Raw genomic sequence first — 49,232 nt, forward strand, 5'->3', positions numbered from 1 at the left:
CATACTCATCGACGCTTGGCATGGGCACGCCCTCTCGGTGTTCGGCGTCCCGTGCCGCATTCCTCCGGCCCCGGCCCGCGCAACGGGCGGGGCAACCCCCACTGGAGGCTCTCCATGACGCAACGTCGCACGGTCCTCGCCCCCTGCGCTCTCACCGGCCTGAGCGTGCTGGCCCTCACCGCGAGCGCGCTGGTGCTCCCCGGCGCCGGAGCGGCCGCCGCCGCCCCCGCCGCTCCCTCCGCCGTCCGCGCCGAGGCCGCCGCCGCCCTCGCCGCCCGGCTCGGCGACCGGGCCGCCGGCTCCTACTACGACACCGCGGCCCACCACTTCGTCGTCAACCTCACCGACCCGTCCGCCGCGGCCCGGGTGCGCGGCACCGGAGCGGTCCCCAGAACGGTGCGCTACTCCACCGCCCAACTCCGCTCGGCCATGGCCGCCTTGACCCGCCGGGCCCGGATCGCGGGGACCGCGTGGGCGATCGACCCCCGCCAGGACAAGGTCGTCGTGACCGTCGACCCGACGGTCACCGGGACCGACCGAGCCCGGCTCGACACCGTGACGGGCGCGCTGGGCGACAAGGTCGTCGTACGCCGGGCGGCCTCCGCGTTCAGGCCGCTGCTCGCGGGCGGTGACGCCATCTGGGGCAGCGGCGTGCGCTGCTCGCTGGGCTTCAACGTGACCGTGAACGGCTCCCCGTACTTCCTCACCGCCGGGCACTGCGGCAACGCCTCCGCCGACTGGTCCGACACGCAGGGCGGCGGTGAGATCGGCCGGACCGTCGACTCGCAGTTCCCCGGCACCGACTACGCGCTGGTCCAGTACGACGACCCGGGCGGCGACGAGCCGAGCGCCGTCGACCTCTACGACGGCGGCACCCAGCAGATCACCCACGCCGCCGACGCCTACGTGGGCGAACAGGTCCAGCGCAGCGGCAGCACCACGGGCGTCCAGGGCGGCACGGTCACCGGCGTGGACGCGACCGTGAACTACGAGGAGGGCTCGGTCTCCGGGCTCATCGACACCGATGTGTGCGCCGAACCCGGCGACAGCGGCGGCGCCCTGTTCGACGGGGACGCGGCGATCGGACTGACCTCCGGCGGCAGCGGTGACTGCACCTCCGGCGGGGAGACGTTCTTCCAGCCGGTGCCGGCCGCGCTGAGCGCGGAGGGCGCCACCCTTCCGTGACCGGTACCAGGCCCGGCTGAAGCGGCTCCGGGCCACCGCCCGGAGCCGGCACCCTCACCTCCCGGTGTCAGCCCTTGCCGGAACCCAGGGTCAGGCCGCCGACGAACTGGCGCTGGAGCGCGAAGTAGACCACCAGGGTGGGGATCGCGGTCAGCAGGGAGCCCGCCGCGACCAGGTTGGGGTCGGTGAAGTACTGGCCGGAGAGGTTGTTCAGCGCCGAGGTGACCGGCATGTTCTGGCCGGTCGAGATCAGCACCAGCGCCCAGAAGAAGTCGTTGTAGATCCAGATCGACAGCAGGGTCGCCAGTGCCGCCATCGCCGGCTTGCACAGCGGCAGGGTGATCTGCCAGTACAGCCGCCACACCGAGGCGCCGTCGACCAGCGCGGCCTCCGTCAGCTCCTGCGGCAGCGAGCGCATGTAGTTGCTCAGCACGAACGCGCAGAACCCCGACTGGAACGCGACATGGATGAGGACCAGGCCGAGCGCGGCGTCGTACAGCTTGCCGCTCTGCGTGATCCCCGGCAGGTTCGTCAGCAGGTACAGCCGGTACAGCGGGGTGATGATGACCTGCTGCGGCAGCAGGTTGCCGGCCGTGAAGACCAGCAGGAGGGCCAGGTTGAGGCGGAAGTCGAACCGGGCGACGCAGAACGCCACGCAGGAGGACAGGAACAGCGTCAGCAGCACGGCCGGCACCGCGATGACCAGCGTGTTGCCGAAGTAGTGCAGCATGTCCGACTGTTTGAACGCGTTCGTGAAATTCTCGAACGTCAGCTTGTCCGGCCAGGAGACATAGCCCTTGGCGCTGGTCTCGCTGTACGGCCGCAGGGCCGAGAAGACCGCCCACAGCAGGGGCGCCAGCCACGCCAGCGCCGTGCCCGCGAGGAAGACGTGCAGCAGGACGCGGGCCGGGCGGATCGGGGCGCGCCGCTTCAGCGGCGCCGCGACGGTGGTGCTGCTCATGCGCGCCGCTCCTTCCGGAAGGTGGCGATCAGGTAGGGGATGATCACCGCGAGGGAGATCACCAGCAGGACGACGGCGATGGCGGAGCCGTACCCGATGCGGCTGGACTCGCCGATGATGTTGTTGGTGACCAGGATCGACAGCAACTCGGTCCCCTGGGCGCCCTTGTTGAAGACGAAGACCAGGTCGAAGGCGCGCAGCGCCTCGATGATCGTGACGACCAGGACGACCGTGTTGGTCGGGCGCAGGGTCGGGAAGATGACGCTCTTGAACGTCTGCCACTCGTTCGCGCCGTCCAGCGCGGAGGCCTCCCTGAGCGAGGGGTCCACGCTCTTCAGGCCGGCCAGGTAGAGGATCATCATGTAGCCGGTGTGCCGCCAGGACGCGGCGATGAGGACCGCCCACAGGTTGAGGTGCGGGTCGCCGATCCAGTCGATGTAGTGGCCGGGTTCGTTGGCCCCGATGATGCTGTTGATCAGTCCGGTGTCCGGGTTGTAGACCAGCTGCCAGACGAAGCCGATGCAGGCCAGCGAGATGACGACCGGCAGGAAGAACGCGGTCTGGTAGACCCGGCTGAAACGGATCCGCTTGTCCAGTTGCACGGCCAGGAACAGGCCGAAGGGCGTCGGGATCAGGATCAGTACGACGAACCAGATGATGTTGTGCTGGACGGCCGGCCAGAACTGCGGGTTGTCGTTGAGGAGCTGCTTGAAGTTGTCCAGGCCCACCCACTTGATCGAGCTGAACCCGATGCCGTCCCAGGTGGTGAAGGCGAGGAAGACGGAGGCGATGGCGGTGACCCACACCAGGAGCACGTGCAGGATCGTCGGCACGCCCGCCATCAGGGCGAGCGTGAACCGGTCTCGGCGGGTCAGCAGCCGGCGGTGGCCTTGCGTGGCCCGCGTGCGCGCAGGCGAGACGCCCGGGGGCGGCACGGCGGCCGCCTCCGGGGTCTTCGTCGTCGTATCGGTCGTCATCGGGGCACTCACGAGGACGCGAAGATCTGCTTCTTCTGGCGCTCGACGGACGACAGCAGGCTGTCCACGCCCTTGGGGTTCTGGAGGAACTTCTGCAGACCCGGCTGCATCACCGTGGAGGTGAAGTCGGGCCGGGAGTCGCGGTCCATGAACTGGGTCAGGCTCTTGGCGTTGCCGATCATCTCGAACGCCTTCTTCTGCAGCGCCGAGTAGGAGGAGGTGCTCGCCTTGCTGGAGGCGGCCACCACGCTCGGGTCGCCCTTGAGGTACAGCTCCTCGGCCGCCGGGGAGCCCAGGTACTCCAGCAGCTTCACGACGCCCGCGTGGTTCTTCGGGGACCTGCTGACCATGAAGCCGTCGGTCGGCGCCTCGACCGTGTCCTGGCCGTACGCGGAGTTGATCTCCGGGAAGGGGAAGAAGTCGAGGTCGTCCAGGTCGGCCTTGCTGGTGAACTGCTGGGCCACGAAGGAGCCGAGGAGGTACATGCCGGCCTTCTTCGCGACCAGTGCCTGCGCGGCGTCCTGCCAGGTGCGGCCCATGAAGCCGTCCTGGTGGTAGGGCAGGAGCTCGGCCCAGTGGTCGAAGACGGCCTTCACCTTGGCGTCGGTCCAGGACGCCTTGCCCGCCATCAGCCGGACGTGGAAGTCGTAGCCGTTGAGCCGGAAGTTGATCTGGTCGAAGGTGCCCATCGCCGGCCAGGCGTCCTTGTCGCCGAAGGCGAGCGGGACCAGGCCGTCCTTCTTCATCTGCTTGCACAGCGCGACGAGTTCGTCCCAGGTGGCCGGGACCTTGTAACCGTGCTGCGTAAAGACGCTCTTGCGGTAGAAGACCGCCCAGGGGTACGTCGTCAGCGGCACGAAGTAGTACTTGCCGTCCTCGCCCTTGCTGAGCTTCTTCATCGCGTCCGGGAAGTTGTCCCCGATCTTCGCCCACACGTCGTCGACCGGTGAGGCCAGGCCCTTCGCCGCGAAGAACTGCATGCGGTAGCCGGCGAACCAGTTGAACACGTCGTCCGGGGTGCCCTGCAGATACGAGTTGATCTGCTCCTGGAAGGTGTTGTGGTCCTTCGTGTTCACGTCGACCGTGATGCCGGACTGCTTCTTGAAGGCCGCGTAGACGCTCGCGAACGCTGCCTTCGGCACGGCGTCGGACGCGTTGGAGCCGAGCGTGACGGTCTTCGGGTCGGCGGCGGACCCGCTGCCACCGCAGGCCGACAGCAAGGGTGTTCCGGCCCCGGCGAGCAGCGCGGCACCGCCGGCGGTGCGCAGGACCGAACGGCGGCTGGGGCCCGGGAGGGAGAGACCGGACTGGGAGAGGCGCATGGCGGCTCCTGAGGAATGCAGGGCTCGGTCAAGGGATGAGTTGATCAACGAAAGGTCTTCGAAACCGATCAGAAACCAACTCGACCAAACATCGTGGGCGTAATGACAGCCCCGCGTCCGCTCGGGCGTCAATAGTCCGGATCGCGCTGGGGGGCGTCTTGCTCGAAACGTGACCGGCCCGGCAGGCGCCGCCGACTGGCTGGCCATTTGTACTTACATTCGGACCTGCTTGTGAAATGATGTCTTAACAAAGCATTGACAGCGGGCTCGCCAAGGACTTGGATCGCGTCCCAACGCAACACGTTCCTTCCCCCGTCACGCGCACAGTGAGGTGCAGGAAAGATGGACCGCTCTTCTCCCTCCCGCTCCCGGAGACTGGCCCCCGTCGCGGCGGTGGCCGCCGTGGCAGCCCTGACCCTCGCCGGGTGCGCAAGCGCCCACGGCGGCAAGAAGGCCGAGGAGGCGGCGCAGAACGCCTCGGCGGGCCGGGCCGACACCCCGCGCATGACCGTCGCGCTGGTCACGCACCAGGCACCCGGCGACACCTTCTGGGACACCGTCCGCAAGGGCGCCGAGGCGGCTGCCGCCAAGGACAACGTCAAGCTCGTCTACTCGGCCGACCCCAGCGCCGGCAACCAGGCGAACCTGGTGCAGAACGCCATCGACCAGCACGTCGACGGCATCGCGGTCACCCTGGCCAAGCCGGACGCGATGAAGAACGTCATCGGCAAGGCGGAGCACTCCGGCATCCCGGTGGTGGGCCTGAACTCCGGACTGAGCGACTGGAAGAAGCTGGGCCTGCTGGAGTTCTTCGGGCAGGACGAGAGCGTGGCGGGCGAGGCGTTCGGCGACAAGCTGAACAGCACCGGCGCCAAGAAGGTCGTCTGTGTCATCCAGGAGCAGGGCAACGTCGGCCTCACCCAGCGCTGCGACGGCGTGCGGAAGACGTTCAAGGGCACCACTGAGACGCTGTATGTGAACGGCACCGACATGCCGTCCGTGAAGTCGACCATCACGGCCAAGCTGAAGCAGGACAACTCCATCGACACGGTCGTCACCCTCGGCGCCCCCTACGCCCTCACCGCCACGCAGGCGGTGGGCGACGCGGGCAGCAAGGCCCGGGTGGCCACCTTCGACCTGAACAAGGACCTGGTGAAGGCCGTCCAGAACGGCTCCATCGAGTTCGCCGTCGACCAGCAGCCCTACCTCCAGGGCTACCTCGCGGTCGACGCGCTGTGGCTCTACAAGAACAACGGCAACTACAGCGGCGGCGGGGTCCAGCCGGTGCTCACCGGCCCGGCCTTCGTCGACAAGTCCAATGTCGGCAAGGTCGCCGAGTTCGCCGCGAAGGGGACCCGGTGATGAGCATGGCCCGGCAGGCTGAGCCGGCGGTGACCGCGCCGTCGGGACCCGGTCCGAATGAGACCGACGGCCGTACGGTCCGGCGCCCGCCGGCGCTGCGGCTGCTGGCCCGGCCCGAAGTGGGCGTCTTCCTCGGCGCCGCCGCCGTACTGGTCTTCTTCCTGATCGCCGCGCCCTCGGTCCGCCAGGGCAGCTCCATGGCCACGATCCTCTACCAGTCCTCGACGATCGGGATCATGGCCCTCCCGGTGGCCCTGCTGATGATCGGCGGCGAGTTCGACCTCTCCTCCGGCGTCGCGGTGATCTCCTCGGCGCTGACCGCGAGCATGCTCAGCTACCAGCTGACGCTGAACGTGTGGACCGGCGTGATCGCCGCCCTGGCCGTGTCCCTGGCCATCGGCGCGTTCAACGGCTGGATGGTGGTCAGGACCGGCCTGCCGAGCTTCCTCATCACGCTCGGCACCTTCCTGATCCTGCAGGGCGTGAACCTGGCCGTCACGAAATGGGTCACCGGCAATGTCGCCACCGACGACATCAGCGACATGGACGGCTTCGCCCAGGCGAAGAAGATCTTCGCCTCGTCCTTCGACGTGGGCGGGGTCCAGGTGAAGATCACGATCGTGTGGTGGCTGGTCTTCGCCGCGCTGGCCACCTGGGTGCTGCTGCGCACCAGGTACGGCAACTGGATCTTCGCGGTCGGCGGCAACAAGGAGTCCGCGAGGGCGGTCGGCGTGCCGGTGAACTTCACCAAGATCACACTGTTCATGCTGGTCGGCCTCGGGGCCTGGTTCGTCGGCATGCACCAGCTGTTCTCGTTCAACACCGTGCAGTCCGGCGAGGGCGTGAGCAACGAACTGATCTACATCGCCGCCGCGGTGATCGGCGGCTGTCTGCTCACCGGCGGCTACGGCTCCGCGATCGGCCCGGTCTTCGGGGCGTTCATGTTCGGCATGGTCAACCAGGGCATCGTCTACGCCGGCTGGAACCCCGACTGGTTCAAGGCCTTCCTCGGCGTGATGCTGCTCGGCGCCGTCCTGATCAATCTGTGGGTCCAGCGCACGGCGACCCGGAGGTAAAGCGATGACCGACAACACGACCCGCGGTGCCGTTCTCCAGGACACGCCGCCCGCCGGGGACGGCCCCCTCGTCGAACTGCGCGGGGCGGGCAAGACCTACGGCAACATCCGCGCCCTGCACGGCGTCGACCTCACCGTCCACGCCGGGAACGTGACCTGCGTCCTCGGCGACAACGGCGCCGGCAAGTCCACCCTCATCAAGATCATCTCCGGTCTGCACCAGCACACCGAGGGCGACTTCCTGGTCGACGGCCGGCCGGTCCGCTTCTCCAGCCCGCGCGAGGCCCTCGACAAGGGCATCGCCACCGTCTACCAGGACCTGGCCACCGTCCCGCTGATGCCGGTGTGGCGCAACTTCTTCCTCGGCTCGGAGATGACCCGCGGCCCCTGGCCCGTCCGCCGCCTGGACATCGCCCGCATGAAGGCCACCGCCGACCGGGAACTGCGCAACATGGGCATCGTCCTGGACGACCTGGAACAGCCCATCGGCACCCTCTCCGGCGGCCAGCGCCAGTGCGTGGCCATCGCCCGCGCCGTCTACTTCGGCGCGCGGGTCCTCATCCTGGACGAGCCCACCGCCGCCCTCGGCGTCAAACAGTCCGGCGTGGTCCTGAAGTACATCGCCGCCGCCCGCGACCGCGGCCTCGGCGTCATCTTCATCACCCACAACCCCCACCACGCCTACATGGTCGGCGACCACTTCAGCGTCCTGCGCCTGGGCACCCTGGAACTGTCCGCGGACCGCAGCGAGGTCGGCCTGGAGGAGCTGACCAACCACATGGCCGGCGGCGCCGAACTCGCCGCCCTCAAACACGAACTCGCCCAGGTACGCGGAGTCGACACCGAGGAACTCCCCGAAGAGAGCGACCTGACCGCACCCGTCGCACCCTCCCCGGAAGGAACCCCCTGACCATGGCCACCCCCACCCCGCTGGACCGTATCCGGGTCGGCTCGGCCCCCGACTCCTGGGGCGTCTGGTTCCCCGACGACCCACGGCAGGTGCCCTGGGAACGCTTCCTCGACGAGGTCTCCGAGGCCGGCTACGACTGGATCGAACTCGGCCCCTACGGCTACCTCCCCACCGATCCGGCGCGCCTGCGCGACGAGGTGGCCCGGCGGAACCTGAAGGTCTCGGCGGGCACGGTCTTCACCGGCATGCACCGCGGCCCGTCCGTCTGGGAGGACACCTGGGCGCACGTCAGCCAGGTCGCCGCGCTCACCCGGGCGATGGGCGCCCGGCACCTCGTCGTCATCCCCTCCTTCTGGCGGGACGACAAGACCGCCGAGATCCTGGAGCCGCCGGAGCTGACCGCCGAGCAGTGGGCGCACCTCACCAAGGGCATGGAACGGCTCGGCCACGAGGTCAAGGACACCTACGGCCTGGACATCGTCGTCCACCCGCACGCCGACACCCACATCGACACGGAGGAACACGTCGAACGCTTCCTGGACTCGACCGACTCCGAACTGGTCGGCCTCTGCCTGGACACCGGGCACTACGCCTACTGCGGCGGGGACAGCGTCAAACTCATCGAGACCTACGGCGAGCGCATCGGCTATCTGCACCTCAAGCAGGTCGACCCGGCCGTCCTCGCGGACGTGGTCGCGGGCGGGGTGCCCTTCGGGCCGGCGGTACAGCGCGGCGTGATGTGCGAACCCCCGTCCGGCGTGCCCGAGTTGGGGCCCGTCCTGGAAGCGGCGCAGAAACTCGGCGTGGACCTGTTCGCCATCGTCGAGCAGGACATGTACCCGTGCGAGCCGGACAAACCGCTGCCGATCGCGGTACGGACACGCAGGTTCCTGCGGTCGTGCGGGGCGTGAGGGTTCACCGCCCTCCGGTACGGGAACCAACGGGGGCATGCGGGCGTTCTGGCTGACAACGGGGGACGCCCGCGAAGACGGGAGGACGAGATGGCACACGGTACGGAACCCGGCCCGACGCCCCAGGAAGACGCGGCCGCACTGCGCCGGCTCCGCTTCGGCACCCTGCCCGGGCGGATACGCCCGCAGGACACGGTGGAAACGAAGCCGGCGACCCTGCCGGACCCGGCGCGGGACGCGTACCACGCGGACGAGTGGCTGGTCCGGTACTGCGGCTGAGAGGAGCGGCACGGCGCCCGCACCGGCGGCCGTGCCCGCTCAGAGCTTCATCCGTGTGATGTCCGAGAAGGCCGCCGTCCCCGAGTAGCCGATCAGGAAGCCGACCAGCAGGCCGCCCCAGAAGTCCTCCACCGTGACGAAGGACTGGGCGTCGGACTTCCGCGCCGAGAAGATGATGGCGGCCCCGCTCAGGATGACCGCCAGCATCAGTGCACCGATGACGGGGCCGAGACGGGCCGCCTCCACCAGCGCGCCCGGCGTCTGCGCCTGCTGCAGGGCCCTGCCGACGCTGCCGACGGCACCCCCGGTCACACCGCCCAGCATCACCTTCCACAGCGCGGCCTTGACCGGCACGGTGAAGGAGGTCGTGTTGGAGAAGACCCGCTGGTGAGCGGTGTCCGAAGCACCCCGCTCGGCGGTGCCCTCCGGCGGCTCCATGGTGTAGATGACGGTCAGCTGCAGGTGGTACTTCGCCGGGAGGAAGAAGGGCGTCCTGCGGGTTCCGAGGCGGATGGTCTGGACATCGGTGCAGCCCGGTTCCAGGGCGGCACCCGGTGGCAGGGAGCCGGTGAGGGGGACGCGCTCCGGCTCGGGCTCCTGCGGCTGCGCGGAACGGATGTCGTACACGTTGACCACGGAGTCCCCGGCAGCCTCGACATTGAGGTTCCTCGCCCGTGGGCTGTGCACGTTGACCACCGCACGCGCCTCCGCCTGCACACGCGCGCTCTCCTGTCCCGTCATCAGATCGAGATCGCGGCTGTTCTCGTCGAGGAGGGCCCGCATGACCCCCAGCAGGCGTTCCGTCTGCTCCTGCGCGTCGGCCGGAAGCCTGCTCAGTTCCTGGGTGATCTCAAGGACCCGCCGGTTGCGGCTCTCGATCACCTCTTCCAGCGTGCTGCGCTCGGCCTGGACGCGCCGGTCGCGGCCCGCCTTCCGCGTCTCCGCCTCGGGGGACCGCCAGTGCAGTTGCGTGGGCAGGCTCAACTCCACCGACTTCACCCATACCGGCACGGCGAAGGGGTTCTTGATGTGGAGGTACACGGTGAAGTCCGCGCCCGAGTAGACCTCGGGCACGGACAGGTCGACGGACAGGTCCAGCAGACCGAGTTGGGAGGGCTGCCCGCTCGTGGGTGCTGTCACAGGCGCACCGTAGTGGCTCCGACGCCCTCACCGGACCGCTTTCCCGAAGTCCGGCTCTCAGGCCCCCCGCACCTCCGCGAGCGTCACCGGCCGGTGCTCGTGCAGGGACAGGGTGCAGGCCTCGGCGATCCAGCCCGCCTCCAGGGCGTCCTCGATGGTGCAGGGGGAGGGCCGGGTGCCGGCCACCACCTCGGTGAACGCGGTGAGTTCGGCGCGGTAGGCGTCCGCGAAGCGGTCCATGAAGAAGTCGTGCGGGGTGCCGGCGGGGAAGGTCACGCCGGGTTCGACCGAGCGCAGCGGCAGCCTGTCCTCCAGGCCGACCGCGATCGAGTCCGTGAAGCCGTGCAGTTCCATGCGGACGTCGTGACCCCGGGCGTTGTGGCGGGAGTTGGAGACCACCGCGATGGTGCCGTCGTCCAGGGTGAGGATCGCGCCGGTGGTGTCGGCGTCGCCAGCCGCCCTGATGTAGTCCGCGCCGCGGTTGCCGCCGACCGCGTACACCTCGGTCACCTCACGGCCCGTCACCCAGCGGATGATGTCGAAGTCGTGCACGGAACAGTCCCGGAAGATGCCCCCGGACGCGGCGACGTACGCGGCCGGCGGCGGCGCCGGGTCCAGGGTCGTGGAGCGGACCGTGTGCAGCTTGCCCAGCTCGCCCGCCCGTACGGCCGCCCGCGCGGCGGTGAAGCCGGCGTCGAAACGCCGGTTGTAGCCGATCTGGACCGGCACACCGCTGTCCCGCACGTCCGTCAGCACCGCCACGCCCTCCGCCATGGTGCGGGCGACCGGCTTCTCGCAGAAGACGGGGACGCCGGCCTCGACACCGGCCCGGATCAGCGCCGGGTGGGCGTCGGTGGCCGCCGCGACGACCAGGCCGTCCACCCCGGCCGCCAGCAGCGCCTCCGGGGAGTCGGCGACCTCGGCGCCGAACCGCTCCGCGGCGGCCTTGGCGGCGTCCGCGAACGGGTCGGCGACGACGAGCGACTCGACGGCGTCCAGTCCGGAGAGGGTCTCGGCGTGGAAGGCGCCGATGCGGCCGAGGCCGAGGATTCCGATACGCATGCTGCTCCTTGAGTGCGAAGGGTCCGAAGGAAGGTCAGTCGAGGGCGCCCAGCACGTTCTGGTCCCAGTCGATCACCGATCCGGTGACCACCCCGGACCGGCCGGACAGCAGGAACACCACGAAGCCGGCGATCTCGTCCGGTCGGCCCAGCCTGCCCATCGGCAGTCTCGCCGCGGCCTGCTCCCGCCAGTCGTCGCCCGCGCCGTGGAAGGCGCGCTGGGTGGCGTCCTCGCCCTCCGTCGCGGTCCAGCCGATGTTCAGGCCGTTGATCCGGATCCGGTCCCAGCGGTGGGCGTGCGCCGCGTTCCCCGTGAGGCCTGCGAGGCCGGCCCTGGCGGCGACGTACGGTGCCAGGAACGGCTGGCCGCCGTGCGCCGACGAGGTGATGGTGTGGAGGACCGTGCCGGGCGCCTTGCGGGCCACCATGCCGGCGACCGCCGCCCCGGCCTGGCCGGCGTCCGCCGGATCGGCGCGTACGGACACCGCCGTGCCCCCGGCCGCCGCCAGCTCGGCCACCAGCGCCTCACCCGGTTCCGTACGGCGGCCGGTGACCGCCACGACGGCGCCCTCCCGTACGGCCGCCCGCGCGATCGCGGCACCCACCCCCTGGCTGCCGCCGTTGACCAGGAGGATCTTCTCCCGGAGCAGTCCCTCGCGAACTCCCATGACCGGACCTGGCCCTCCTCAGCTGCGATCAGCGCCCCGAACACCGCCGCGGTGTCCCTCGTTCGGCCACAGGAGCGGCGCAGCCCTGCCATTCTTGTCAGTACAAACCCCTCGAACAACCAGCAGCCAGCCATCAAAAACCCCTCAAGGAGCCGGGCCATGGGCCATCCGTTCCCCATCCGGGAGATCGCACGTCAGGCGGGCCTCAGCGAGGCCACCGTGGACCGTGTGCTGCACGGCAGGGGAGGGGTGCGGGAGAGCACCGCGCAGGAGGTGCGCCGGGCCATCGCCGACCTCGACCGGCAGCGCACCCAGGTGCGGCTGGTCGGCCGTACCTTCATGGTCGACATCGTGGTGCAGGCCCCCGAGCGGTTCAGCACCGCCGTACGCGCCGCCCTGGAGGCGGAGCTGCCTTCCCTGCACCCGGCGGTGGTCCGCTCCCGCTTCCACTTCCGCGAGACCGGACCGGCCGCCGAGCAGGTCAGGACGCTGGACCGGATCGCCCGGCGCGGCTCCCAGGGCGTGATCCTCAAGGCCCCGGACGTCCCCGAGGTCACCGCCGCCGTGGGCCGGCTCACCGCGGCCGGCATCCCGGTCGTCACCCTGGTCACCGACCTGCCCGCCAGCGGCCGGCTCGGGTACGCCGGCAGCGACAACCGGGCCGCCGGTGCCACCGCCGCCTACCTCATGGGCCAGTGGCTCGGCGACCGGCCCGGCAATGTCCTCACCAGCCTCAGCAGCGGCTTCTTCCGCAACGAGGAGGAGCGCGAGATGGGCTTTCGGAGCGTCATGCGGGCCCGGCACCCGCAGCGCGCCCTGGTGGAGATCGCCGAGGGCCAGGGCCTGGACGCCACCCAGTACGACCTGGTCCGCAGCGCCCTGGAACGCGACCCGGGGATCCGGGCCGTGTACTCCATCGGCGGCGGCAACAACGCCACCCTGCGCGCCTTCGCCGACGCCGGCCGGCCGTGCGCGGTGTTCATCGCCCACGACCTCGACCAGGACAACACCCGGCTGCTGCGCGAGCACCGGCTGTCCGCCGTGCTCCACCACGACCTGCGGCACGATCTGCGCGAGGCCTGTCACGCGGTCATGCGCTTCCACGGCGCCCTGCCGCCCGCCGGCCCGCTGCTGCCGTCGGCGGTCCAGGTCGTGACGCCGTACAACATGCCCGTGCCCGCGGACGGCTGAAGGGGAAGCGATGACACGCACCGAGCAGGTGGAGATCGAGGGGGTCCCGATGGTCGCGACCCTGGTACCGGGCCACGGCGGCGTCGGGCTGCTCGCCCTGCACGGCAGCAACGAAGGAGGCACGGCCCAGCTCGCCGAGACGGTGGCCCGCCGCCGCGGCGCCACCAGCCTCGTCTTCACGCAGCCGGGCGTACGGCCTCCGGTGCACATCCCGTCCCCGCGCATGGCACCCGAGCACTGCGCGCTGCTGCGCGAGTTCCTCGACCGGGTCGCCCTCACGGTCTCCCTGCACGGCCACATGCGGTCCGAAGCACCGCACACGGTCTTCCTGGGCGGCGGCAACCGGGACGCGGCCCGTGTCCTCGCCGAGGCGTTCGCCACCGAGGCTCCTCGGTTCCCCGCCGTCGTCGACCTGGCGGCGATCCCGCCCGCCCTGCGCGGGGTGCACCCGCGGAACCCGGTCAACCTGACCCGCCTCGGCGGAGTCCAGGTGGAACTGCCCCTCCCGGCCCGCACCACCGACGGCACCGACGTCCCACCGGGCCCGGTGGTCGAGGCGCTGGTCGCGGGGGTGGCGGAACTGGGCCCGCGGGGCGCGGGGAACCACGCGCGCCACCACGGCCGCGCCGCGGACGCCTGACGGCACGCCCTGGCCCTTAGCCGCGCGCTCAGCCCGGCCCGACCTCCACCCAAGCCCCCTCCCGAGCGGCCAGCGCCATCGCGTCCAGCAACGCCGCGCAGCGGACCGCGTCCGTGAGCGTGGCCCCGTACGGCACCCCCTCGGCCACCGACCGTACGAACCGGTACGCCTCGATCACCTTCAGGTCGTCGTACCCCATCGCATTGCCCGCCCCCGGCTGGAACGCCGCGAACTCACCGGCTCCCGGCCCGACGTACACCGTGCTCACCGGCTGGTCCTGGTACGTCGAACCCCGGCTCACCGCCAGCTCGTTCATCCGCCGGAAGTCCCAGAACACCGCCCCCTGCGTGCCGTGCACCTCGAAGCCGTAGTTGTTCTGCTCGCCGACCGAGACCCTGCAGGCCTCCAGGACCCCGCGTGCGCCGGAGGCGAAGCGCAGCAGACAGCTGACATAGTCCTCGTTCTCGACCGGCCCGGGTGCGCCGCCGGAGGCGAGGGCGTGGCCGGCGGTGGCGCCGGCCGGCCGGGCGCGCTCGGGGAGGAAGACCGCGGTGTCGGCGGTGAGCGACGTGATGTCGCCGAGCAGGAAGCGGGCCAGGTCGGCGCCGTGCGAGGCCAGGTCGCCGAGCACCCCGCTGCCGCCGCGCGCCCGCTCGTACCGCCAGGTCAGGGCGCCGTCCGGATGGGCCGCGTAGTCGCTGAACAGCCGGATGCGGACATGGGTGACCGTGCCGATCTCGCCGGAGGCGATGAGATCGCGGGCGGCCTCGACGGCGGGGGCGTTGCGGTAGTTGAAGCCGACCGCGCCCTGCACGCCGGCCTTGGCGACGGCGTCGGCGACCGCCCGGGCGTCCTCGGCGGTCAGCCCGACCGGCTTCTCGATCCAGATGTGCTTGCCCGCCTCGGCCATCGCCACCCCGATCTCCCGGTGCAGGAAGTTCGGGGCGGTGATGCTGACGGCCCGCACCCGTGGGTCGGCGGCCACCTCGCGCCAGTCGCGGGTCGCGGTGGCGAACCCGAACCGCCCGGCGGCCTCCTCGGCCCGTCCCGGCACCTCCTCGGCGACCGTGATCAGCCGAGGACGCAGCGGGAGCTGCGGATAGTGGTGCGGGAGGCGGGCGTACGCCTGGGTGTGCACCCGGCCCATCCAGCCGAACCCGACCACGGCGACGCCCAGCTCATCCACCATGACAGCCCCTTCACGACAGCGGTTTGGACCGTTCCACGCTCTGTCCGGGCCACCTTTGTGCTGACATGGCCAGGGTGTCAACCCTTTGACAGAGCGACACGCTGCATGGAACGGTCCATGCCATGAGACCGCCGACGATCCGTGACGTGGCCGAGCGGGCCGGAGTGTCCAAGTCGCTGGTCTCGCTGGTGCTGCGCGGCTCGGGACCGGTGAGCCCCGCGAAGCGGGAGGCCGTGCTGCGGGCCGTGCGCGAGCTGGGCTACCGGCCCAACGCGGCCGCCCGCAGCCTGAGCGAGCAGCGCACCCGGACGGTCGGTGTCCTCCTGGACGACCTGCGCAACCCCTGGTTCGTCGACCTCCTCGACGGCCTCAACGCACCTCTGCACGCCGCCGGTCTGCACATGCTGCTCGCCGACGCCCGGCTGAACCGGCGCATCGGGCACGACCTGGCCGAACCGTTCCTGGACCTGGGTGCCGACGGGCTGGTGATCGTCGGTACGGTCCCCGACGCGGGCGGTCTCGGCACGCTCGCGCGGCGGATGCCGGTGGTGGTCGCGGGCGCCCGTGAGCCCCGGCCGGAGAGCGTGGACGTCGTCGCCGGGGACGACGAGCTGGGCGCCCGGCTCGCCACCGAGCACCTGCTCGGCCTCGGCCACCGCCGGATCGCCCATCTCGCGGGGCACGGCGCGGTCGGCGCACTGCGCAGGCAGGGCTTCGAGGCGGCGATGCGGGCCCATGGCGCCGAACCGGTCGTCGAACCGGGCGATCTGACCGAGGAAAGCGGCTACCGGGGGACCGTACGCCTGCTCAGCCGCCCGGAGCGGCCGACGGCGCTGTTCGCCGTCAACGACATGACCTCGGTGGGCGCGCTGTCGGCGGCCGGGGAACTGGGCCTCAGGGTGCCGAGCGATCTCTCCGTGGCCGGCTACGACAACACCAGCGTCTCCCGGCTGCGGCACGTCTGGCTGACCACGGTCGACACCGGGCCGTACGAGATCGGACGGCGCGCCGCCCGCTGCCTGCTCGACCGGTTCGAGCGGCCGGACGGCGAGGGGCGTGTCCACCTCGCCGTACCGACGCTGGAGATCCGCGGGACGACCGGGCCGCCCTCCGACGCGCTCAGAGGCTGATGGCGTACGCCTTGCGCAGCGTCTCGTGCACCGTCCACGTCGTACGGTCGCCCGCGCGCAGCACCGCCATGTCGCCGGGGCCCACCCGCAGGGTCGGCCCGTCCGCGACCTCGATCGTCGCCGAACCGCTGATCACCACGAACAGTTCGTCCGCCTCCGTGTCGGTGACCACGCCCGGCGTGATCTGCCAGATGCCGCGGATCTGCCGGCCGTCCGGCGACTCCCAGACCACCTTCCCGGTGACCTCCGGGTGCCCGGAGACGATCTGCTCCGGGTCGAGCGGCTCGGGTTCGAGGGCGGCGTCGGGGATGTGGAGCGCGAAGCTGTGCGTCATGCGGCGAGCCTAACCAGGGTCACAGACCCCCCGAGGCCGACAGTGTGTGGGGCATCGGGGCCGACGGGGGGACACTTCGTCGGCCGTGCGGACTGGCGGGCGGGCAGGGTACGGGTGATCGTGGGGAACATGGCTGACCCCACGGCGGCCGGCGCGGAACCGCCCCGGCGGCACGGCACCCGCGAGGCCGTCCTGTTCGGCGGGGTGTACGGCGCCGTCCTCGCCAGCTCGATGGTCGCGGCGCTCAGCCAGTACGGGCACACGTCCGCCAAGTCCCGTGGCTACGACGCGGCCTGGGTGCTGGTGACCGCGCTCGCCTCGGCCCTCGCCCACGGCTACGCCCACTACATCGCCGAGCGCCGCCCGCACAGCCGGTGGGAAGCGGTGCGCGCGATGCGGGACGAGTGGCCGCTGGTCGCGGCTGTGCTGCCCACGGCTTTCCTGCTCGCGGGCGCGCGGCTGGGCTGGTTCCCCGCCAAGGGCATCGAGTACACGGCGTTCGTGCTCAACACCCTGATCCTTTTCGTGCTCGGCCTCCTCACCGCCCGCTGGTCGGCGCGTCGGTGGCCGGTGGCCGTGCTCATCGGGATGGGGGACGCGCTGCTCGGGGTGCTCGTGGTGGTGGCGAACGCGCTGATCAAGTAGACGGCTCCGGCCGCCCGACGGGGTCAGCGGCCGGTGCGGACGCCGTCCAGGGCGATCGCGAGGACCCGGTCGCGCTGGGCGTCGTCGTCGAACGCGGTGGCCGTGATGCCGGCGACCATCCGCACCAGGTCGGTGAAGTCCATGTCCGTGCGGGCCACGCCCGCCTTCTGGGCGCGCTCCAGGAGCGGGCCGCCGGCCGAGTACATCGAATCGCGGCAGGTCTGGAAGATCTCCGACTCGTCGTTCAGCGCCTCGCGCACCGCGCGCTTGGTGACCATGTAACCGGCGAACCGGTCCAGCCAGGCCGTCAGCGCCTCCCACGGCTCCAGGTCCGCCAGCTCCACGGCCGCCCGGCACAGGGCGTCGACCTCGTCGGCGTAGACGCTCTCGAACAGCTCCCGGCGGGTGGGGAAGTTCCGGTACAGGGTGCCGATGCCGACGCCCGCGCGGCGGGCGATGTCCTCCAGGGAGGCGTCCGAGCCGTGCTCCGCGAACGCCTCCCGGGCGGCGGCGAGCAGGGCGTCGAAGTTGCGGGCGGCGTCCTTGCGCCGGGGCCGGCGGGCCGCCACGATCTCGCCGACGGGGAACGGCGTGGCCGTCACTGCTGCCTCCCAGAGGGAATCGAGGAACCGGCTCCGACTGAACCGGAGGTACACATCCGTTTCAGTTGAACCGGAGGTGTGCCTCCGTTAGAGTGGAGGGGTGCCTCCACTTTAGCACTCCGGGGGCGGCTCCGCCCTGGGCAGACGTGCCCGGCGGAAGTCCCCTTCCCGCCCGTCCACAGCGCTCCTTCTTCGGAGAGGCTCCCTCATGCCCCGCACGTCCACGCGCCTCACCTTCGCGGTCCTCGCGACCGGTGCCGGCGTGTTCTCCATGCTGCAGTCGCTGATCGCGCCGGCCCTGCCGACCGTCCAGCACGCCCTGCACACCTCCCAGTCGACCGCGACCTGGGTGATGACGGCCTATCTGCTGTCCGCCTCGGTGTTCACCCCGATCCTCGGGCGCGTCGGCGACCTCGCCGGCAAGAAGCGCACGCTCGTCGCGGTCCTGCTCACCGTCCTCGCCGGCTGCCTGATCGCCGCGCTCGCCCCGGGCATCGGCGTCCTCATCGTCGCCCGCGTCGTGCAGGGCGTCGGCGGCGCGCTGTTCCCGCTGTCCTTCGGCATCATCCGGGACGAGTTCGCGCCCGCCGAGATCAGCGGCAGCATCAGCAACCTCTCCGCCGTGATCGCGGCCGGCGGCGGGGTCGGCATGGTGGCCGCAGGGCCGATCGTCTCCGCGCTCGACTACCGCTGGCTCTTCTGGATCCCCGTGGTGATCGTCGCCGCGACCGCCCTCATCGCCCTGCGCTACGTCCCCGAATCACCCAAGCGCGCCCAGGGGAGGGTCAGTTGGTACGGCGCCGGGCTGCTCTCCGCCTGGCTGGTGGCCCTGCTGCTGCCGCTGAGCCAGGCCGGCCAGTGGGGCTGGGGTTCGCCGAAGGTGCTCGTCCTGTTCGCCGCCGCCGTCGTCCTGTTCGCCGTGTGGGCGACGATCGAGGCCCGCTCCCGCACCCCGCTGATCGACCTGCGTGTGATGCGGCTGCCCACGGTGTGGACCACCAACGCCGCCGCCCTGCTCTTCGGCGCGGGCATGTACGCGATCTGGTCCTTCCTGCCGGGCTTCGTCCAGACGCCGTCCGCGGCCGGTTACGGCTTCGGCGCGAGCGTCACCGCCTCCGGCCTCCTGATGCTGCCGATGCTGCTGGCGATGTTCCTCTCGGGCATCCTCTCGGGCCGCCTGGAGCCCCGCGTCGGCGCCAAGGCGCTCCTCGCCACCGGTGCCGCACTCGGCGCGCTGGCCTGCGGATTCCTCACCGTGTGGCATGACGCCCAGTGGCAGATAGCCGTGGTCGCCGCACTGTTCGGCCTGGGCATCGGACTGGCCTTCGCCGCCATGGCCAACCTCGTCGTCGGCAGCGTCCCGCCCGAGCAGACCGGCGCCGCGACCGGTATGAACGCCAACATCCGCACCATCGGCGGATCCATCGGCGCCGCGCTCACCAGCGTCCTGGTCACCGGCCGCCTGCAGCCCTCCGGCCTGCCCTACGAATCCGGCTACACCCACGGCTGGGCCCTGCTGGCCCTCCTCTGCCTGGCCGCGGCGGGCGCCGCCCTCCTCGTCCCGGCCCGCCGCCCCGGCCGTACGACGATCCCCGCCGAGCCGGGGACGACACGGGCACCCGCACAGGTGCGGTAGGGTTGACCTGCGTGATCACACGGGGCACCCCGGTGAGATCGCAACGGGACGTGGCGCAGCTTGGTAGCGCACTTGACTGGGGGTCAAGGGGTCGCAGGTTCAAATCCTGTCGTCCCGACTTGTGAGAGTCGCAGGTCAGGGCCGGTTTCGGAGGATTCCGAAACCGGCCCTTGATCGTTTTTGGGGACCAGTCGGGGACCAGCGGCCTTGACCGGCGCCGGCGCGTGATGACGATCGGGCTCGGCAGGGAGCGCGGGGCGCGCATGACGGACATCGCCACTGCCGTCCTCACCCTGGCGCGTCAGCGCTGAAGGCGCTCACTCCTTCGTGCCCGTGGGGCCGGGAACTACGGCGTGTAGACCTCTTCCAGGCTGTGGATGGCGCCGTCGTCGCCGGTCGCGTACTTGAACACCAGTCCGGCGTCGGGGTGCGCGTTGATCCAGTCGATCAGTTCCTGCACGCCGATGCGCTGGTTCTTGCTGCTGGCGACGATGGGGTTGGTGGCGGTGACGTACGCGGCCTGGTCGAGGGCCCAGCGGCTGTCCTCGCCGGTGACGACGAACGGCCTCCCGCCGGAGTCCTTGTCGGGGCACCCCCACGCCCCGTGCTGGATGACGAGGTTCACCTTCCCGGTGCCGGCCGGGAGTTCCTCGACGCGGTAGACGGCGATCTCGTCGGGGTCGACGTGGTCGGGGTCCGGCGCCTTGCTGGCGCAGCCGGTGATCGGCGGGGTGGTCTTGACCGAGCCGGGGCCCTTGGAGGCGGGCTTCGCCGCGGGCGTTCCCGCACCGGCCGCACCTGGCGACGCGGTCGCCGTGGAAGGCGTGCCTCCCGATGTTCCGGTGCTGCCTCCGGTGGCTCCGCCCTTGGCGCCGCCGGACGTGCCGGGTGCCTGGGTGGCGGTGGCGGCGGCGCTCGGTGAGCCCTCGGCCCCAGCGGTGGAATCGTCCCCCTGGCAGCCGGTGAGCATCGCGGCCAGCGCGGCGGCGGCGAGCGCGATGGCGGCGGGTCTGAGGCGATGAGTATTCATGTCGGGACATCCCCCTGTTCACAGGCGGCCGTGTCGGCCGCACACCGGTCGGGACCGTAACAATGCCTCAGCTCGCGGCGCACTACCTGGATGTGCTGTGTCACAGACCCCGGACAATGCCGTCACGGGACACGGATCATGTGAGGGGAAACAGAGACAGAAGGCTGCGCCGGCGAGTAGACGAGTGGGCGTCGGTCCCGGCAGTGGTCAGTAGGCCTCGCAGATCAGGGCCCTGTTTCACCATGGTGGGGCAGGGCCCTCGACCGTTCCCACGAGCTGTCGTGCCCCGGCCGCGCCACCCCGCTCGGCGACGCCATCGCCCACGACGGGCGGATCGCCGCGACCCGCAGTGGATCAAGGAGTGGCGGCGCGGAGGGCGGTTGTCGCCAGAGTGGTGCAGTGCGATCCCCTGTTCGCGGGCCGCGGGCCGCGGCCCGCGGCCCGCGGCCACCGTCGACAAGCTCGTGACCACGGTGCTCGCAGGGGCGTTGCCACGGCGGCCACGTCAAGCCTGACGTGCGGTGAAGCAACGTCGCCCGCAGCAGTCCGCGCCGACAGGACATCGGCGTCGGCTGCCGCCGGGCGCGAGCGGGACGGCGACCTCGGCGATCGCCTCAGGGGTCGTCCCGGCACGGAGACTGCTTCGTGGTCGCATGTCAGAGCCCTGCTTCATGACGGGTGAGGCAGGGCTCTTGAGGGTGCACCTGGACCGTCGTGCTGCCGCCGCTCCGCTGGAGCACGGCGGCGGCGACCAGGGTGACGGTGGCTGCGGGGATCGCCGTGCCGCCGGCCCGGCGAACCGCCCGTGACTCAGCGCTCGCCAACGGGAGTCGCCGGCGCGTCGGCGCGGGCCGGCGCCGAGGGGGCGGGTCCGCCGGAGGGCCGCGGAGCGTCGGCCACGGGCTTGCGGCTGCGTGCCGCGAGGAGGGCGACCATGGCCGCGGCGGCCAGCAGGATCAGGCCGGAGGCCCAGATGGCGTGGTGGAGTCCGGTGACGAAGTGACGGCCGGCTTCCGGGGCGAGGCGGCCGCCGCCCCCGTGGCCGTGGGGAAGCTGCGCGTAGACGAGGACGCCGAGGATGGCGACGCCGAGCACCTGGCCGAGCTGGCGCAGGGCGTTGTGGACCGCGGAGGCCATCCCGGCACGGGACGCGGCGACGGAGGCGACCGCGGTGGTGGTCATCGGCGTCAGGCTCAGCCCGACACCGCCGCCGACCAGGGCGAAGTCCCACCAGATCGCGCCGATCCCGGTGTTCGGGCCCAGCCGCAGCAGTCCCAGGGTGGCCGCCCCGCTGACCGCCAGCCCGGCGAACATCGGCCAGAACGGGCCGATCCGGCCCACCATGCGGCCCGAGAGCGGCGCGGCGAGGGCGAAGGCCACGCCGATCGCCGAGACGTCGAGTCCGGCCTCGATGGGCGAGTGGCCCTGGACGTTCTGGAAGTAGGCGCTGAAGTACACGATCGCGCCGACGAAGGCGAAGAAGACGATCATGGCGGCGATGTTCGCCACGGCGAACGCGGGGCGCAGGAAGAGCCTGACGTCGACCAGCGGTTCGGGCCTGCGGAGCTCCCAGCCGATGAAGAGGGCGAGGGCGACGAGACCTGCGGCGAAAGCGGCGAGGATCCGCGGGGAGGCCCAGCCCCAGTCGGGCCCCTCGATGATCCCGAAGGCGACGGCCGCCATGGACAGGGTGCCGAGGACCGCCCCGGCCCAGTCGAAACGGCTGGTCGCCGGGTTGCGTTCCACCCGGGGGATCAGGCGGGCCGCCAGAGCCGCCAGCAGGGCGCTGAAGGGCACGTTGACCAGGAACACCCAGCGCCAGCCCAGGCCGTTGACGATGACCCCGCCGAGCGCCGGTCCTACCGCCAGGGCGAGGCCGGAACTGGTCGACCACAGACCGATGGCGGAGGCGCGCTTCTCCGGGTCCTCGAAGACGGCGCGGATGATGGTGAGGCTGCCCGGCAGCAGCAGGGCCGGCCCCAGTCCCTGGATGACCCGGCCCACCAGGAGGACCCCGGTGTTCGGCGCGAGGCCGGTCACCAGAGCGCCCAGGCCGAAGGTCGCCACGCCGATCAGGAACAGGCCCTTGCGGCCGCGCCGGTCGCCGATGACGCCGCCGGCCACCAGCAGGCTCGCGTAGACCAGGACGTAGGCGTCCACGATCCATGCCAACTGTGTCGCGCCGGCGTGCAGTTCGCGCCCGATGGTGGGCAGGGCCACGCTGACGACGGTGGTCGACACCACCGCCGCGAACAGGCCTCCGGCGAGCACTGTCACGGCGAGCCAGGCTCCGCGTGGGGTCGGCTCGGTTTTCTCTCCGTCCATATGGATCCCCGTCCGTTGTTCGGTAGCCGGGACGACTGGTGGGTTCTTCCACCGTGCCCGCGGGACGGCCAGAAGTCCAAGAGCTTGTTTTTCTACTGTTCAGAAGCTCTGCTTCTGCGGCTCGTTCGGTGGCGGTTCGCGGCCCGGTGAAACACCGAAGCCGGTGCAGACCGGTCGGCGAGTCACCCTCAACTCACGTTAGGAAACTGACAGTTCAGCGCTCGGCAGGGGGGCGGCGGAAGCCGTCGGTGGACGGCAGGCACTGGCTCGCCTCCACCCACTGGCCGTGGATCGGTGAGCGCACCGACTGGGAGATGTCCGAGCACGCCGAGGAGCCGCTGGAGGCGCCCGGCGCGGAGAAGGGCGGTGACCGCGGTCGAGGCGTACGGCAACGGGCCGCGCGGGGGCGCCGGGGGACACCGGCGCACACGGACGGGCGCACCGGTCGAGATGGGCCGGCCCCCTCAGATGCTCGCGTACGCGTACGACGCTGCGCCGGCGGAGCCGCTGGTGCCGGCCACGGCCGACACCCTGGGCAGGGCTTCCATCCGAAGCGTCGTGATCGCCCGGCTCACCGCGAACGGGCTGCGGTTCACCAGCCGCAGCCACCGCGGCACCAGCCAGAAGGGCTGGGAGCCGGCCGCTCCCGCCTGGGCCTCCGGGCTGTCCGCGGCGGATGCTCTGTGGGCCGCCCGGCCGACTCCGCCGCACACCATCCGCCGCTTCCCGGCAGGGCGATCCGCCGGAGGGCGCCGGGGAACTCCGGCACAGGGCGAACCGATCGGCACAGGCGGACGATCCGCTGCGCAGGCCGGAGCGGATCGCCGGTCGTGTACTCCGGCCCGCGGCGGTCGAGTTCCGATCGGCCGGCGCGGACCGTCCGCACCGCAGGCTCCGCCACGACCGGGAGGGCCGGGGCTGGGCGGTCCGCCGCACGCCCGCCCTGACACGGCTCAGCTCTCCTGGTCCGGCTGGTCGGAGTCCGGGCGGGGCCGGGAGAGGTCCGGAAGGGCGGCGCGGGCGTGGCGGATGAGCGCCCGCGCCGCCGGGCCGGTCGGACCGTCCGCCCGCCAGGCGAGCAGGATGCGCGCCCGTGGAGCGCGGGCGATGGTGACGGTGGTGACCTCCGGTGCGTGTGCCCGGGCCATCGACTCCGAGACCAGGGCGACGCCCAACCCGTGCGCCGCGAACCGGGTCACCATGTGCGGATCGCCCGCCTCCAAGGCGATATGGGGCTGGAAACCCGCGGTCGCGCAGGCCTCGTCGACGCAGGCCCGCAGCCCGGTGCCGGTCGGCAGGCTGACCAGCGGGCGGTCGCGCAGCGCCCCTGCGGTGATGCTCCCCCGCTTCGCCAGGGGATCCGACGGATGCACCGCGGCGACGAGTGCCTCGTCCGCGACGACCTGAGTCGCCACGCCCGGCGGCAGTATCCCCCCTCCGAGCAGCGCCAGGTCCAGGCGGCCGGCGTGGAGTTCCTGGGCCAGATGCTCGGCGGTGCCCTCGGCGAGCGAGATGCCCACGTCCGGGTGCTGGTGGTGGAAGCCCGCCAACACGTCGGGCAGATTGATGGACGCCATGGAGGGCAGCACCCCCACCCGGACCTGGCCGCGGACCAGACCGGTGAGTTCGTCGATGGAGGCGCGCGCGCCGTCCACCGCCGCCAGCGCGGCCCGGGCATAGGGGAGTATCGCCTCCCCGGCCGCGGTCGGGCGGACGGTGCGACCGGAGCGATCCAGCAGGGTTTCACCCAACTCCCGCTCCAACTGCCGTACTTGGGCGCTGACCCCGGGCTGGGCCACATGAAGTCTGGCCGCCGCGTGCGTGAAGCTGGCCTCTTCCACCACGGTGACGAGATATTTCAGCTGCCTCAGCTCCATAAGCAGAAATGCTAACAGTGAGACAAGTCAGCTCTTGGACTTCTGATGATGCCCGCGCGCACAGTGAGGGCGGGAGAGGCAGCGGTCCGGTGCGACGAAGGGGTCAGGGGCATGTCGGATCTCGAAGCATGCGGAATCGATCACCTCGACGGTCTGTACGCCTGTGCCCGCGGGCTGAGCGGAGACCGGGAACGGGCCGAGGAACTCGTTCTCGACGCCTATGAGCGGGTCTTCGCCCATGACCGGGGCTCCGGCGTACCCGGGGGCCGGGCCGGGCTGCGGCTGATGCTCCACCAGGCGGTCACCGACGCCTGGCTGTCGGTCACCGATGGCGGGCTGTCGGTCGGCGACGCCTGGCTGTCGGTCGGCCGCGGGCGGAAGACCTGCTCGGGCGCGCCCGCCGGGTGTCCGCTGGACGCACCGGCCCCGGCGCGACTGTGCTCGCTTCACCTGATCGCTGCGGGGTTCTCCCGGGAAGAGGCGGCGCGGATCACTCGCCGTTCGCCGTCGGTCCTCGGACATCGTGGAGGTCGCACATCATGAAGGCAATCATCGCCGGTGCGGGAATCGGAGGGCTCAGCTGTGCCCTGAGCATGCACGCCGCGGGGATCGACGCCGTCGTGCTGGAGAGCGCGGTCCGGATCCGCCCGATGGGCCTGGGCATCAACCTCCAGCCGCACGCGGTGCGGGAGCTGATCGAACTCGGCCTGGGCGAGGAACTGGACGAGGTCGGTGTCCCCACCGCCGAACTGGTCTATGTGGACCAGCGGGGGAGGCGGCTCTACGAGGAGCCGTGCGGAATGGGCCGCGGCTACCACTGGCCTCAGTACTCGGTGCACCGGGGCCACCTGCAGATGGTGCTGCTGCGCGCGGTCCGGGCGCGGCTGGGCGACGACGCCGTCCGCACCGGTGTTCGCGTCGAGGACTTCCGCCCGGCCGCCGACACGGTGGTGGTCCGGGCGTCCGACCGGGCGACCGGGGGCGAGGAGCGGCTGAGCGGAGAGCTGCTGATCGGCGCGGACGGGGTCCACTCGGCGGTGCGCGCCCGGCTTCACCCCGAGCAGGGCCCCTTGCGGTGGTCCGGAAGCGTGATGTGGCGGGGGGCCGTGGAGGACGAGCCGTTCCTGACCGGGCGGTCGATGATCCACGCCGACGACGGCCGATGTGTGCGGTTCATCGCCTACCCCATCTCCCGGCCGAGCGAGAAGGACGGGCGGACCCTGGTCAACTGGGTGTGCCAGGTGGCGGTCGCCGACCCCCAGCCGCTCGCTGACGGGGCCGACTGGAACCGCCCCGGCCGGCTGTCCGACGTCCTCCCGCACGTCCGGGGCTGGCGGGTCGACGGGCTGGACATCGCCCGGCTGGTCGCCCGCAGCCCGCAGATCCTGGAGTACCCCATGGTGGACCGCGATCCGCTCGACCGGTGGGGGGACTCCCGGGTGACGCTGCTGGGGGACGCGGCCCATCCGATGTACCCGGTCGGAGCGAACGGCGCCTCACAGGCGGTGGTCGACGGCCGCGTACTGGCCTACGAGTTGGCCACCGGCGACCTGGCCGAGGCGCTGCACCGCTACGAGACGGCGCGAGGCGACGCCACCCGGGGAGCCGTCCTCGCGGCCCGCGAGATGGACAGCGCGGAACGCGAGGTCCGGCAGTCCGTCCCGACCCGCTCCGGCCCCCGTGGCGACGGCCTCCGCCAGATCTACCGCGATATCGCCTCGGCGTACCGCAGCAGGGCCGGCAACGACGTGGCCGCCCTCAACGCCCGCCCCTCACTGACCCCGCCGCAGCGCCGCCGCCCGCGCTGAAGGCCGCTGCGAGCGCGCGGACACGGCCAGGTCGGCCTCGGCCTGCTGGGCCTGCTCAGGCCTCACCGCCACCAACGGGTACGGGCAGGCGGCCGTGCTCTTCGCGGTCCTGGGCCCGGGCATGGGACCCGGTACCGCGGCCGCGACGGCCGCCGTCCCCCGGGAGCGTTCGGGCGGGGTCGCCGCCACGGTCGACGCCGCCCGCCAGGTGGGTACGGCCCCGGGTGTCACCGTGCTCGGCTCCCCGCTCGACGCCCGCGCCGGGACCTCGCCCGCTCCGGCTCGGCCGCCGGACTGCACACCGGCCTGCCGGTGGCGGGGACCGCCACCACGCTCGCCACCGTCGCGGTCCTTCGCCGTCCGTGGAGCCCTGCCGCACCGGAGGACCGGCACCGGGGGGCGTGGCGCCGGCGGTTCACGGGGCGGGGGACACCGCCTCGGCGGGCTCCGCGGACCGGCGCTGCCGCCGGGCCGCCAGCACCGCGTAGACGATGACGCCGGCGAACAGGAACAGGGCGCCCTGGTACACCGCCGCATAGCCGGCGCCGGCCATCAGCCAGAGGGAGAAGGCCGCCGCGGTCGCGGTGATCACCGAGTCCCGCACCAGGCGCGCGCGGTCCACCGACCTGCCGGACACCAGGTGGAAGAGCTGCGCCGCCGTCGCCAGCAGATACGGCACGGTCGCGGTGAACGTGGTGACGAGGACCAGGACGTCGAAGACCTTCGCCGAGCCCGACAGGTAGTTGTACGCGGTCAGGAGGGAGGAGAGGACGACCGTGACGGCGACGCCGACCGTCGGTACACCCCGGCGGCGGCGGGCGAAGGCGGCCGGGAACAGGCCGTCCCTGGCCGCGGCGTACGGGGTCTGGGCGCTCAGCAGCGTCCAGCCGTTCAGACAGCCGGTCATCGACACCAGTGCCGCCAGCGCCACCGCGGTACCGCCCCAGCCGCCGCCGAACATCGTGTTCACGGCGTCCGAGAAGGGGGCCGTGGAGGTCATCAGCCGGTCGTGCGCGACGGTGCCGAAGACGGACAGCGTGCCCAGCAGATAGACCAGCGCGGCGCCCGCGGTGCCGATGACGGTGGCGCGCCCCACGTTGCGGCGGGCGTTCCTGACCTCACCGGCGCTCACCGCCGCGGACTCCACCCCGAGGTAGGAGAACAGCAGCAGGGCGGCGGAGGCGGAGACGGCACCGACGGCGCTGTGGCCACTGGCGTTGAACGGCCCGAGCCGGGACGGGTCGAAGAAGAACAGACCGCCGACCGCGACGAGCAGCAGCGGCACGAACTTCAGCACCGTCGACACGAGCTGGACGGCGCCCACGTAACGGGTGCCGGCGAAGTTGGCGAGGGCGGGCAGCCACTGCAGGGCCAGGGCGGCCAGGCAGGCGGTCCAGCGGTGGCCGCCCACCGGGACCAGCACGTTCAGGTAGCCGACGGCGGCGACGGCGAGGGCCGCGTTCGACACCCAGGTGGTGATCCAGTACGCCCAGGCGGCGAGGAAGCCCGCGAAGTCACCGAAGGCCTCGCGCGCGTAGACGTACGGGCCGCCGGTACGGGGGTCGCGCGCGGCGAGCCTGCCGAAGACCAGGGCCAGCGCGATGGCGCCGACGGTCAGGACGGCGAAGGCGACCAGGCTGACCGTGCCGTAGGGGGCGATGGAGGCGGGGAGCAGGAAGATGCCGCCGCCGATGATGTTGCCCATGACCAGCGCGGTGGCGACCGGCAGGCCGAAGCGACGCGCGTGCCTGCTGCCGTCGCCAGGGGTGCCCGCTGTGGGAACCGCGTGGCTCTCCGAAGGGGCCGGAGCCGACGGTGGGACGGTTCCGGTGACGTGCATGGGGGTGGACCTCTCATCGAACAGATGTCCCGGGATCGCCGGGACGCCTGCCATGGTCGGGGACGCCCCCATTCGCCGCAAAATCGCCGCCCCTTGTCCTGCGGCACCCGCCTGATCATGCAAAAAGTGAGGTCAGGCGGGCTGTGCGCCGCGAGATGTGCGGTGCCGCCCAGACGGCCGCCGTGCGGTCCCCGGCCGCCCGGGGACCGCACGCATGCCCCAGGCGCCGGCCGCGCTCACCACCGCCGGTCCGGGGCCGGCGCCCGCTGTCCCAGGCGTGGACGCCCCCTTGACGTCGCCTTGAGGTGGATCGACACTCCAGTCAGGGAATCCTAGTGAACCGGTAGGGAATCATGGTGCGCCTCGAAGCGGTCGCCGGCCGAGCGGGCCGTATGCCGTTGCGCGCGGCCCTGCTCACCTCCCGCCGTCACATCGACCTGCTGCGCGTCTGCAGCGCGATCAGCCTCCAGCGCTGAGCCGGGTCCCTCGCGTCCGCCGGCCGGCGCCGCCCGCCGGTGCGCACCCTCGCATGTCCACCACCCAGGGAGACGCATGTCCGTCACTCCGCTCGCCGCCGTCCCGTCCGTCCATCGCGCCGCCCCCGTCTTCCGGGGGAGGCTCGGCCGGGACGCGCGCAGCGGCCACCACGCCGTGCCGCACCGCTACCGGCTCCATCTGTCGACCGCCTGCCCCGCCGGGCTGCGCCTCGCCGTCGCACACAGCCTCCTCGGCCTGGACACCGGCTGTCCCGTCACCTTCCTGCCCGCCGTCCCGGACTGTCCCGACGGCGGCCACTCCGCGCTGCGCCCGCTGTACGAGGCGAGCGCCCACCACTACACCGGACCGGCCCTCGGGCCCGTGCTCAGCGACGACTGGTCCGGCCGTATCGTCAGCACCCACGCTCCCGACATCCTGCGCGACCTCGACCGCTTCCCGCACGAGGGACAGGTCTCCCTGTACCCGTGCGGCCCGGAATCGGTGATCGAGGCCGTCGAGCGGATGTGCGCCCAAGGGATCGAGGAGGCCGCACAGCGCGCCGGGCGGGCCGGGGCGGACCCGGCCGAGCGGGCCGCCGCCCTCGACGTGCTCCTCGGCACCCTGGGCCGGCTGGAGAACCGGCTGGCCGGCGACGAGTACCTCGTCGACGACCGGCTCACCGCCGCCGATGTCGAACTGTGGGCGGCACTGGTGCAGTTGGACACCGTCCACCGCTGTCATCTGGACGCCTCCGCCGTGCACCGCATCGCCGGCCACCGTGCCCTGTGGGCCTACGCCCGCCGTCTGGCCGCCCACCCGGCCTTCGGCCGCCATCTCGACCTCGACGGCATCTCCCGTCGGCACCACGGCCGTTGCCAGGGCCTGGAGGCCGCCGGAGCCGCCGTCCAGATCCTGGACTGGGCGGGCCATGCGGCGGATGCCGAGGACGCTTCGCGCAGGTGAGCGTGGACGGGGGACGTCCAGTGGGCGGACGGCCGTTGACAACGGGGACGGACGACTGCCTTACTTGCTGCTCAGAACGGTCATGAGCGTCAGCGCCAAGCCCTGGCTCGCTGACCGGCAACCCTCGCATCGCGGTGGGGTGCCCCAGGTGACGACCGGACCGGAATGACGTTTTCGGTAAGCGCGAGGGCCCCGCGGGGCCGGAACAGTGACAGGTGACGCCATGCACGCAGCTCCCAGGACGGCCGCGAGCCGCACCCAGGGCCGCGTACGGTCGTACGCCGGGCTCCTCGTCGCCGACCGCGCCGTCGATCTGCTCCGCGTCAACAGCGCACTGTGTACCGCGCCGGGCTGCGCCCGCTGCCGGGGCTGACACCCCCTTCTCAGCCCGCGCCCGCCCTTTCCCGCTCTGCGTTCCCGAGCACACCGCTTCCCCGGTGTGCCGTCGCCCGCCCAGTCCCTGGTGCCCGTGCGCCGCCGTGCGCCGCCTCGTGCCGCAGTGCCGTCGCGGCCCGCACCCGCTCGCCCGCGGCCCGGGGCGTCCGACCCAAGCCGGAGCCCGCCATGAGTGAACCCCCAGGCGCCGCCCTCTCCCTCGTCGAGCCACCGCCCGCCGACACCCCGTCAAAGCCCCTGGTGGCACAGCGCGTCCAGCCGCTGCGCCGGCCCGGCCGGTGGATCGCCACCGCCGTCGTGCTCGTGCTCGTCGCGCAGATCCTGCACGGACTCGCCACCAACCCGTTCTACCAGTGGGACCGCTTCCGCTACTGGTTCCTGCGGCCCACCGTCCTCGACGGGCTGCTCGTCACCCTCGAAGTCGCCGCACTGAGCGCGGCCTTCGGGCTCCTCGGCGGCATCCTGCTGGCCCTCGGGCGGCAGTCCGGCAGCCCGGTGCTGCGCGCCGTGAGCTGGACCTACACCTGGCTGTTCCGCTCGGTGCCGCTGATCGTCGTCCTGATCTTCCTCTACAACTTCTCGGCCCTCTACAAGACGTTGAGCCTCGGCATCCCCTTCGGCCCCGCCTTCGTCACCTTCGACGAGTCCAGACTCGCCACCGACATGACGGTCGCCGTCGTCGGCCTCAGCCTCAACGAGGCGGCCTACGCCGCCGAGGTGGTCCGCGGCGGCATCCTCTCGGTGGACCAGGGCCAGCACGAGGCGGCGGCCGCGCTCGGCCTGCCCCGGAGCTACCAGTTCACCCGGATCGTCTTCCCGCAGGCCCTCAGGTCCATCACCCCGAACTACGTCAACCAGCTCATCGGCCTGATCAAGAGCACCTCGCTGGTGTTCTACGTGTCGCTGCTCGACCTGTTCGGCTCCGTGCAGACCATGGGCAGCACCTACCCCGGCGACATCGTGCCGCTGCTGCTGGTGGCCACCGTCTGGTACCTGATCCTCACCAGCGCCGTGTCCGTCGTCCAGTTCTACGTCGAGCGGTACTTCGCGCGGGGCGCCACCCGCACGCTGCCGCCGACCCCGCTGCAGAAGGCGCGTACGGGCCTCGCCGAGTTCCGGGCCCGGCTGCGCAGGGAGGCCGCCGTATGACCGCCACCGACACCCTGGAGACGACCCCGGCCGCGCTGGAGGTCCACGGCGTCCACAAGTGGTACGGCACCCATCGCGTGCTGGACGGCATCGACCTGACCGTGCGCCCCGGCGAGGTCACCGCCGTCATCGGACCGTCCGGCTCCGGCAAGTCCACGCTGCTGCGGGTCATCAACCACCTGGAGAAGCCCGAGGTCGGCCATGTCAGCGTCGGCGGCGAGCTGATCGGCGTCAGGCGCGGCAGCGGCGGCCGGCTGAAGGAGCTGAGCGAGCGCGCCATCCTGGCCCAGCGCAGCCGCATCGGCTTCGTCTTCCAGAACTTCAACCTCTTCCCGCATCTGACCGTCCTGGACAACGTGGCCGCCGCGCCCGCCGCCACCGGCCGCCTCGCCCGGCCCGAGGCCCGCGACCTCGCCCGCGAGCTGCTCACCCGGGTCGGCCTCGGCGACCGCACCGGCGCCTATCCGCGCCAGCTGTCCGGCGGACAGCAGCAGCGGGTCGCCATCGCCCGCGCGCTCGCGCTGCGGCCCGGCATCATCCTCTTCGACGAGCCCACCTCGGCGCTCGACCCCGAACTGGTCGGCGAGGTGCTCTCCGTCATCCGGGACCTCGCCACCAGCGGCACCACCCTGGTCATCGTCACCCACGAGATCGCGTTCGCCCGCGAGGTCGCCGACCGGATCGTCTTCATCGACGGCGGCCGGATCGTCGAACAGGGCCCGCCGGAAGAGGTGCTGGACAGTCCGCGGCACGAGCGGACCCGGGACTTCCTCGCCAAGGTCCTCTGACCCCCGTAACCCCCAAAGCCCGCCTGATTCCCGAACGACAAGGACAGCCATGCCCACCCAGTTCTCCCGACGCGGCCTGACGCGCGGCATCACCGCGGCGACCGCCGTCGCCACCCTCGCCACCGGGCTCGCCGCCTGCGGTGGCGACAGCGACGCCGCCACCACGACCGACACGGCCGGCACGGTCACCGTGGGCAGGGTGTCCAACGGCGCGGCCCAGCAGACCGCGCTGAAGGTCTCCGAGGTGAAGTCCATCAGCTCCGAACTGCCCGCCGCCGTACGCAAGAACGGCAGCCTCAGGATCGCCGTGGGAGCCCTGCCCGACGGGTTCCCGCCGCTGGCGTACATCGGGTCGGACCAGAAGACCCTCACCGGCGCCGAACCCGACTTCGGCCGCCTGGTCGCCGCGGTCCTCGGGCTGAAGCCCCAGGTCTCCAACTACACCTGGGAGAACATGTTCGTCGGCATCGACAGCGGCAAGGCCGACGTCGGCTTCGCGAACATCACGGACACCGAGGAACGCAAGAAGAAGTACGACTTCGCCTCCTACCGCAAGGACAACGTGGGCTTCGAGGTGCTGAAGAAGAGCACCTGGAAGTTCGACGGGAACTACGAGAACCTCGCGGGCAAGACGGTCGCCGTCGACAACGGCACCAACCAGGAGAAGATCCTCCTGGAATGGCAGCAGAAGCTGAAGAAGGAGGGCAAGAACCTCACCGTCAAGCACTACGCCAGCAAGAACGCCACCTACCTGGCCCTGACCGGCGGCAGGGTCGACGCCTACTTCGCGGCCAACCCGGGAGTCGCCTACCACGTCACCCAGACCGCCAAGTCGCCGAACCCGACCCGCAGCGCGGGCACCTTCTCGGGCGCCGGGGCAAGCCTCCAGGGACTGATCGCGGCCGCCACCAAGAAGGACAGCGGGCTCGCCAAGCCGATCGCCGACGCCATCGACTACCTGATCGAGAACGGGCAGTACGCCAAGTGGCTCAAGGCGTACAACCTCTCCAACGAGGCCGTCGCCAAGTCCGAGGTCAACCCGCCCGGCCTGCCGCTGGACAACTCCTGAGGGGAACCGGGTCCGCCGCGGTCGCCGGGGGATGAGGTGGAAGCGCGGGAACAACCGGCGCCGGCGGGACGTTGTGAGTCTTGACGAGATCCGGGAGGCGGCCGCCGAGAAGGGCCGCCCCCGCCCGGCGGACGGAGGTGACGGCGTGACAGGTGTACGGCCGCTGCCCGTCCCGCACGCGTACCGCTCCGTCCGTCTGCACTCCCGGCCGCACATAGACCTGCAGCGCGTGTCCGCCGCGCTCTGTCGCCGCTGACTCCTCCCCCGGCCTCCCGCCCGGGTCTCCCCCCGCCGCGCTCGCCCGCGCCCCGATCACGCCCCGCCTCTGCGAGCCGGTGTTCCGCCACGGACATCAAGGAAGGCACCGCCGTGTCCTCAACTTCGCCGTCCCACCTGCACCTTGCCGTCGCCCTGGACGGCACCGGCTGGCACCCCGCCTCCTGGCGCGAGCCGGTCGCCCGCCCCCGGGAACTGTTCACCGCCGGCTACTGGGCCGGCCTGGTCGCCGAGGCCGAACGCGGCCTGCTCGACTTCGTCACCATCGAGGACGGCCTCGGCCCGCAGTCCTCGCACCCCTTCGAGCCCGACGAACGCACCGACCAGGTGCGCGGCCGGCTCGACGCGGTCCTCATCGCCTCCCGCGTCGCCCCGCTCACCCGGCACATAGGCCTGGTGCCGACCGTGGTGGCCACGCACACCGAGCCGTTCCACATCTCCAAGGCGATCGCCACCCTCGACTACGTCAGCACCGGCCGCGCGGGCCTGCGTGTGCAGATCACCGCCCGGCCCGACGAGGCCGCCCACTTCGGCCGCCGTACCATCGGCCGGATCGAGGCCTACGACAGCCCGGCGGCGCACGATGTGATCACCGATCTGTTCGACGAGGCCGCCGACTACGTGGAAGTGGTGCGCCGGCTCTGGGACAGCTGGGAGGACGACGCCGAGATCCGGGATGCGGCGACGGGCCGCTTCATCGACCGGGACAAGCTGCACTACATCGACTTCGAGGGCCGCCACTTCAGCGTCAAGGGCCCCTCCATCACGCCCCGCCCGCCCCAGGGCCAGCCGCTGGTCACCGCCCTCGCACACCAGACCGTCCCGTACCGGCTGGTGGCCCGCCAGGCCGACGTCGGGTACGTCACCCCGCACGACGTGGCGCAGGCCCGCGCGATCGTCGCCGAGATCCGCGCCGAGCAGCAGGCGGCGGGCCGTGCCGCCGAGCCCCTGCACATCTTCGCTGACCTCGTGGTCCTCCTCGGCGACAGCAGGGCGGAGGCGGAGGACCGACGGGAGCGGCTGGACGCGCGGGCGGGGGAGCCGTACCGCGGCGACGCCCGGTTCTTCGCCGGTACGGCGGAGCAACTCGCCGATCTGCTGGAGGAGTTGGCCGAGGGCGGACTGACCGGATTCCGGCTGCGGCCCGCGGTCGCCGGCCACGACCTGCCCCGCATCAGCCGCGACCTGGTGCCCGAACTCCAGCGCCGGGGCCGCTTCCGGGACGCCTACGAGGCGGACACCCTGCGCGGCCTGCTCGGCCTCACCCGCCCCGCCAACCGCTACGCGGCAGCCAACGCCTGAGCAGCCGGAGAGGACGACCACACCCCATGAGCAAGCCGCTGAAGCAGATCCACCTGGCCGCCCACTTCCCCGGCGTCAACAACACCACCGTGTGGAGCGACCCGGCCGCCGGCAGCCACATCGAGTTCAGCTCCTTCGCGCACTTCGCGCAGACCGCCGAACGCGCCAAGTTCGACTTCCTGTTCCTCGCCGAGGGGCTCAGGCTGCGGGAACAGGGCGGGCAGATATACGACCTGGATGTCGTGGGCCGCCCGGACACCTTCACCGTGCTCGCCGCGCTGGCCGCCGTCACCGACCGGCTGGGCCTGACCGGCACCATCAACTCCACGTTCAACGAGCCGTACGAGGTGGCCCGCCAGTTCGCCAGCCTCGACCACCTCTCCGGCGGCCGCTCCGCATGGAACGTGGTCACCTCCTGGGACGCCTTCACCGGCGAGAACTTCCGCCGCGGCGGCTTCCTGCCCCAGGAGGAGCGCTACTCCCGCGCCAAGGAGTTCCTCGCCACCGCGAACGAACTCTTCGACTCCTGGCGCGGCGACGAGATCCTCGCCGACCAGAGCACCGGCACCTTCCTGACGGACGCCCGGGCCGGCGCCTTCGTGCACCAGGGGCAGCACTTCGACATCCACGGCCGGTTCAACGTCCCGCGCTCCCCGCAGGGCCGCCCGGTGATCTTCCAGGCGGGCGACTCCGACGAGGGCCGCGAGTTCGCCGCGTCCAGCGCCGACGCGATCTTCAGCCGGTACTCGACCCTGAAGGAGGGCCAGGCCTTCTACACGGACGTCAAGTCCCGCCTCGCCGCGTACGGCCGCAGGCCCGACCAGCTGCTCATCCTGCCCGCCGCCACCTTCGTCCTCGGCGACACCGACCAGGAGGCCGCCGAACTCGCCCGCGAGGTGCGCCGGCAGCAGGTCAGCGGCGCGACCGCCCTCAAGCACCTGGAGTTCGTCTGGAACCGTGACCTGTCGGCGTACGACCCGGAGGGCCCGCTGCCCGACGTCGACCCGGTGGTGAGCGAGGACCACATCTCCCGGGGCCGCGCACAGGTGCGCATGTACCGGGACCCGGTCGCCATCGCCCGCGAGTGGCGGCAGCTCGCCGAGGCCAACAAGTGGTCCATCCGCGACCTGGTCATCAACACCGGCAACCGGCAGACCTTCGTCGGCTCCCCGGCCACGGTCGCGCGGACCATCGACGAGTTCGTGCAGGCCGACGCCTCCGACGGCTTCATCCTCGTGCCGCACATCACCCCCGGCGGTCTCGACCCGTTCGCCGACAAGGTCGTACCCCTGCTCCAGGAAAGGGGCGTGTACCGCACCGAGTACGAGGGCACGACCCTGCGCGACCACCTCGGCCTCGCCCACCCGGACACCGGCTCCGCCGACTCGGCCGGCTCGTCCGAGCGGGCCGCGTCGTGAGGCTCCGCTGACCACACCGGCGTGGCTGCGGAGGTCACCTCCCCCGTGGGTGACCTCCGCGGCCGTTCCCCCCGGCGCCGGACCCTGGCCGCCGTCCGTGTGCCGTCACCAGCACATGACCGCTGTCTCTCCCGATCCCCATGTCGAGTACAGACGGACGCGGACGACATAGCGCCGGCCCCTGACGAGCCGGACCCTCACGGTGGCGTTGTCCGGGCCGCCGCCGTCGTCGTGCCCCGCGAGGAAGCGCGGCACCCCGTCGCGCTCCTCGAAGACCACGAGCACGGTGTCGGCGTCGCCGAAGGCGCCCACGGTGTAGTCGCGGGTCTCCGGCGGCTCGACGGTGAAGTCGGCCTGCTCGCCGGCCCCGAGACCGAGCGGCGCCGACCGGAACGGCACCAGCACCGCCGGCCCCGCCGGTGCGGCGGGCGGGTACCAGCGCAGCACGAACTCCTTGTCGGCCGGGGACGGAGCACCGGACGGAGACAGCCCCCCGCGGTACTGCTCCGGCTCCAGCACCAGACCCGGCCCGAACGGGAACGTCATCACCGACTGCGGATCCCACACCGAGCAGCTCGCCTCGCCGGCCTCCAGCTCACGCAGCACGTTCGTGTACGTCGTCTCCCGGCTCCAGAAGTTCGGCGGACCCGCCAGCTCCGCGTACACGGCCTCGTCGTCCCAGTGCAGCCCGGCGTACGGGCTCTGGTGCTCGTGCACCATGCCGAGCACGTGCCCGACCTGGTGCAGGACCGTGCCCCGCTCCCCGGGCCCGGTCACGTCCCAGCCCAGGTTCATGGTGCGCTCGCCGCGGCCGGCCGACAGCGCCTCCCGCCCCACCGCCGACCAGGAACCGCCGCCGGCCTGGAACCCGATCCGCAGCTCCGCCTCGCGCACGTCGCCGGCCTCGGCGAACGTGACGCCGATGCCCAGCCCCTGCCACTCGCGGAAGGCCTCGCGGACCATGGCCCGCTGGTCCTCGCCGCCGGCCCACGGCACCCGGCGCAGCTCCCCGGTCCCGGGCACCGGGATCACCGAGGCGGCCCAGTCGTCGGAGTCGTCGAAGAAGGCGTAGTGCAGCACCGTGCCGTTCACCCACATCCGCCGCCCGGCGAGCAGCGCGCCCAGCCGCCCGGCGGTCAGCCCCGGGGCGAAGCACGGGTCCGGCTGCCGCGGCAGCGAGCAGAGGCGTCGGGTCATGCGGCCAGCGTGCCGCCCGCCCGCGCCGGGCGCCTGAGTCGGAGGATGCTCAAGTCCCGCTGTATCAGACGTGAGTAGGCGCGCTCACCACAGTGTGAGGACTTACGAACAGGACGCGAAGACTCCCGGGCCGCCGTGGCCGTTCACCGGCCGGGAGGAGGAACTGGAGCGGGTGCGCACCTCCTCGGCCGCCGGCCGCCCCGGCATCGTGGTGACCGCACCGGCCGGCCACGGCAAGACCCGGCTGATCACGGAGGCCGTCCGGGGCACGGAGCACACCCGGGTGACCGGCACGCCCGAGGCCCGCGGCCTGCCCTTCGCGGCCTTCGCCCACCTGTTGCCCGACACCGCCTCGCCGCAGCGCGCGCTGCGCATCCTGTCCGGCGCACGGCTCCTCGTCGTGGACGACGCCCATCTGCTCGACGAGGCCTCCGCCGCCGTCGTCCACCAGCTCGCCGTGCACGGCCGTACCCGGCTCGTCGTCGCCGCGGTGGACGACGGGTCCGCACCCGCCGCGGTGTCCCGGCTGTGGACCGGGGAGCTGCTGCCCCGGCTGGACCTCGAACCGCTGCCCCGGGAGGACGTCGCCCAGCTGCTCGCCGCCGCCGGTCTCGAACCGCTCACCGTGCGCCGCCTGCACCGGATGTGCCGCGGCGACCTGCGGCTGCTGCGCGACCTGGTCGCCGCGCTCGGCCCGGCCGGGCGGCTGCTTCCGGTGCCCGGCACTCAGGAGCGGGCCTGGCGGGGCGCGCTGCCGGTCACCCCGGCCGTACGCGAGCGGCTCGCCCCGGTGCTGGAGCGCCCCGCGCCCGGCGAACGGGCCGCCCTGGAACGCCTGGCGTTCGCCGAGCCGCTGCCGCTGGCCGCGGACGACCTCGACCTGGACGTCCTGGAGAGCCTGGAGGCGGACGGCCTGGTCCACGTCGACGACCAGGGCGCCGTCACCCTCGCCCACCCGCTGCACGGACCGGCCCTGCGCGCCCTGACCGGCCGGCTGCGCGCCCGCCGGCTGGCGGCCGGCGCCCCTGCCGGGTACGGCCCGGCCCTGGAGGCCGAACGCCGGCTGCTGCTGCGGCGGATCGAGCAGCTGGACGTCCGGCCGGTCCCGGCGCCGGTGGGGGAGTGGCTGGTGGCGGAGGGCACGGTGCTGCCGGCCGGTTACGCCGCCGTCCGCGCCCGGTTCGCCCGGCTGCGGGGCGAGGTGCGGGACGCCGCCGCCTGGGCCCGGGAGGGGTTGCGGGAGGCGCCGGAGGATGCCGCATGCGCTGCGGAACTCCGCCTGGCCGGCAGCGGGTTCGGCGAGGACCGTGGCGAGGACGTGTATGCCCGGTACGACGCCGTACGCCTCGGTGCGCCGGAGGGGGCTGCCGGGCGGCTGCCGGCGGGCGGTGTCCTCGCGCGGCACGCGCAGGCGCTGGCGCGGGGGGACGGGCCCGCGCTGGATCGTGCCGCCGAGGGACTTGAGGAGCGTGGGTTCCTGTTGTTCGCGGCGGAGGCGCGTGCGCAGGCGGTGCGGGTGCACCGGGATCCGCGTGCGGCGCGGGTCTCCCGTGCCCGGGCGGTCGCGCTGGCGCGGCGGTGCCAGGGCGCGCGCACGCCGGCGCTGGCGGGGCTGGTGCTCGGCGAACTCACGGCCCGGCAGCGGCAGATCGTGACACTCGCGGCGGCGGGGCTGAGCAATCGGGAGATCGCCGAGCGGCTGACGCTGTCCGTGCGGACCGTGGGGAACCATCTGTACAGCGCGTACAGCCGGCTCGGTACCGGTGACCGGGGAGCGTTGCCGTTGCTGTGCGCGTCCGCGTAGGGCGTTCTCACGCCGCCCCGAACGCGGCGAACGCCCAGCCCGTCGCCTGGTGCACCGGGTCCTCCGGCAGGGTCGCGCGGGCGTCCCGGAGCGCTTCGGCCAGGGACAGGCCCGCGTCCAGGCCCTTGTGCAGGGCGAGCATCAGGGGGACGACGGCCGCGTCGTTGACCGGGGCGCTGCTCGCCACCACCCCGGCCGTGCCCAGCGGCAGCAACGCGGTGACCAGGCCGAGGAGTTCGTCGGCGCCCACGGAGGCCAGACGGGCCGTGTCGCAGCTGGAGAGGATGATCCGGTAGGGGCTGCGGGCGAGGCGTTCGAAGTCGTGCACGATCAGCGGTCCGTCGGCCATGCGCAGGGCCGAGAAGAGGGGGCTGTCCGCGCGGAACGTGCCGTGGGCCGCGAGGTGTGCGAGCGCCGCGCCGTCCAGGTGCTCCAGGACGCGGGGGACCTGGGCCGCGTCGTCCTCCAGGACCGTCGCCGTACCGTGGCGGGCGGCCAGTTCGGGCACCTCCGCGCCGCCGGTCGCGAGGCCGGGGCCGCGCACCAGCACGTGCCGGCCGCCCGGCGGCGGCTCGGTCTCGCGGGCGCGCAGCCAGCTGCCCGCCGAGGGCGAGACGCTGAGGACGCGGTCCCGCAGCGCGGGCAGCAGGGCCCACGGCACCCGGTGCAGCGCCCCGGGCGGGACGATCACCACCGGGCCCGCGCCGAGGTGTGCCGCCGCGCCGGCCAGCAGCAGCTCCTGCAGGCGCAGTCCCGCGGCCTCCACCAGCGGCAGCCGTGCCGCGGCGCCCGGGTGGGCGAGTCGCCGCAGTCCGGCCTGGACGTGCTCGGCCTCGGCCACCGCCTCGGCCAGCGAGCCGCCGGTGAACCGCCGTACCCGCCCCTGGCCGCACAGCAGGACGTGCACCCGGCCGTCGACCACGGCGAGCTCCACCAGGCGTGCGTCGCCGAGCCGGTGCAGCAGGCGGTCCACGTCGAAACGGTCGCCCTCGTGCGGGGCGGCGCCGCGGATGTGGCGGGTGCGGGAGCGGATCTCCCGTTCCAGGCGCCGCTGTTCGCGCTCCAGCGCGGGGACCGGGCGGCCCTCCATCCGGGCCTCCTCGGCGCGGGCCGCGATCTCCCGGTAGGCGGTCAGACCGCTGAGCAGCGCCGGGTCGGCGGGCGGCCGGGTGGGCGGCGCGGCCAGCACGGTCGCCCGCCAGCGCTCGCTCCACTGCAGCAGCCGGCGCGGTGTGCCGTGGGAGAGGATCGCCTCCTGGGCCAGCGCGGCCAGTTCGGCGCCCTGCGCGGTGGCGTGGGCGCGCAGCTCGGAGGCGCCGAGTGTCATCCGGTGGTCGTCCAGCACGTCCAGGCCGCGCCGGCAGGCCTCCAGCACGCCCCGCCGGGAACCGGCCGCGCGTGCCCGCAGCGCCTGCGCCGCCCAGCCCGTCATCCGGGCCGGCGGCGGCCCGCCGTGCCGGCTGCGCGCGGCCACCGCCAGATGCCGTTCCGCGTCCGCCGTCCAGCCGAGCGCCAGCGCGATGCGGCCCGCGAGCAGCGACGCCTCGGGCGCGGCGGGCGAGCCGAAGGAGGCCAGCTTCGCGGCGACCGCCGCCGCGTCCGCGACCAGCCGCCCCGAGCGGCGCCCGGCCGCCACCCGCGCCTCGATCAGCACCAGCCGGGCGTGCGTCTCCCACCACATCCGCCGCTGCGCCGCGAACAGCCGTACGGCGACGGCGGCGCGCGCCACGGCGGTGTGCGGGTCCCCGGCCGAGCGGGCGGCCCGCGCGGCGGCCAGCAGCAGCTCGGCCTTGCGGGTGGACTGCCCGCCGATCCGGTCCAGCAGCGCGATCGTCGCATCCGCCTCGGCCAGCGCCTCCGGGGCGAGCCCGGCCGCCATCAGCACCTCGCAGCGCCGGATGGACAGCATGTAGGTGGGGGTGCCGAGTTTCGCGTACCGCTCCTCGGCCTCGTCCAGCAGCCGCAGCGCCGCCGGGACGTCCCCGGACCGGAACGCGGCCAGGCCCCGGCTCTCCACCGCGTCGGCCTTGTCGTGCTCCTGGCCGGTGGTGTCCCACAGCCGCTCCGCCGCCGTGAAGTCCGCGACCGCCCGGTCCACCGCACCCAGCGCCAGGTGCACCGTGGCCCGCAGCGTCAGCGCCCGCGCGGTCCAGATGCCGTCGCCCACCTGCCGCAGCACCGGCAGCGCCCGCCGTACGTCCTCCAGCGCCTCCCGGTGATGCCCCAGCACCCACCACACGTACGCCCGCCGGTACAGCACCCGGGCCCGGGTGTGCCCGCTGCCTCGGGCGACCCCGCGCTCGAAGGAGATGAGCCCCTGCCGCGTGCGCCCCGCGTGCACCAGTGCGACCCCGAGCGTCGCGAGCACATCCGCCTCACGGTCGGCCGACTCGGCGCGCGCCGCCAGGTCCCGGGCCCGGCGCAGATGCCGGAGCGCGATCCGCAGATCGCCGAAGTCCCGCTGCCAGATGCCGAGCACCTGGTGGGCGACGCTGGCGTGCAGCGGCGGCGGACCGGCCACCAGCACCTGTTCCGCGCGCGCCCGGGCCTCGCCCGGGTCGGCGAACACCAAGGGCAGCAGTTCGAGAACCGACTCGCTTCCCGCTGTCACGTCTCGCATGGTAGTGGCCTGCTGTATCAGACGGTGACCCCGCGACTCTCACTGTCGAACACCGTCTGCAGGGGGAGGACACGCCATGGCACCACAGCGATTCCACGAGCAGTTCCAGCACATCCAGCGGTCCCTGCCGGACGTGGCCCTGGCCATGGGCCCGGAGCGGGACGCCCACTTCCTGTACGAGAAGGGGGTCGTCCTGGCCCGGGACGGCGAGGAGGCCCGGGTCGTCGAGGACACCGTGCGCGCCCACTTCACCGCCACCGACGGCCTCGTCCCCGACCACGTCCGCAGGGACGGCCCGGAGGCGGGCCGCACCGGCGTCACCCGCATCCGCGTCGGCGCCCCGGACGCCGGCGACGACACCGTCCCGCACGCGCTGCGGGCCCTGCGGGAGGCCGAGGACCGCCGGGGCCGCCGGCTGGTGGGCCGCAACCACGTGGTGCACATCGCGGTCAACGCCTGCCCCGGCGACGAGCCGGTGCCCGTCGCCCGCACCCAGCCGGCCAACCCCGCCGCCGCGGAGGGCCGTTACGACCCGGACAGCGCCGTCGGCGTCCTCGTGATCGACACCGGTCTCGTGCACGACCACGGCTCCTATCCGCTGCTCGCCCACACCGCCGGCGACGTCCAGTCGGCCGAGACCGACGCCGACGGCGTGCTCCGCCAGTACGTCGGCCACGGCACGTTCATCGCCGGGATCCTCGCGGCCGTCGCGCCCAACACGGACGTGACCGTCCGGGGCACCCTGAACGACGCCGGGGCCGTGCTGGAGTCCGAGTTCGGCGCCCGGCTCTTCGAGGCGGTCGACCAGGGCGGCTGGCCGGACATCATCAGCCTCTCGGCCGGCACCACCACCGAGGGCGGCGACGGCCTGATCGGCCTGGACGCGTTCATGCGCGAACTGCGCGAGCAGCGCACCCTGCTGGTCGCCGCCGCCGGCAACAACGCCAGTGACACGCCGTTCTGGCCCGCCGCCTACGCCGCCCTGCCCGAGTACGCGGACAGTGTGCTGTCGGTCGGCGCGCTGCGCGCGGACGGCGACGGCGCGGCCTGCTTCAGCAACCACGGCCCCTGGGTACGGGCCTACGCCCCGGGCGAGCGCCTCACCAGCGCCCTCACCGGATTCGGCACCCCCGTGCCGTACGTCTACCAGCACTCCACCTACGACGCCTGCCGGTTCGGCTTCGACTACCCCTGCACCTGCCGGTTCCCGCGCCACACCGGTGTGCTGAGCGAGGGCCGGGAGAACACCGGGGCCAAGCCGGACCAGGTGATGTTCGACGGACTCGCGCAGTGGAGCGGCACCTCCTTCGCCACCCCCGTGGCAGCGGGCCTGGTGGCCGCCCAGATGACGGCGCACCAGGAGCGCGACCCGCGCGCCGCGCGCACCCGCCTGCTCGCGGCCGGCACGGACACCGCCGAGGTGCGCGGGGCGCACGTCACGGCGCTCCGGCCGCCCACCTGGCGCCCCGTCCCCGTCGTCGCCCCGGCCGTGCCCGCATGAGGGCCGGAACCCTCCGCTCCACGGCGTACGATGACGTGCCGTACACGAGGGGTGGAACCGTGGACCGAACAGAGGTCGGTGCGTTGGTCGAGTCCGCCGTCGACGGGGACGCCGCGGCCTGGAAAGCACTGGTGGAAGGGATGAGTCCGCTCGTGTGGTCGGTGGTGCGCGCACACCGGCTCTCCGACGCCGACGGGCACGAGGTCTACCAGACCGTGTGGTTCCGCTTCGCCCAGCACCTGGGCCGGATCCGTGAACCCGACAAGGCCGGCTCCTGGCTGGCCAGTACTACCCGCCACGAGTGCCTGAAGGTGCTCAAGGCGCTGACCCGGCTGACCCTGACGGACGACCCGCGGGTGCTGGACCGGGCCAGCGACGGGCGGACCCCCGAGGAGTCGTTGATCGACGCGGAGGACGAGGCGGACCGGGCCGAGCGGGTCCGCCGCCTGTGGCAGGAGCTGGAGGGACTGGGGGAGCGCTGCCGGCAGCTGCTGCGCGTGCTGATGGCCTCCCCGCCGCCCAGCTACGGGGAGATCTCGGCCGCGCTCGGTATCGCGGTCGGCAGCATCGGCCCCCTGCGCCAGCGCTGTCTGCGCCGGCTGAGGGCCCGGATGGATGCACGGGGTGCGGCGTGAACGACGACCACCGGTTCCCGGAACCGGACGCGGCGGACGAGGAGTTGGCGGACTCCCTGCTGGAGGAGGAACTGCGCCAGGCGGCCGCCGTCCTCGACCCGGTCCCGGACGCCCTGCGCCAACTGGCCCTGGACGCCTACGCCCTGCACGACCTGGACGCGAAGCTCGCCGAGCTGACCTTCGACTCGCTCGCCGACGCGCTGCCGGTCAGGGGCGTCACGGACGCACCGCGGATGCTGACGTTCCAGGCCGGTGAGGTCACCGTCGACGTCGAGGTCACCGGCGACGGGCTGATCGGCCAGGTGCTGCCGCCGCGGTCGGCCCGCATCGAGGTGCTCGGCGGCCCGCAGACCGCCCGCCCGGTCGCGGTCGACACATGGGGACGCTTCAGCAGCGGCACGGCGCCGTCCGGTCCGTTCGCCCTCAGGCTGCGGACCGGCGGTGAGGTGATCGTCACGGAGTGGCTGCGGGCCTGAACCGGTCAGCGGGACCAGGTCACGGGCAGCGTCCGCGGGCCTCGGATCATCGTCCTGTGCCGCCACCGCACCTGCTCGGCCGGCACCGCGAGCCGCAGCCCGGGCAGCCGGTCCAGCAGCGTGTCCACCAGCAGCTCGGTCTGCAGCCGGGCCAGCACCGCGCCGGTGCAGAAGTGCGGGCCGTTGCCGAACGCCACATGCGGGTTGGGCTCGCGGTCGGGGTCGATGCGGTCCGGGTCGGGGAAGACGTCCGGGTCGCGGTTGGCGGCGAGGTAGGAGACGTAGACCGGCTCGCCCGCGGTGATCCGGTGGCCGGCGATCTCCACGTCCTCCCGTGCGATCCGGGCGAGCCCGACCGTGCTGCGATGCGGGATGTAGCGGAACAGCTCGTCCAGCAGGGGACCGCGCGCCTCGGGGCGCGCGCGCGTCCGCTCCATCAGCTCCGGCCGGGTCAGCAGGAGATACAGCATCTGCCCGCAGTTGTGGGTGACGGCCTCGCCGCCGATCTGCAGCGGACCGGCCAGCCCGACGGCCTCCTCCTCGCTGATGTCCCCGCCCGACACGGCCCGCCCCAGCATCGAGTAGACGTCCTCGTCGGTGCTGTGGGCACGCGACCGCAGGACCGACCTGATCCAGCCGTACAGACCGGTCTTGGCCCGGTCGGCCGCTTCCTCCCCGTTGGTGGAGATGATCTCCCGGGTCCAGGCGTGCACCTGCTCCCGGTCGGCGGCGGGCACGCCCATCACCTCGCTGACGACGGCGAGGGGGAACGGCTCCAGCACCCGCTCGACCAGATCGGCCGGCGGGCCGTCCCGTACGACGCCCTCCACCAGCTCGTCCAGGACCGCCTGCGCGCGGGGCCGCAGCCGCTTCATGGCCCGCACCGTGAAGGCGTCGGCCACCGGCTTGCGCAGCCGGTTGTGGTCGGGCTGGTCGGCCCAGGCGAGCGAGCCGGGCCGGGGGGCGAAGTTCGGTGCGAGCCGGGTGATCTGACGCCGGGTCACCTCGGCGCGGCTGAACCGCGGGTCGTTGGTGATCAGCTTCACGTCGTCGTAGCGGGTCGCCAGCCACGCCCAGCCCTCGCCGAACGGCAGCCGGATCCGGGTCAGCGGACCCTCGCGCATGAGGCCGGCGAGGACCGGGTCGAAGTCGGTGCCGTCCAGGTCGAGTGCGGGCCAGTCCCTGACAGGTGGCGGGGCCTGGCCGGTGAGCGTGTTCTCGGTCATGACCTCCACCTTGGTGCGGGGCCGCGGTGGTGTCTCGTGGGAGTAGTCCAGGTGGAGGGCCGTGCGCCTGCGGGGTGCTTCACGCGGCGTCCATGAGTTCGGCCAGGGCGTTCGCCAGCCGGTCCAGCCCGGTCCCCGCCGGGCCGCCCGGCTCGGTCATGTAGGTGTCCCTGCGGATCTCCACCATCAGGGCGGACACCCGGGCCTGGGTGCCGTGGAACTCCAGCGGTACGTACGTCCCGGCGAACGGGCTGTCCAATCCCGTCTCCCCGCAGGCCGCGAACGCCTTCCGGGCCGCTCGGAGCAGCTTCGGCGGGGTGTGGAAGGGGTCCGTGCCCAGGCAGACCGGCGGACGCGGGCCGGTGCCGTGCAGCTCGTAGGGGAGCGGCTCGGTCGGGTAGGAGTGGACGTCGATCACCACCGCCCGGCCGGTCGCGGCCAGCCGGTCCGCGACCGCCTCGGTCATGGCCCGGGCGTACGGCCGGAAGTAGCGCGCCAGCAGCGGCTCGGGATCGGTGTCCGCGGGCCGCAGCTCGGCGCGGTGCGTGGTCCGCGTGTACACGGCGCCCATGCCGACGGCTGCCATCTCCTCCCGTTCGTCCGGGAACCGCTCCGGGTCCACGACCAGCCGGGACAGCCGGTTCACGAACCGCCAGGGGGTGACTCCGGCCAGGCCCGCGGCGCGCTCGGCCAGCTCCGCGGTGTGCGCGTCCGTGATGTGGTCCAGCTCCCGCCCCAGGGCACGGTCGTCCAGCACGATCCCCCGGCGCACGTCCTCCGGAATCGTCCGCGCCGAGTGCGGCACGTGCAGCAGTACCGGCGAGTCGGGGGCACCGGCGAGGAGTTCGAACGAGGACACGGGCGGCTCCGGGGCGTGGTCAGCGGTGCGGATACGGCTCCGCCCCGGCCGGGGGTGCCGGCCGGGGCGGAGGGTCACTCAGGTGCCGCGGGCACTAGCTCAGGGACGCCAGGGCCTCGTTCCAGGTGGCCGACGGGCGCATGACCGCGTCCGCCTTGGCCTTGTCGACCTGGTAGTAGCCGCCGATGTCGGCCGGCTTGCCCTGGACCGCGATCAGCTCGTCCACGATCTGCTGCTCGTTCGCGGCGAGGGTCTCGGCGAGCGGCGCGAACGCCTTGGCCAGGCCGGCGTCGTCGGTCTGCTTGGCCAGCTCCTGCGCCCAGTACAGGGACAGGTAGAAGTGGCTGCCGCGGTTGTCGATGCCGCCGACGCGACGCGTCGGGGACTTGTCCTCGTTGAGGAAGGTCGCCGTGGCGCGGTCGAGGGTGTCGGCGAGGACCTTGGCGCGGGCGTTGCCGGTGGCCTCTGCGTACTGCTCGAAGGAGGGGACGAGCGCGAAGAACTCACCGAGGGAGTCCCAGCGCAGGTAGTTCTCCTTGACCAGCTGCTGGACGTGCTTCGGCGCGCTGCCGCCGGCGCCCGTCTCGAACAGGCCGCCGCCCGCCATCAGCGGGACGACCGACAGCATCTTGGCGCTGGTGCCCAGCTCCAGGATCGGGAAGAGGTCGGTCAGGTAGTCACGCAGCACGTTGCCGGTGACCGAGATGGTGTTCTCGCCGCGGCGGATGCGCTCCACCGACAGCTTGGCGGCCTCGACCGGGGCGAGGATCCGGATGTCCAGGCCCTCGGTGTCGTGCTCCGGCAGGTACTGCCTGACCTTGGCGATCAGGTTGGCGTCGTGGGCGCGGTTCTCGTCCAGCCAGAACACCGCCGGGTCGCCGGTGGCGCGGGCGCGGGTGACGGCCAGCTTGACCCAGTCGCGGATCGGGGCGTCCTTGGTCTGGCAGGCGCGGAAGATGTCGCCCTCGGCGACCGGCTGCTCGATCAGGACGTTGCCGGCCTGGTCGACCAGGCGGACCGTGCCGGCGGCCGGGACCTCGAAGGTCTTGTCGTGGGAGCCGTACTCCTCGGCCTTCTGCGCCATCAGGCCGACGTTCGGGACCGAGCCCATGGTGGACGGGTCGTAGGCGCCGTGGGCCCGGCAGTCCTCGATGACGGCCTGGTAGACACCGGCGTAGGAGGAGTCCGGGATGACGGCGAGGGTGTCGTGCTCCTGGCCGTCCGGGCCCCACATGTGGCCGGAGGTGCGGATCATCGCCGGCATGGAGGCGTCCACGATGACGTCCGACGGGACGTGCAGGTTGGTGATGCCCTTGTCGGAGTCGACCATGGCGAGGGCCGGGCCCTCGGCGATCTCGGCGTCGAAGGAGGCCTTGATCTCGGCGCCCTCGGGCAGGTTCTCCAGGCCCTTCAGGATGCCGCCGAGGCCGTCGTTCGGGGTGAGGCCGGCCGCCTTGAGGGTCTCGCCGTACTTCGCGAACGTCTTCGGGAAGAAGGCGCGCACCACGTGACCGAAGACGATCGGGTCGGAGACCTTCATCATCGTGGCCTTGAGGTGCACCGAGAACAGCACGCCCTCCTGCTTGGCGCGGGCGACCTGTGCGGCGAGGAACCGCTCCAGCTCGGCGACGCGCATGACGGAGGCGTCGACGACCTCGTCCTTGAGGACCGGTACGGACTCCTTCAGGACGGTGGTGGTGCCGTCCTGGCCGACCAGCTCGATCCGCAGCGCGCCGTCCTCGGCGATGACGACGGACTTCTCGGTGGAGCGGAAGTCGTTCTCGCCCATCGTGGCCACATTGGTCTTGGACTCGGCGGTCCAGGCGCCCATGCGGTGCGGGTGGGTCTTGGCGTAGTTCTTCACCGAGGCCGGGGCACGGCGGTCGGAGTTGCCCTCACGCAGGACCGGGTTGACGGCTGAGCCCTTGACCTTGTCGTAGCGGGCGCGGATCTCGCGCTCCTCGTCGGTCTTCGGGTCGTCCGGGTAGTCCGGCAGCGCGTAGCCCTTGGCCTGCAGCTCGGCGACGGCGGCGCGCAGCTGCGGGATGGACGCCGAGATGTTCGGCAGCTTGACGATGTTGGCCTCGGGAGTCTTGGCCAGGTCACCCAGCTCGGCCAGCGCGTCCGGGATGCGCTGGTCCTCGTTCAGGTACTCCGGGAAGTGGGCGATGATGCGTCCGGCCAGCGAGATGTCCCGGGTGGTCACCGGCACACCGGCCTGCGACGCGTACGCCTGGATCACCGGCAGGAACGAATGCGTCGCCAGGGCCGGGGCCTCGTCTGTGTAGGTGTAGATGATGGTCGAGTCAGTCACCGGGTGCTCCGCTCCACGTCTGCAACATTGCTCGACATCAAGATATCTCGTGATCGGGGTCCGCTCGACAGGGGTCCCGGCCGGATATCGCGCCGCGCCGGTACCTCCGGGGATCAGCCCGGGCGGGCGCCGCCGGGACCGGCTCCGGGCCCGCCCGCCATCTCCCGCTCGATCCACCGGCAGATCACGTCCACCACGTACACGTGCTCGGCCCGGGTCAGCTCCCGCCCCTTCGGGATCCCGTGCCAGCGCTCCAGGCAGCCGCGGCAGCAGGTGGCGGTCGCGTGCTGGGCGACGAAGACCGGGTGGCCGCGGTACGGCGTCTGCTTGCCGTCCTTGGCGGGCTCGGCCGGCGCCAGCCGCCTGGCGATCAGGTCGTAGGCGTGCCACCGCAGGGTCGCCGGTCCCTTCAGCTGCGCGGTGGCCCGGTCCCGCCCGCGCAGGTGGAACCGCGCCCGGAACGGCTGGCGGGCGAGCGCGTCGAGCCGCTGGTCGAGCGGGCCGGGATCGGGAGAGGACGTCATGTCCTTCGAGCGTAGCCGTGCGTGCGGGAGGACCGGCCCGGCCCCCGGACCCTGAGCGGAGTACGACGTCGGTCACAGCGCACCGGGGGGGGGGGGGGCGGGGGCCCGGGGCCCCGGCCCCGGCCGCGGGGCCCCCCAA

46 protein-coding genes, 1 tRNA gene and 1 riboswitch are annotated in these 49,232 nt (G+C 72.6%); of the genes, 27 read left to right on the top strand and 20 right to left on the bottom strand.

Annotated elements, in window-relative coordinates:
* Window positions 1–114 precede the first annotated feature (114 nt).
* A complete protein-coding gene (locus ABT171_RS35535; protein ID WP_351250529.1) occupies window positions 115–1,185 on the top strand; it encodes a S1 family peptidase in 1,071 nt (356 codons plus the stop codon).
* Window positions 1,186–1,252: 67 nt separating this feature from the next.
* On the opposite strand, the gene ABT171_RS35540 is transcribed toward ABT171_RS35535, so the two are convergent.
* The 3 genes from ABT171_RS35540 to ABT171_RS35550 are packed head-to-tail and all read right to left on the bottom strand — an operon-like array spanning window position 1,253 to window position 4,445.
* Window positions 1,253–2,146: a carbohydrate ABC transporter permease gene (locus ABT171_RS35540; RefSeq protein ID WP_351250530.1), complete on the bottom strand. Its 894-nt coding sequence runs from the start codon at window positions 2,144–2,146 to the stop codon at window positions 1,253–1,255.
* Complete coding sequence (locus ABT171_RS35545; RefSeq protein WP_351250531.1) at window positions 2,143–3,123, bottom strand: carbohydrate ABC transporter permease; 981 nt, start codon at window positions 3,121–3,123, stop codon at window positions 2,143–2,145. Before ABT171_RS35545 ends, ABT171_RS35540 begins: the two co-directional genes overlap by 4 nt.
* Before the next feature lie 8 nt (window positions 3,124–3,131).
* The gene (locus ABT171_RS35550; RefSeq protein WP_351250532.1) at window positions 3,132–4,445 is read right to left on the bottom strand and encodes an ABC transporter substrate-binding protein; all 1,314 of its coding nucleotides are present in this window, start codon (window positions 4,443–4,445) and stop codon (window positions 3,132–3,134) included.
* A 342-nt stretch (window positions 4,446–4,787) separates the two neighbouring features.
* Between ABT171_RS35550 and ABT171_RS35555 the strand changes: the two genes are divergently transcribed.
* The 5 genes from ABT171_RS35555 (at window position 4,788) to ABT171_RS35575 (ending at window position 8,983) form a co-directional block, all read left to right on the top strand.
* Complete coding sequence (locus ABT171_RS35555; protein ID WP_351250533.1) at window positions 4,788–5,807, top strand: substrate-binding domain-containing protein; 1,020 nt, start codon at window positions 4,788–4,790, stop codon at window positions 5,805–5,807.
* On the top strand, window positions 5,807–6,883 hold the full coding sequence (locus ABT171_RS35560; protein WP_351250534.1) for an ABC transporter permease: 1,077 nt from the start codon (window positions 5,807–5,809) through the stop codon (window positions 6,881–6,883). The genes ABT171_RS35555 and ABT171_RS35560 overlap by 1 nt, the downstream gene beginning before the upstream one ends.
* 4 nt (window positions 6,884–6,887) lie before the next feature.
* Window positions 6,888–7,793, top strand: coding sequence for an ATP-binding cassette domain-containing protein (locus ABT171_RS35565; protein ID WP_351250535.1), 906 nt, complete (start codon window positions 6,888–6,890; stop codon window positions 7,791–7,793).
* 2 nt (window positions 7,794–7,795) lie between these two features.
* The gene (locus ABT171_RS35570; protein WP_351250536.1) at window positions 7,796–8,704 is read left to right on the top strand and encodes a sugar phosphate isomerase/epimerase family protein; all 909 of its coding nucleotides are present in this window, start codon (window positions 7,796–7,798) and stop codon (window positions 8,702–8,704) included.
* Window positions 8,705–8,794: 90 nt separating this feature from the next.
* Window positions 8,795–8,983, top strand: a complete 189-nt coding sequence (locus ABT171_RS35575) for a hypothetical protein (protein WP_351250537.1) — start codon at window positions 8,795–8,797, stop codon at window positions 8,981–8,983.
* 39 nt (window positions 8,984–9,022) lie between these two features.
* Here ABT171_RS35575 and ABT171_RS35580 read toward each other — a convergent pair whose 3' ends face one another.
* From ABT171_RS35580 to ABT171_RS35590, 3 genes are read right to left on the bottom strand one after another with little or no spacing between them, the layout of a single operon-like run.
* Complete coding sequence (locus tag ABT171_RS35580) at window positions 9,023–10,123, bottom strand: hypothetical protein (RefSeq protein WP_351250538.1); 1,101 nt, start codon at window positions 10,121–10,123, stop codon at window positions 9,023–9,025.
* Between the two features lie 57 nt (window positions 10,124–10,180).
* Window positions 10,181–11,185 (bottom strand): Gfo/Idh/MocA family protein, encoded by a 1,005-nt coding sequence (locus tag ABT171_RS35585; RefSeq protein WP_351250539.1) that lies wholly within the window; start codon window positions 11,183–11,185, stop codon window positions 10,181–10,183.
* Window positions 11,186–11,219: 34 nt separating this feature from the next.
* Window positions 11,220–11,852: an SDR family oxidoreductase gene (locus ABT171_RS35590; protein ID WP_351250540.1), complete on the bottom strand. Its 633-nt coding sequence runs from the start codon at window positions 11,850–11,852 to the stop codon at window positions 11,220–11,222.
* A gap of 159 nt (window positions 11,853–12,011) precedes the next feature.
* On the opposite strand from ABT171_RS35590, the gene ABT171_RS35595 reads away from it, so the two are divergent.
* Both ABT171_RS35595 and ABT171_RS35600 read left to right on the top strand, forming a co-directional pair.
* Window positions 12,012–13,043, top strand: coding sequence for a LacI family DNA-binding transcriptional regulator (locus tag ABT171_RS35595; protein WP_351250541.1), 1,032 nt, complete (start codon window positions 12,012–12,014; stop codon window positions 13,041–13,043).
* Between the two features lie 10 nt (window positions 13,044–13,053).
* Window positions 13,054–13,683 (top strand): poly-gamma-glutamate hydrolase family protein, encoded by a 630-nt coding sequence (locus tag ABT171_RS35600; protein WP_351250542.1) that lies wholly within the window; start codon window positions 13,054–13,056, stop codon window positions 13,681–13,683.
* Between the two features lie 28 nt (window positions 13,684–13,711).
* Here the strand turns inward: ABT171_RS35600 and ABT171_RS35605 are convergent, their stop codons facing one another.
* Window positions 13,712–14,872, bottom strand: coding sequence for a Gfo/Idh/MocA family protein (locus tag ABT171_RS35605; RefSeq protein ID WP_351250543.1), 1,161 nt, complete (start codon window positions 14,870–14,872; stop codon window positions 13,712–13,714).
* 122 nt (window positions 14,873–14,994) lie between these two features.
* Between ABT171_RS35605 and ABT171_RS35610 the strand changes: the two genes are divergently transcribed.
* Window positions 14,995–16,002 carry a LacI family DNA-binding transcriptional regulator gene (locus tag ABT171_RS35610; RefSeq protein ID WP_351250544.1) on the top strand — a complete coding sequence of 336 codons (1,008 nt, stop codon included), beginning with the start codon at window positions 14,995–14,997 and terminating at the stop codon, window positions 16,000–16,002.
* Here ABT171_RS35610 and ABT171_RS35615 read toward each other — a convergent pair.
* Window positions 15,992–16,336: a cupin domain-containing protein gene (locus tag ABT171_RS35615; protein ID WP_351250545.1), complete on the bottom strand. Its 345-nt coding sequence runs from the start codon at window positions 16,334–16,336 to the stop codon at window positions 15,992–15,994. The two genes, ABT171_RS35610 and ABT171_RS35615, sit on opposite strands and share 11 nt — an antisense overlap.
* Before the next feature lie 129 nt (window positions 16,337–16,465).
* Here ABT171_RS35615 and ABT171_RS35620 point away from each other — a divergent pair, with 129 nt between their 5' ends.
* Window positions 16,466–16,981: a hypothetical protein gene (locus ABT171_RS35620; protein WP_351250546.1), complete on the top strand. Its 516-nt coding sequence runs from the start codon at window positions 16,466–16,468 to the stop codon at window positions 16,979–16,981.
* A 23-nt stretch (window positions 16,982–17,004) separates the two neighbouring features.
* On the opposite strand, the gene ABT171_RS35625 is transcribed toward ABT171_RS35620, so the two are convergent.
* Window positions 17,005–17,583 (bottom strand): TetR/AcrR family transcriptional regulator, encoded by a 579-nt coding sequence (locus tag ABT171_RS35625; RefSeq protein ID WP_351250547.1) that lies wholly within the window; start codon window positions 17,581–17,583, stop codon window positions 17,005–17,007.
* A gap of 208 nt (window positions 17,584–17,791) precedes the next feature.
* Here ABT171_RS35625 and ABT171_RS35630 point away from each other — a divergent pair, with 208 nt between their 5' ends.
* Both ABT171_RS35630 and ABT171_RS35635 read left to right on the top strand, forming a co-directional pair.
* Window positions 17,792–19,219: an MFS transporter gene (locus tag ABT171_RS35630; RefSeq protein ID WP_351250548.1), complete on the top strand. Its 1,428-nt coding sequence runs from the start codon at window positions 17,792–17,794 to the stop codon at window positions 19,217–19,219.
* A 44-nt stretch (window positions 19,220–19,263) separates the two neighbouring features.
* Window positions 19,264–19,337 (top strand) — tRNA-Pro (locus ABT171_RS35635).
* Window positions 19,338–19,565: 228 nt separating this feature from the next.
* Here ABT171_RS35635 and ABT171_RS35640 read toward each other — a convergent pair.
* From ABT171_RS35640 to ABT171_RS35655, 4 genes are all read right to left on the bottom strand, one after another.
* Window positions 19,566–20,249, bottom strand: a complete 684-nt coding sequence (locus ABT171_RS35640; RefSeq protein WP_351250549.1) for a hypothetical protein — start codon at window positions 20,247–20,249, stop codon at window positions 19,566–19,568.
* An 810-nt stretch (window positions 20,250–21,059) separates the two neighbouring features.
* Window positions 21,060–22,574 (bottom strand): MFS transporter, encoded by a 1,515-nt coding sequence (locus tag ABT171_RS35645; RefSeq protein ID WP_351250550.1) that lies wholly within the window; start codon window positions 22,572–22,574, stop codon window positions 21,060–21,062.
* A 464-nt stretch (window positions 22,575–23,038) separates the two neighbouring features.
* A complete protein-coding gene (locus ABT171_RS35650) occupies window positions 23,039–23,290 on the bottom strand; it encodes a hypothetical protein (RefSeq protein ID WP_351250551.1) in 252 nt (83 codons plus the stop codon).
* Window positions 23,291–23,527: 237 nt separating this feature from the next.
* Window positions 23,528–24,451: a LysR family transcriptional regulator gene (locus ABT171_RS35655; protein WP_351250552.1), complete on the bottom strand. Its 924-nt coding sequence runs from the start codon at window positions 24,449–24,451 to the stop codon at window positions 23,528–23,530.
* 111 nt (window positions 24,452–24,562) lie between these two features.
* Between ABT171_RS35655 and ABT171_RS35660 the strand changes: the two genes are divergently transcribed.
* Window positions 24,563–24,994 carry a hypothetical protein gene (locus ABT171_RS35660; protein ID WP_351250553.1) on the top strand — a complete coding sequence of 144 codons (432 nt, stop codon included), beginning with the start codon at window positions 24,563–24,565 and terminating at the stop codon, window positions 24,992–24,994.
* Window positions 24,991–26,259 (top strand): FAD-dependent monooxygenase, encoded by a 1,269-nt coding sequence (locus ABT171_RS35665; protein ID WP_351250554.1) that lies wholly within the window; start codon window positions 24,991–24,993, stop codon window positions 26,257–26,259. The genes ABT171_RS35660 and ABT171_RS35665 overlap by 4 nt, the downstream gene beginning before the upstream one ends.
* 415 nt (window positions 26,260–26,674) lie before the next feature.
* Here the strand turns inward: ABT171_RS35665 and ABT171_RS35670 are convergent, their stop codons facing one another.
* On the bottom strand, window positions 26,675–28,099 hold the full coding sequence (locus ABT171_RS35670; RefSeq protein WP_351250555.1) for an amino acid permease: 1,425 nt from the start codon (window positions 28,097–28,099) through the stop codon (window positions 26,675–26,677).
* 353 nt (window positions 28,100–28,452) lie between these two features.
* Between ABT171_RS35670 and ABT171_RS35675 the strand changes: the two genes are divergently transcribed.
* The 9 genes from ABT171_RS35675 to ABT171_RS35715 all read left to right on the top strand — a co-directional run bounded on the left by ABT171_RS35675 (window position 28,453) and on the right by ABT171_RS35715 (window position 35,937).
* Window positions 28,453–28,575 carry a hypothetical protein gene (locus tag ABT171_RS35675; protein WP_351250556.1) on the top strand — a complete coding sequence of 41 codons (123 nt, stop codon included), beginning with the start codon at window positions 28,453–28,455 and terminating at the stop codon, window positions 28,573–28,575.
* A gap of 76 nt (window positions 28,576–28,651) precedes the next feature.
* On the top strand, window positions 28,652–29,539 hold the full coding sequence (locus ABT171_RS35680) for a glutathione S-transferase C-terminal domain-containing protein (RefSeq protein WP_351250557.1): 888 nt from the start codon (window positions 28,652–28,654) through the stop codon (window positions 29,537–29,539).
* Between the two features lie 78 nt (window positions 29,540–29,617).
* A riboswitch (SAM riboswitch) is annotated at window positions 29,618–29,729 on the top strand.
* A gap of 33 nt (window positions 29,730–29,762) precedes the next feature.
* Complete coding sequence (locus ABT171_RS35685) at window positions 29,763–29,912, top strand: hypothetical protein (protein WP_351250558.1); 150 nt, start codon at window positions 29,763–29,765, stop codon at window positions 29,910–29,912.
* 191 nt (window positions 29,913–30,103) lie between these two features.
* Window positions 30,104–31,084 carry an amino acid ABC transporter permease gene (locus tag ABT171_RS35690; RefSeq protein ID WP_351250559.1) on the top strand — a complete coding sequence of 327 codons (981 nt, stop codon included), beginning with the start codon at window positions 30,104–30,106 and terminating at the stop codon, window positions 31,082–31,084.
* Window positions 31,081–31,872 carry an amino acid ABC transporter ATP-binding protein gene (locus tag ABT171_RS35695; protein WP_351250560.1) on the top strand — a complete coding sequence of 264 codons (792 nt, stop codon included), beginning with the start codon at window positions 31,081–31,083 and terminating at the stop codon, window positions 31,870–31,872. Before ABT171_RS35690 ends, ABT171_RS35695 begins: the two co-directional genes overlap by 4 nt.
* 49 nt (window positions 31,873–31,921) lie before the next feature.
* Window positions 31,922–32,941, top strand: coding sequence for an ABC transporter substrate-binding protein (locus tag ABT171_RS35700; protein WP_351250561.1), 1,020 nt, complete (start codon window positions 31,922–31,924; stop codon window positions 32,939–32,941).
* Window positions 32,942–32,972: 31 nt separating this feature from the next.
* A complete protein-coding gene (locus ABT171_RS35705) occupies window positions 32,973–33,197 on the top strand; it encodes a putative leader peptide (RefSeq protein ID WP_351250562.1) in 225 nt (74 codons plus the stop codon).
* 113 nt (window positions 33,198–33,310) lie between these two features.
* Window positions 33,311–34,519, top strand: coding sequence for an LLM class flavin-dependent oxidoreductase (locus tag ABT171_RS35710; RefSeq protein WP_351250563.1), 1,209 nt, complete (start codon window positions 33,311–33,313; stop codon window positions 34,517–34,519).
* A 26-nt stretch (window positions 34,520–34,545) separates the two neighbouring features.
* Window positions 34,546–35,937: an NtaA/DmoA family FMN-dependent monooxygenase gene (locus ABT171_RS35715; protein WP_351250564.1), complete on the top strand. Its 1,392-nt coding sequence runs from the start codon at window positions 34,546–34,548 to the stop codon at window positions 35,935–35,937.
* Between the two features lie 105 nt (window positions 35,938–36,042).
* Here ABT171_RS35715 and absR1 read toward each other — a convergent pair whose 3' ends face one another.
* Window positions 36,043–37,134, bottom strand: a complete 1,092-nt coding sequence (gene absR1, locus ABT171_RS35720) for a beta-glucuronidase AbsR1 (RefSeq protein WP_351250565.1) — start codon at window positions 37,132–37,134, stop codon at window positions 36,043–36,045.
* Between the two features lie 94 nt (window positions 37,135–37,228).
* Here absR1 and ABT171_RS35725 point away from each other — a divergent pair, with 94 nt between their 5' ends.
* The gene (locus tag ABT171_RS35725; RefSeq protein ID WP_351250566.1) at window positions 37,229–38,938 is read left to right on the top strand and encodes a LuxR family transcriptional regulator AbsR2; all 1,710 of its coding nucleotides are present in this window, start codon (window positions 37,229–37,231) and stop codon (window positions 38,936–38,938) included.
* 7 nt (window positions 38,939–38,945) lie between these two features.
* On the opposite strand, the gene ABT171_RS35730 is transcribed toward ABT171_RS35725, so the two are convergent.
* Window positions 38,946–41,549 (bottom strand): CHAT domain-containing protein, encoded by a 2,604-nt coding sequence (locus ABT171_RS35730; RefSeq protein ID WP_503077868.1) that lies wholly within the window; start codon window positions 41,547–41,549, stop codon window positions 38,946–38,948.
* Between the two features lie 85 nt (window positions 41,550–41,634).
* On the opposite strand from ABT171_RS35730, the gene ABT171_RS35735 reads away from it, so the two are divergent.
* Genes ABT171_RS35735 through ABT171_RS35745 form a run of 3 tightly spaced genes read left to right on the top strand, consistent with a single transcriptional unit; the run spans window position 41,635 to window position 44,170 of the window.
* Window positions 41,635–43,059, top strand: a complete 1,425-nt coding sequence (locus tag ABT171_RS35735) for a S8/S53 family peptidase (protein ID WP_351250568.1) — start codon at window positions 41,635–41,637, stop codon at window positions 43,057–43,059.
* Complete coding sequence (locus tag ABT171_RS35740) at window positions 43,056–43,694, top strand: RNA polymerase sigma factor (RefSeq protein WP_351250569.1); 639 nt, start codon at window positions 43,056–43,058, stop codon at window positions 43,692–43,694. The genes ABT171_RS35735 and ABT171_RS35740 overlap by 4 nt, the downstream gene beginning before the upstream one ends.
* On the top strand, window positions 43,691–44,170 hold the full coding sequence (locus ABT171_RS35745; protein ID WP_351250570.1) for a hypothetical protein: 480 nt from the start codon (window positions 43,691–43,693) through the stop codon (window positions 44,168–44,170). Before ABT171_RS35740 ends, ABT171_RS35745 begins: the two co-directional genes overlap by 4 nt.
* A gap of 5 nt (window positions 44,171–44,175) precedes the next feature.
* Here ABT171_RS35745 and ABT171_RS35750 read toward each other — a convergent pair whose 3' ends face one another.
* The 4 genes from ABT171_RS35750 to ABT171_RS35765 form a co-directional block, all read right to left on the bottom strand.
* The gene (locus ABT171_RS35750; RefSeq protein ID WP_351250571.1) at window positions 44,176–45,396 is read right to left on the bottom strand and encodes a cytochrome P450; all 1,221 of its coding nucleotides are present in this window, start codon (window positions 45,394–45,396) and stop codon (window positions 44,176–44,178) included.
* Window positions 45,397–45,475: 79 nt separating this feature from the next.
* Window positions 45,476–46,255, bottom strand: a complete 780-nt coding sequence (locus tag ABT171_RS35755) for an N-formylglutamate amidohydrolase (RefSeq protein ID WP_351250572.1) — start codon at window positions 46,253–46,255, stop codon at window positions 45,476–45,478.
* 94 nt (window positions 46,256–46,349) lie between these two features.
* Entirely contained in the window at window positions 46,350–48,569 is a 2,220-nt protein-coding gene (locus ABT171_RS35760) for an NADP-dependent isocitrate dehydrogenase (protein ID WP_351250573.1), read from the bottom strand.
* A 113-nt stretch (window positions 48,570–48,682) separates the two neighbouring features.
* Window positions 48,683–49,093 (bottom strand): DUF4186 domain-containing protein, encoded by a 411-nt coding sequence (locus ABT171_RS35765; RefSeq protein ID WP_351250574.1) that lies wholly within the window; start codon window positions 49,091–49,093, stop codon window positions 48,683–48,685.
* Window positions 49,094–49,232: the final 139 nt, after the last annotated feature.

The sequence above is a fragment of the Streptomyces sp. NPDC001851 genome, assembly GCF_040297165.1.
Lineage (GTDB): Bacteria > Actinomycetota > Actinomycetes > Streptomycetales > Streptomycetaceae > Streptomyces.

What these genes read in the sequence shown, in the direction of transcription:
- ABT171_RS35765 (WP_351250574.1), bottom strand. Translation starts at nt 49,093, where the DNA reads ATGACGTCCTCTCCCGATCCCGGCCCGCTCGACCAGCGGCTCGACGCG.
- ABT171_RS35620 (WP_351250546.1), top strand. Translation starts at nt 16,466, where the DNA reads ATGGCTGACCCCACGGCGGCCGGCGCGGAACCGCCCCGGCGGCACGGC.
- ABT171_RS35715 (WP_351250564.1), top strand. Translation starts at nt 34,546, where the DNA reads ATGAGCAAGCCGCTGAAGCAGATCCACCTGGCCGCCCACTTCCCCGGC.
- ABT171_RS35535 (WP_351250529.1), top strand. Translation starts at nt 115, where the DNA reads ATGACGCAACGTCGCACGGTCCTCGCCCCCTGCGCTCTCACCGGCCTG.
- ABT171_RS35750 (WP_351250571.1), bottom strand. Translation starts at nt 45,396, where the DNA reads ATGACCGAGAACACGCTCACCGGCCAGGCCCCGCCACCTGTCAGGGAC.
- absR1 (WP_351250565.1), bottom strand. Translation starts at nt 37,134, where the DNA reads ATGACCCGACGCCTCTGCTCGCTGCCGCGGCAGCCGGACCCGTGCTTC.
- ABT171_RS35610 (WP_351250544.1), top strand. Translation starts at nt 14,995, where the DNA reads ATGAGACCGCCGACGATCCGTGACGTGGCCGAGCGGGCCGGAGTGTCC.
- ABT171_RS35690 (WP_351250559.1), top strand. Translation starts at nt 30,104, where the DNA reads ATGAGTGAACCCCCAGGCGCCGCCCTCTCCCTCGTCGAGCCACCGCCC.
- ABT171_RS35540 (WP_351250530.1), bottom strand. Translation starts at nt 2,146, where the DNA reads ATGAGCAGCACCACCGTCGCGGCGCCGCTGAAGCGGCGCGCCCCGATC.
- ABT171_RS35605 (WP_351250543.1), bottom strand. Translation starts at nt 14,872, where the DNA reads ATGGTGGATGAGCTGGGCGTCGCCGTGGTCGGGTTCGGCTGGATGGGC.
- ABT171_RS35615 (WP_351250545.1), bottom strand. Translation starts at nt 16,336, where the DNA reads ATGACGCACAGCTTCGCGCTCCACATCCCCGACGCCGCCCTCGAACCC.
- ABT171_RS35705 (WP_351250562.1), top strand. Translation starts at nt 32,973, where the DNA reads ATGAGGTGGAAGCGCGGGAACAACCGGCGCCGGCGGGACGTTGTGAGT.
- ABT171_RS35600 (WP_351250542.1), top strand. Translation starts at nt 13,054, where the DNA reads ATGACACGCACCGAGCAGGTGGAGATCGAGGGGGTCCCGATGGTCGCG.
- ABT171_RS35595 (WP_351250541.1), top strand. Translation starts at nt 12,012, where the DNA reads ATGGGCCATCCGTTCCCCATCCGGGAGATCGCACGTCAGGCGGGCCTC.
- ABT171_RS35645 (WP_351250550.1), bottom strand. Translation starts at nt 22,574, where the DNA reads ATGGACGGAGAGAAAACCGAGCCGACCCCACGCGGAGCCTGGCTCGCC.
- ABT171_RS35680 (WP_351250557.1), top strand. Translation starts at nt 28,652, where the DNA reads ATGTCCGTCACTCCGCTCGCCGCCGTCCCGTCCGTCCATCGCGCCGCC.
- ABT171_RS35660 (WP_351250553.1), top strand. Translation starts at nt 24,563, where the DNA reads ATGTCGGATCTCGAAGCATGCGGAATCGATCACCTCGACGGTCTGTAC.
- ABT171_RS35560 (WP_351250534.1), top strand. Translation starts at nt 5,807, where the DNA reads ATGAGCATGGCCCGGCAGGCTGAGCCGGCGGTGACCGCGCCGTCGGGA.
- ABT171_RS35675 (WP_351250556.1), top strand. Translation starts at nt 28,453, where the DNA reads ATGGTGCGCCTCGAAGCGGTCGCCGGCCGAGCGGGCCGTATGCCGTTG.
- ABT171_RS35700 (WP_351250561.1), top strand. Translation starts at nt 31,922, where the DNA reads ATGCCCACCCAGTTCTCCCGACGCGGCCTGACGCGCGGCATCACCGCG.
- ABT171_RS35590 (WP_351250540.1), bottom strand. Translation starts at nt 11,852, where the DNA reads ATGGGAGTTCGCGAGGGACTGCTCCGGGAGAAGATCCTCCTGGTCAAC.
- ABT171_RS35630 (WP_351250548.1), top strand. Translation starts at nt 17,792, where the DNA reads ATGCCCCGCACGTCCACGCGCCTCACCTTCGCGGTCCTCGCGACCGGT.
- ABT171_RS35550 (WP_351250532.1), bottom strand. Translation starts at nt 4,445, where the DNA reads ATGCGCCTCTCCCAGTCCGGTCTCTCCCTCCCGGGCCCCAGCCGCCGT.
- ABT171_RS35695 (WP_351250560.1), top strand. Translation starts at nt 31,081, where the DNA reads ATGACCGCCACCGACACCCTGGAGACGACCCCGGCCGCGCTGGAGGTC.
- ABT171_RS35570 (WP_351250536.1), top strand. Translation starts at nt 7,796, where the DNA reads ATGGCCACCCCCACCCCGCTGGACCGTATCCGGGTCGGCTCGGCCCCC.
- ABT171_RS35575 (WP_351250537.1), top strand. Translation starts at nt 8,795, where the DNA reads ATGGCACACGGTACGGAACCCGGCCCGACGCCCCAGGAAGACGCGGCC.
- ABT171_RS35640 (WP_351250549.1), bottom strand. Translation starts at nt 20,249, where the DNA reads ATGAATACTCATCGCCTCAGACCCGCCGCCATCGCGCTCGCCGCCGCC.
- ABT171_RS35655 (WP_351250552.1), bottom strand. Translation starts at nt 24,451, where the DNA reads ATGGAGCTGAGGCAGCTGAAATATCTCGTCACCGTGGTGGAAGAGGCC.
- ABT171_RS35740 (WP_351250569.1), top strand. Translation starts at nt 43,056, where the DNA reads ATGAGGGCCGGAACCCTCCGCTCCACGGCGTACGATGACGTGCCGTAC.
- ABT171_RS35585 (WP_351250539.1), bottom strand. Translation starts at nt 11,185, where the DNA reads ATGCGTATCGGAATCCTCGGCCTCGGCCGCATCGGCGCCTTCCACGCC.
- ABT171_RS35650 (WP_351250551.1), bottom strand. Translation starts at nt 23,290, where the DNA reads ATGGTGTGCGGCGGAGTCGGCCGGGCGGCCCACAGAGCATCCGCCGCG.
- ABT171_RS35545 (WP_351250531.1), bottom strand. Translation starts at nt 3,123, where the DNA reads ATGACGACCGATACGACGACGAAGACCCCGGAGGCGGCCGCCGTGCCG.
- ABT171_RS35685 (WP_351250558.1), top strand. Translation starts at nt 29,763, where the DNA reads ATGCACGCAGCTCCCAGGACGGCCGCGAGCCGCACCCAGGGCCGCGTA.
- ABT171_RS35670 (WP_351250555.1), bottom strand. Translation starts at nt 28,099, where the DNA reads ATGCACGTCACCGGAACCGTCCCACCGTCGGCTCCGGCCCCTTCGGAG.
- ABT171_RS35735 (WP_351250568.1), top strand. Translation starts at nt 41,635, where the DNA reads ATGGCACCACAGCGATTCCACGAGCAGTTCCAGCACATCCAGCGGTCC.
- ABT171_RS35565 (WP_351250535.1), top strand. Translation starts at nt 6,888, where the DNA reads ATGACCGACAACACGACCCGCGGTGCCGTTCTCCAGGACACGCCGCCC.
- ABT171_RS35555 (WP_351250533.1), top strand. Translation starts at nt 4,788, where the DNA reads ATGGACCGCTCTTCTCCCTCCCGCTCCCGGAGACTGGCCCCCGTCGCG.
- ABT171_RS35665 (WP_351250554.1), top strand. Translation starts at nt 24,991, where the DNA reads ATGAAGGCAATCATCGCCGGTGCGGGAATCGGAGGGCTCAGCTGTGCC.